The organism is Pseudoxanthomonas sacheonensis (assembly GCF_010093305.1).
In the GTDB taxonomy this organism is placed as follows: domain Bacteria; phylum Pseudomonadota; class Gammaproteobacteria; order Xanthomonadales; family Xanthomonadaceae; genus Pseudoxanthomonas_A; species Pseudoxanthomonas_A sacheonensis.
The window spans coordinates 57186-113381 of sequence record NZ_PDWS01000012.1; the positions used below are offsets into that span (position 1 = coordinate 57186).

At 64.4% G+C, this 56196-nt stretch carries 51 protein-coding genes (2 of these 51 running past the window's edge); 20 read left to right on the top strand and 31 right to left on the bottom strand.

The genetic code is table 11. The features are described 5' to 3' along the window. Positions 1 to 104 carry the 5' end (the start) of an LPS-assembly lipoprotein LptE gene (locus CSC73_RS11460; RefSeq protein ID WP_093281386.1) on the bottom strand. 439 nt of this gene lie to the left of the window's left edge, so 104 of the gene's 543 nt are visible here — the first part of the coding sequence; its start codon is at positions 102 to 104; its stop codon lies off the left edge, out of view. Positions 105 to 178: 74 nt separating this feature from the next. Beyond that, positions 179 to 2833, bottom strand: coding sequence for a leucine--tRNA ligase (gene leuS, locus CSC73_RS11465; protein ID WP_163840567.1), 2655 nt, complete (start codon positions 2831 to 2833; stop codon positions 179 to 181). On the opposite strand from leuS, the gene CSC73_RS11470 reads away from it, so the two are divergent. The 3 genes from CSC73_RS11470 to CSC73_RS11475 all read left to right on the top strand — a co-directional run bounded on the left by CSC73_RS11470 (position 2832) and on the right by CSC73_RS11475 (position 4972). After that, the gene (locus tag CSC73_RS11470) at positions 2832 to 3806 is read left to right on the top strand and encodes an amidohydrolase family protein (protein ID WP_246197499.1); all 975 of its coding nucleotides are present in this window, start codon (positions 2832 to 2834) and stop codon (positions 3804 to 3806) included. The two genes, leuS and CSC73_RS11470, sit on opposite strands and share 2 nt — an antisense overlap. 59 nt (positions 3807 to 3865) lie before the next feature. Continuing rightward, a complete protein-coding gene (locus tag CSC73_RS18480; protein ID WP_246197500.1) occupies positions 3866 to 4129 on the top strand; it encodes an amidohydrolase family protein in 264 nt (87 codons plus the stop codon). Between the two features lie 261 nt (positions 4130 to 4390). Beyond that, positions 4391 to 4972 carry a hypothetical protein gene (locus CSC73_RS11475; protein WP_163840568.1) on the top strand — a complete coding sequence of 194 codons (582 nt, stop codon included), beginning with the start codon at positions 4391 to 4393 and terminating at the stop codon, positions 4970 to 4972. Between the two features lie 227 nt (positions 4973 to 5199). Here CSC73_RS11475 and CSC73_RS11480 read toward each other — a convergent pair whose 3' ends face one another. From CSC73_RS11480 to CSC73_RS11495, 4 genes are all read right to left on the bottom strand, one after another. Beyond that, on the bottom strand, positions 5200 to 5394 hold the full coding sequence (locus tag CSC73_RS11480) for a hypothetical protein (protein ID WP_163840569.1): 195 nt from the start codon (positions 5392 to 5394) through the stop codon (positions 5200 to 5202). Positions 5395 to 5658: 264 nt separating this feature from the next. Then, positions 5659 to 6261 carry a DUF998 domain-containing protein gene (locus tag CSC73_RS11485; RefSeq protein ID WP_163840570.1) on the bottom strand — a complete coding sequence of 201 codons (603 nt, stop codon included), beginning with the start codon at positions 6259 to 6261 and terminating at the stop codon, positions 5659 to 5661. Then, complete coding sequence (locus CSC73_RS11490; protein WP_093281408.1) at positions 6258 to 6473, bottom strand: helix-turn-helix transcriptional regulator; 216 nt, start codon at positions 6471 to 6473, stop codon at positions 6258 to 6260. The genes CSC73_RS11485 and CSC73_RS11490 overlap by 4 nt, the downstream gene beginning before the upstream one ends. After that, positions 6470 to 7102, bottom strand: a complete 633-nt coding sequence (locus CSC73_RS11495) for a DUF2178 domain-containing protein (protein ID WP_163840571.1) — start codon at positions 7100 to 7102, stop codon at positions 6470 to 6472. Before CSC73_RS11495 ends, CSC73_RS11490 begins: the two co-directional genes overlap by 4 nt. Before the next feature lie 133 nt (positions 7103 to 7235). Between CSC73_RS11495 and trxA the strand changes: the two genes are divergently transcribed. Further along, the gene (gene trxA / locus CSC73_RS11500; RefSeq protein WP_163840572.1) at positions 7236 to 8093 is read left to right on the top strand and encodes a thioredoxin; all 858 of its coding nucleotides are present in this window, start codon (positions 7236 to 7238) and stop codon (positions 8091 to 8093) included. Between the two features lie 233 nt (positions 8094 to 8326). Further along, entirely contained in the window at positions 8327 to 8791 is a 465-nt protein-coding gene (locus CSC73_RS11505) for a DUF4442 domain-containing protein (RefSeq protein WP_163840573.1), read from the top strand. Here CSC73_RS11505 and CSC73_RS11510 read toward each other — a convergent pair whose 3' ends face one another. Further along, positions 8792 to 10129 (bottom strand): hypothetical protein, encoded by a 1338-nt coding sequence (locus CSC73_RS11510; RefSeq protein WP_163840574.1) that lies wholly within the window; start codon positions 10127 to 10129, stop codon positions 8792 to 8794. 68 nt (positions 10130 to 10197) lie between these two features. On the opposite strand from CSC73_RS11510, the gene CSC73_RS11515 reads away from it, so the two are divergent. The 3 genes from CSC73_RS11515 (at position 10198) to CSC73_RS11525 (ending at position 13664) form a co-directional block, all read left to right on the top strand. Beyond that, complete coding sequence (locus tag CSC73_RS11515) at positions 10198 to 10872, top strand: DUF502 domain-containing protein (RefSeq protein ID WP_163840575.1); 675 nt, start codon at positions 10198 to 10200, stop codon at positions 10870 to 10872. Positions 10873 to 10875: 3 nt separating this feature from the next. Continuing rightward, positions 10876 to 11652, top strand: coding sequence for a queuosine precursor transporter (locus tag CSC73_RS11520; RefSeq protein WP_163840576.1), 777 nt, complete (start codon positions 10876 to 10878; stop codon positions 11650 to 11652). Positions 11653 to 11846: 194 nt separating this feature from the next. Continuing rightward, on the top strand, positions 11847 to 13664 hold the full coding sequence (locus CSC73_RS11525; protein ID WP_163840577.1) for a DUF885 domain-containing protein: 1818 nt from the start codon (positions 11847 to 11849) through the stop codon (positions 13662 to 13664). Positions 13665 to 13789: 125 nt separating this feature from the next. Here CSC73_RS11525 and CSC73_RS11530 read toward each other — a convergent pair whose 3' ends face one another. After that, on the bottom strand, positions 13790 to 15382 hold the full coding sequence (locus CSC73_RS11530) for a phytoene desaturase family protein (protein ID WP_163840578.1): 1593 nt from the start codon (positions 15380 to 15382) through the stop codon (positions 13790 to 13792). 149 nt (positions 15383 to 15531) lie between these two features. On the opposite strand from CSC73_RS11530, the gene CSC73_RS11535 reads away from it, so the two are divergent. Continuing rightward, the gene (locus CSC73_RS11535) at positions 15532 to 17208 is read left to right on the top strand and encodes a FecR family protein (protein ID WP_163840579.1); all 1677 of its coding nucleotides are present in this window, start codon (positions 15532 to 15534) and stop codon (positions 17206 to 17208) included. Further along, a complete protein-coding gene (locus CSC73_RS11540; protein ID WP_163840580.1) occupies positions 17205 to 18890 on the top strand; it encodes a CHASE2 domain-containing protein in 1686 nt (561 codons plus the stop codon). Before CSC73_RS11535 ends, CSC73_RS11540 begins: the two co-directional genes overlap by 4 nt. A 14-nt stretch (positions 18891 to 18904) precedes the next feature. On the opposite strand, the gene CSC73_RS11545 is transcribed toward CSC73_RS11540, so the two are convergent. Beyond that, complete coding sequence (locus CSC73_RS11545; protein ID WP_163840581.1) at positions 18905 to 20278, bottom strand: MBL fold metallo-hydrolase RNA specificity domain-containing protein; 1374 nt, start codon at positions 20276 to 20278, stop codon at positions 18905 to 18907. A 142-nt stretch (positions 20279 to 20420) separates the two neighbouring features. Further along, positions 20421 to 21425, bottom strand: coding sequence for a hypothetical protein (locus CSC73_RS11550; protein ID WP_163840582.1), 1005 nt, complete (start codon positions 21423 to 21425; stop codon positions 20421 to 20423). A 344-nt stretch (positions 21426 to 21769) separates the two neighbouring features. Between CSC73_RS11550 and CSC73_RS11555 the strand changes: the two genes are divergently transcribed. Together CSC73_RS11555 and CSC73_RS11560 are read left to right on the top strand one after the other, a co-directional pair. Further along, positions 21770 to 23854 carry a M13 family metallopeptidase gene (locus tag CSC73_RS11555; RefSeq protein ID WP_163840626.1) on the top strand — a complete coding sequence of 695 codons (2085 nt, stop codon included), beginning with the start codon at positions 21770 to 21772 and terminating at the stop codon, positions 23852 to 23854. A 126-nt stretch (positions 23855 to 23980) separates the two neighbouring features. Then, positions 23981 to 26002 (top strand): M13 family metallopeptidase, encoded by a 2022-nt coding sequence (locus CSC73_RS11560; protein WP_163840583.1) that lies wholly within the window; start codon positions 23981 to 23983, stop codon positions 26000 to 26002. A gap of 71 nt (positions 26003 to 26073) precedes the next feature. Here CSC73_RS11560 and CSC73_RS11565 read toward each other — a convergent pair whose 3' ends face one another. From CSC73_RS11565 to CSC73_RS11585, 6 genes are all read right to left on the bottom strand, one after another. Then, positions 26074 to 27090, bottom strand: coding sequence for a saccharopine dehydrogenase family protein (locus tag CSC73_RS11565; RefSeq protein WP_163840584.1), 1017 nt, complete (start codon positions 27088 to 27090; stop codon positions 26074 to 26076). Continuing rightward, positions 27087 to 28016 (bottom strand): alpha/beta fold hydrolase, encoded by a 930-nt coding sequence (locus CSC73_RS11570; RefSeq protein ID WP_246197501.1) that lies wholly within the window; start codon positions 28014 to 28016, stop codon positions 27087 to 27089. Before CSC73_RS11570 ends, CSC73_RS11565 begins: the two co-directional genes overlap by 4 nt. A 77-nt stretch (positions 28017 to 28093) precedes the next feature. After that, positions 28094 to 29002 carry an alpha/beta fold hydrolase gene (locus CSC73_RS11575; RefSeq protein WP_163840586.1) on the bottom strand — a complete coding sequence of 303 codons (909 nt, stop codon included), beginning with the start codon at positions 29000 to 29002 and terminating at the stop codon, positions 28094 to 28096. Next, positions 29002 to 29139 carry a hypothetical protein gene (locus CSC73_RS18370; protein ID WP_170299065.1) on the bottom strand — a complete coding sequence of 46 codons (138 nt, stop codon included), beginning with the start codon at positions 29137 to 29139 and terminating at the stop codon, positions 29002 to 29004. Before CSC73_RS18370 ends, CSC73_RS11575 begins: the two co-directional genes overlap by 1 nt. Before the next feature lie 129 nt (positions 29140 to 29268). Beyond that, positions 29269 to 30105: a helix-turn-helix transcriptional regulator gene (locus tag CSC73_RS11580; protein ID WP_163840587.1), complete on the bottom strand. Its 837-nt coding sequence runs from the start codon at positions 30103 to 30105 to the stop codon at positions 29269 to 29271. A gap of 140 nt (positions 30106 to 30245) precedes the next feature. After that, positions 30246 to 30908: a rhomboid family intramembrane serine protease gene (locus CSC73_RS11585; protein ID WP_163840588.1), complete on the bottom strand. Its 663-nt coding sequence runs from the start codon at positions 30906 to 30908 to the stop codon at positions 30246 to 30248. Between the two features lie 37 nt (positions 30909 to 30945). On the opposite strand from CSC73_RS11585, the gene CSC73_RS11590 reads away from it, so the two are divergent. After that, complete coding sequence (locus tag CSC73_RS11590; protein ID WP_163840589.1) at positions 30946 to 31560, top strand: 2OG-Fe(II) oxygenase; 615 nt, start codon at positions 30946 to 30948, stop codon at positions 31558 to 31560. A gap of 163 nt (positions 31561 to 31723) precedes the next feature. Here the strand turns inward: CSC73_RS11590 and CSC73_RS11595 are convergent, their stop codons facing one another. Beyond that, a complete protein-coding gene (locus tag CSC73_RS11595) occupies positions 31724 to 32062 on the bottom strand; it encodes an MGMT family protein (protein ID WP_163840590.1) in 339 nt (112 codons plus the stop codon). Between the two features lie 40 nt (positions 32063 to 32102). Here CSC73_RS11595 and CSC73_RS11600 point away from each other — a divergent pair, with 40 nt between their 5' ends. After that, complete coding sequence (locus tag CSC73_RS11600; protein ID WP_163840591.1) at positions 32103 to 32513, top strand: type III secretion system chaperone family protein; 411 nt, start codon at positions 32103 to 32105, stop codon at positions 32511 to 32513. 38 nt (positions 32514 to 32551) lie between these two features. Here CSC73_RS11600 and CSC73_RS11605 read toward each other — a convergent pair whose 3' ends face one another. Both CSC73_RS11605 and CSC73_RS11610 read right to left on the bottom strand, forming a co-directional pair. After that, the gene (locus tag CSC73_RS11605; RefSeq protein WP_163840592.1) at positions 32552 to 33673 is read right to left on the bottom strand and encodes an inorganic phosphate transporter; all 1122 of its coding nucleotides are present in this window, start codon (positions 33671 to 33673) and stop codon (positions 32552 to 32554) included. A gap of 11 nt (positions 33674 to 33684) precedes the next feature. After that, complete coding sequence (locus CSC73_RS11610; RefSeq protein WP_093281496.1) at positions 33685 to 34311, bottom strand: DUF47 domain-containing protein; 627 nt, start codon at positions 34309 to 34311, stop codon at positions 33685 to 33687. 268 nt (positions 34312 to 34579) lie between these two features. Between CSC73_RS11610 and CSC73_RS11615 the strand changes: the two genes are divergently transcribed. After that, positions 34580 to 35887 (top strand): hemolysin family protein, encoded by a 1308-nt coding sequence (locus CSC73_RS11615; protein WP_163840593.1) that lies wholly within the window; start codon positions 34580 to 34582, stop codon positions 35885 to 35887. Beyond that, positions 35874 to 36518 (top strand): exopolysaccharide biosynthesis protein, encoded by a 645-nt coding sequence (locus tag CSC73_RS11620; protein WP_163840594.1) that lies wholly within the window; start codon positions 35874 to 35876, stop codon positions 36516 to 36518. Before CSC73_RS11615 ends, CSC73_RS11620 begins: the two co-directional genes overlap by 14 nt. A gap of 101 nt (positions 36519 to 36619) precedes the next feature. Here CSC73_RS11620 and CSC73_RS11625 read toward each other — a convergent pair whose 3' ends face one another. From CSC73_RS11625 to CSC73_RS11635, 3 genes are read right to left on the bottom strand one after another with little or no spacing between them, the layout of a single operon-like run. Then, positions 36620 to 38695, bottom strand: coding sequence for a putative bifunctional diguanylate cyclase/phosphodiesterase (locus CSC73_RS11625; protein ID WP_163840627.1), 2076 nt, complete (start codon positions 38693 to 38695; stop codon positions 36620 to 36622). A 38-nt stretch (positions 38696 to 38733) separates the two neighbouring features. Further along, positions 38734 to 39696 carry a phosphate/phosphite/phosphonate ABC transporter substrate-binding protein gene (locus CSC73_RS11630; RefSeq protein WP_425502311.1) on the bottom strand — a complete coding sequence of 321 codons (963 nt, stop codon included), beginning with the start codon at positions 39694 to 39696 and terminating at the stop codon, positions 38734 to 38736. Positions 39697 to 39735: 39 nt separating this feature from the next. Then, positions 39736 to 40527, bottom strand: a complete 792-nt coding sequence (locus CSC73_RS11635) for an RNA methyltransferase (protein ID WP_163840596.1) — start codon at positions 40525 to 40527, stop codon at positions 39736 to 39738. A 123-nt stretch (positions 40528 to 40650) separates the two neighbouring features. On the opposite strand from CSC73_RS11635, the gene CSC73_RS11640 reads away from it, so the two are divergent. Next, the gene (locus CSC73_RS11640; RefSeq protein WP_163840597.1) at positions 40651 to 41475 is read left to right on the top strand and encodes an inositol monophosphatase family protein; all 825 of its coding nucleotides are present in this window, start codon (positions 40651 to 40653) and stop codon (positions 41473 to 41475) included. Between the two features lie 149 nt (positions 41476 to 41624). Here the strand turns inward: CSC73_RS11640 and secF are convergent, their stop codons facing one another. The 6 genes from secF to CSC73_RS11670 all read right to left on the bottom strand — a co-directional run bounded on the left by secF (position 41625) and on the right by CSC73_RS11670 (position 47938). Continuing rightward, positions 41625 to 42590 carry a protein translocase subunit SecF gene (gene secF / locus CSC73_RS11645; protein ID WP_163840598.1) on the bottom strand — a complete coding sequence of 322 codons (966 nt, stop codon included), beginning with the start codon at positions 42588 to 42590 and terminating at the stop codon, positions 41625 to 41627. 15 nt (positions 42591 to 42605) lie between these two features. Further along, positions 42606 to 44498 carry a protein translocase subunit SecD gene (gene secD, locus CSC73_RS11650; protein ID WP_163840599.1) on the bottom strand — a complete coding sequence of 631 codons (1893 nt, stop codon included), beginning with the start codon at positions 44496 to 44498 and terminating at the stop codon, positions 42606 to 42608. 110 nt (positions 44499 to 44608) lie between these two features. Next, positions 44609 to 44950, bottom strand: a complete 342-nt coding sequence (gene yajC, locus CSC73_RS11655) for a preprotein translocase subunit YajC (protein WP_093281540.1) — start codon at positions 44948 to 44950, stop codon at positions 44609 to 44611. Between the two features lie 222 nt (positions 44951 to 45172). After that, positions 45173 to 46279: a tRNA guanosine(34) transglycosylase Tgt gene (gene tgt / locus CSC73_RS11660; protein ID WP_163840600.1), complete on the bottom strand. Its 1107-nt coding sequence runs from the start codon at positions 46277 to 46279 to the stop codon at positions 45173 to 45175. A 151-nt stretch (positions 46280 to 46430) separates the two neighbouring features. Next, on the bottom strand, positions 46431 to 47492 hold the full coding sequence (gene queA, locus CSC73_RS11665; RefSeq protein ID WP_163840601.1) for a tRNA preQ1(34) S-adenosylmethionine ribosyltransferase-isomerase QueA: 1062 nt from the start codon (positions 47490 to 47492) through the stop codon (positions 46431 to 46433). An 11-nt stretch (positions 47493 to 47503) separates the two neighbouring features. Continuing rightward, the gene (locus CSC73_RS11670; protein ID WP_163840602.1) at positions 47504 to 47938 is read right to left on the bottom strand and encodes an Lrp/AsnC family transcriptional regulator; all 435 of its coding nucleotides are present in this window, start codon (positions 47936 to 47938) and stop codon (positions 47504 to 47506) included. 117 nt (positions 47939 to 48055) lie between these two features. Here CSC73_RS11670 and CSC73_RS11675 point away from each other — a divergent pair, with 117 nt between their 5' ends. The 3 genes from CSC73_RS11675 to upp all read left to right on the top strand — a co-directional run bounded on the left by CSC73_RS11675 (position 48056) and on the right by upp (position 53081). Continuing rightward, positions 48056 to 49552 carry an aminotransferase class III-fold pyridoxal phosphate-dependent enzyme gene (locus CSC73_RS11675; RefSeq protein WP_163840603.1) on the top strand — a complete coding sequence of 499 codons (1497 nt, stop codon included), beginning with the start codon at positions 48056 to 48058 and terminating at the stop codon, positions 49550 to 49552. 397 nt (positions 49553 to 49949) lie between these two features. Then, entirely contained in the window at positions 49950 to 52277 is a 2328-nt protein-coding gene (locus CSC73_RS11680) for a TonB-dependent receptor plug domain-containing protein (RefSeq protein ID WP_163840604.1), read from the top strand. 171 nt (positions 52278 to 52448) lie between these two features. Beyond that, positions 52449 to 53081 (top strand): uracil phosphoribosyltransferase, encoded by a 633-nt coding sequence (gene upp, locus CSC73_RS11685; protein ID WP_163840605.1) that lies wholly within the window; start codon positions 52449 to 52451, stop codon positions 53079 to 53081. A gap of 161 nt (positions 53082 to 53242) precedes the next feature. Here the strand turns inward: upp and CSC73_RS11690 are convergent, their stop codons facing one another. From CSC73_RS11690 to ggt, 3 genes are all read right to left on the bottom strand, one after another. Next, a complete protein-coding gene (locus CSC73_RS11690; RefSeq protein ID WP_163840606.1) occupies positions 53243 to 54133 on the bottom strand; it encodes an MBL fold metallo-hydrolase in 891 nt (296 codons plus the stop codon). Between the two features lie 137 nt (positions 54134 to 54270). After that, entirely contained in the window at positions 54271 to 54852 is a 582-nt protein-coding gene (locus tag CSC73_RS11695) for a hypothetical protein (protein WP_163840607.1), read from the bottom strand. 69 nt (positions 54853 to 54921) lie between these two features. Further along, on the bottom strand, positions 54922 to 56196 hold the 3' portion of the coding sequence (gene ggt / locus CSC73_RS11700; RefSeq protein WP_163840608.1) for a gamma-glutamyltransferase. The gene runs 501 nt beyond the window's last position; only the last 1275 of its 1776 coding nucleotides appear in the window; the start codon falls outside the window, past its right edge; the stop codon is at positions 54922 to 54924.

Sequence of the window (56196 nt, forward strand, 5' to 3'; positions counted from 1 at the left end):
AACGCGATCTTGTTGCGCAGGTGGAAGCCGCAGGCGGAAAGGGCGAGGGCCAGCACGCAGGCCGCCAGCAGGCGCAGAACGGGTAACGCGGAGCTTCTGATCATGGGCGAAGTCTGGACGAGCCGGCCATGGGCGGCAATAGCCAACCCGGATGGCAGGTGAATATCCCCGTCCGCGCTCACGCCGCCACGATGTTGACGATCTTGCCCGGCACGATGATCACCTTGCGCACTTCCATGCCCTGCATGAACTTGGCGGTGTTGGGTTCGGCCTTGGCCAGCGCTTCGATCTGGTCGCGCGGCAGGTCCACGGCCACTTCGATGGTGCCGCGCAGTTTGCCGTTGACCTGCACCGCCAGCGTCAGCTGGTCGCGCACCAGCGCCGAGCTGTCGACCTGCGGGAACGGCAGGTTCTCCAGCAACGTTTCCGCATGGCCCAGTACCTGCCACAGCGCGTGGCTGGTATGGGGGGTGATGGGGTTGAGCAGCAGCACCGCCGCCTCCAGCGCTTCCTGGCGGACGGCGCGATCATTTGCGCTGGGTCCTGAGCCTGTCGAAGGGTCGAACTTGTTCAACGCATTGGACAGCTCCATCACCGCCGCGATGGCGGTATTGAAACTGTGGCGCCTGCCGTAGTCGCCGGCGACCTTGTCGATGGTTTCGTGGGTCTTGCGGCGCAACGCCTTCTGTTCGGCCGACAGAGTCGAACGATCCGCCGCCGGCGCCGGCGCCGCGCCCGATGCCGCGTGTTTCTGCACCTGCGCCCACAGACGGCGCAGGAAACGCGACATGCCTTCCACGCCGGCTTCGTTCCACTCCAGCGACTGTTCCGGCGGCGCGGCGAACATGGAGAACAGGCGCACCGTGTCGGCGCCGTACTTGTCCACCATCGCCTGCGGATCGACGCCGTTGTTCTTGGACTTGGACATCTTCTCGCTGCCGCCGATCGACACCGGATTTCCATCGGCAATCAACGTAGCGCCAACGATGCGGCCGCGCTCGTCGCGCTGCACTTCCACCTCGGAAGGATTGATCCATTCGCGGTTGCCGGTCGCCGATTCGCGGTAGTAGGTATCGGCGATGACCATGCCCTGGCACAACAGGTTGGCTGCGGGTTCGTCGCTGTCCACCAGCCGCGCGTCGCGCAGGAGCTTGTGGTAGAAACGGAAATACATCAGGTGCAGGATCGCGTGCTCGATACCGCCGATGTACTGGTCCACCGGTAGCCAGTAGTTGCCGCGCTTGTCGACCATGTCCTTGGCGCCGGGCGAGGTGTAGCGCGCGTAGTACCAGCTGGATTCCATGAAGGTGTCGAAGGTGTCGGTTTCGCGCTCGGCCGCGCCACCGCATTCCGGACAAGTGGTCTTGCGCCACTCCGGATCGGCCTTGATCGGGGATTTCACTCCGTCCAGGATGACGTTTTCCGGCAACACCACCGGCAACTGCGATTCCGGCACCGGCACCGCGCCGCAATTCGCGCAGTAAATGACGGGAATCGGGCAGCCCCAGTAGCGCTGGCGCGAGACGCCCCAATCGCGCAGGCGGTAGTTGATGCGGCGCTGGCCCCGGCCCTGGCGTTCGAAGCGTTCGGCCAGCGCTTCGAAGGCGCCGCGGTAACCCAGACCGTCGAATTCGCCGGAGTTCACCAGCTCCAGATCGGCGCGGGTCTTGTCGGCGTACCAGTCGTGCCAGGTATCGGGGTCGTAGTTCCGTTCGGTCTCGTTCTTGGGCGACTTCAGGGCGATCACCTGCTGGATCGGCAAGCCGTATTTGTGGGCGAATTCGAAATCGCGTTGGTCGTGTCCCGGCACCGCCATCACCGCGCCCGTGCCGTAGCCCATCAACACGAAGTTGGCCACCCACACCGGCACCTTGTCGCCGGTGACCGGATGCACCGCGCGCAGGCCGGTGTCCATGCCGCGCTTTTCCTGGGTTTCCAGTTCGGCTTCGGAGACGCCGCCATGTTTCAGCTCATCCAGGAACGCGGCCAACTGCGGATTGGAAGCGGCGGCTTTCAACGCCAGCGGATGTTCGCCGGCGATGGATACGAAGGTCACGCCCATCAGCGTGTCCGGACGCGTGGTGAACACGGTCAGGGGTTCGTTGCCTTCGACTGCGAACTTGATCTCCAAGCCTTCGGAGCGGCCGATCCAGTTGCGCTGCATGGTCTTGACCGAATCCGGCCAGCCCGGCAGTTCGTCCAACCCGTCCAGCAGCTCCTGCGCGTAGTCGGTGATGCGCAGGAACCATTGCGGGATCTCGCGCTTTTCCACCACCGCGCCCGAGCGCCAGCCGCGGCCGTCGATGACCTGTTCGTTGGCCAGCACGGTCTGGTCCACAGGATCCCAGTTGACCACCGAATTCTTGCGGTAGGCGATGCCCTTGCGCAGCAGGCGCACGAACATGCGCTGCTCGTGCACGTAGTAATCGGGGCGGCAGGTGGCGAACTCGCGCGACCAGTCGATCGCGTAGCCCAGCGCTTTCAGCTGGCTGCGCATGTGCTCGATGTTGGCGTAGGTCCACTTGGCCGGCGCGGTGTTGTTCTTGATCGCGGCGTTTTCGGCAGGCAGGCCGAAAGCGTCCCAGCCCATCGGCTGCAGCACGTTCTTGCCGGTCATGCGCTGGTAGCGGCTGATCACATCGCCGATGGTGTAGTTGCGCACGTGGCCCATGTGCAGCGCGCCGGAAGGGTACGGCAACATCGACAGGCAGTAGAACTTGGGCTTGTCGGAGGTTTCGTCGACCTCGAAGGCGCGGTTCCGGTCCCAGAAGGACTGGGCGGCGATTTCGACGGACTTGGGATCGTGGACGGCGGGTTCGGCGGCAACTGACATGCGTGGGCGGACTTCGGTGCTGAAATTCAAGCTGCGCAGCGTACCGCAGTGCACCAAGCACCGCCATGGCGATGGCTATCGTGGCCGACCCGTCCCGGAGCCCGCCATGCGCCTGAAGCCCTTTTTCCTGATCGCCCGGGCCAGTCAGGCCGTATCCGCCGCGGAACCCTCTTCCCCCGCCCCGGCTCAGGATGCCAGCCCCGCACAGGCCTTGCACTGCGAGCGCCTGTTCGACGCCCGCAGCGGAAAAATGCTGGGCGAGCACACCATCGTGGTCCGCGAGGGCAAGATCGCCTCGGTACTGCCGGGCCGAGCCAAATTGGCCGATGGCACCGAGTCCATCGTGCTGGCGGGCCGGACCTGCATGCCCGGCTGGACCGACCTGCACGTGCACCTGGGGCAGCAATCCAATCCGCAGAGCTATTCCGAGGGCTTCCGGCTGGATCCCACCGATTATGCGTTCCGGTCGGTCGGTTACGCCGAGAAGACCCTGATGGCCGGTTTCACCAGCGTGCGCGACCTGGGCGGCGGCGTCAGCCCGCATCTGCGTGACGCCGCGAACCAGGGGCTGGTGAAGGGGCCGCGCATTTTCGCCGCCGGCAAATCCATCGCCACTACCGGCGGCCATGCCGACCCCACCAACGGCTTCAACAGCGAGCTGGAGCACCTGCTGGGTCCGCCCGGCCCCACCGAAGGCGTGATCAATTCCATCGACGACGCCCGCCAGGCTGTGCGCCAGCGCTACAAGGACGGCAGCGACGTGATCAAGATCACCGCCACCGGCGGCGTGCTGAGCTACGCGAAATCGGCCGACGCGCCGCAGTTCACGGTGGAGGAGGTTCGCGCCATCGTCGAAACCGCCAACGACTACGGTTACAAGGTGGCCGCGCACGCGCACGGCGCCGAAGGCATGAAGCGCGCGGTGCTGGGTGGCGTGACCAGCATCGAACACGGCACCGAGATGACCGACTAGATCGTGTCGCTGATGAAGCAGAAAGGCACCTGGTACGTACCGACGATCTCGGCACCGACATGGGCGTGGGCCCGCACGGCGACAACGCACGCGAGTTCCTGTACATGGTCGAAGCAGGCATTCCTGCCTCCTACACGTTGCAGGCAGCGACGTTGCACACCGCCACCGTCCTGGGCGTCGATGATCAGGGTGCGATCGAAACCGGCAAGCGCGCCGACATCATCGCCATGCCGGGCGATCCGGTGGCCGAGATCGGCAACGTGATGAAAGTGGATTTCGTGATGAAAGACGGCACGGTCTATCGCCAGCCCCTCGTCGGATAACGCAGGTACACGACACGCGATTCAAGTGAGCCGACTCACATTGTCCGCAAGCAATCGCAACGTGCCCTGCCTGCGTGCGGTGCGACGACCCGACACGATTTCCGACAACCATTCAACAAGCATAAACAACGAACGCACAAAACTGATCCTTCGTGATCGCCGACCATTCTCTTTGTGAGGCAAGGCATTCATTGGATGAATGCCATCGCTTGCGTCATGGACGAAGCCCGGCGATCTCCATAAGCATCCTTTGGAGTGGACATGATTGAAGTATCGACAGACGCAGGACGTGGCGCTCGAACCCCGGCGCACCTGATGCATGGCATGGTGGCGGCATTGCTTGTTCTTGGGCTTTCCGGCTGCGGCCGGGAGCCGTCCTCGTCGCCAGGCGAATCCGCGGACGTTGCGGAAACGACCTCGACGGCCGCAGCGCCGACCAAAGGCTTCCAGGATTACAGCGTCGAGGTGAAGCTGTCCCCCGCAGCTCAAGCACGTCTGGCCAAGGGAAAGGAAACCATCGTTATCTCCGCCGACTACTTTGGACAACCCATTCCGGCGGCCGCCAGCCAGGCCAAGCTTGGCCAGCTGGAGCTTGGCCACTCCCAGCAGGAGATGAGCGGTGCCGGTACGGCCAGATTCATCGGTACAGGGTTCTTGAGCGACAAGCTCGCCTCGATCTCGGGAGATCCGTTAGTGAACATCAACGTTTTTTCCGGACGCAAATCCTCGCCGGACAATTTTCTGCATTGCGATTTCTTTCAGGACACCCTGGCCGCCGCAGCCAAGACCCCGGTCGTTTTGCATTGCAAGCTGATCGACGAACCTTCCAGCTCCACGCGATAGGCTCAGCGCTGATCCGCCGCGCAACAACCACGCGTACTGAATCGCCATGCCGGGCGATCCGGCGGCCTGGACCGACAACGTGATGGAAGAGGATTTCGTGACGAAGGATGGTGTGGCCTATCGGTAACCGGCCATCGAACAAGGCAGATCGGCGCAACGGATTTTCGGATTGAAAAAGCGGCCGTTTGGCCGCTTTTTTTGTCACCGGTGCTAGTGGACGCCCAGCGTCACCAGACGCATCTCCAGCCCACGATCTGGCCCTGCGCATTGTAGATGTACTGCCTCTCCTGGCCCGCCTGGCAGACAGGATGAAGGCCGTAGGAATAGTTCGTTTCTTGCGGCAGCGACAACTCGGCCGCATTCTTCGCTTGTGCGGTCGACATGCCCAACACCATCATCGCTCCCAGAATCAGCATCTTCATACTATGCATTGCTCCATTATTTTTCTTGTGGCCCCTTCGACTGCATGAATCGTGTCCTACGGGGAAGAGTGACCGCCGCAGGAACATTTTCCTGCGACGACCCGATGCTAGCAATGGAATGTCCGCACTCACAAGGAAAAAAGCGCCTGCAACATCAAATGCTCCATCGCTCACAGATAGCCGGCTCGTGGATGTCACTGCGACGCGCATTTCCGTAGCGTGTTCGATGCATGTCTCACGATCGATGCATCGGCCACGCCGGGACTACGCTCCCGACGCGCGAATGCCCAAGCGACCTGCGACCGCAACCCATGACAGCCACAAACCGAATGCGATGCGTTGCGCCAATCCTGCAGGCATGAAATCGGTGAATACGAATCCGGCCAGCATGACGCCAGCGGCAATCGCCAGGCACAGCCAGGCGAATCGGCGCGCGTTCGGATAAGCCAACAGCCCGGCTCCCATCAGCACCGCAGCGGGAACGAACGCCACCGTCCACAGCATCCAGGCTGTGCCGTGCAGCCGGCTGCTTTCGTTCTCCAAATCCTGGGGATCCAGCGGCAACAGACCCATGGCGATGAAAGCCAATGCCGACAGGAACACCAGCTGCGCGCCGATGCGAAGGGACCAGCCGGCGCCCGCCGGCAACCGGCGACGCAACGCCATCGCCACGACTCCGGCCAGCATTCCCGGCATCACGAACGCCAGCAGATTGAAGGCCAACGCATTCGGGAAACCTTTGGCGCCAAGCAGAGCAACCGGCATCCGCAGCTGCGAATAACCATCCAGCGCCATACCGAAACCACTCACCGATACCAGAAACAGGATCGCGGCGATCCAGCCGGCATGACCCGGCAATGACCTCATTCGGTCTTCCATCGAAACACCTCCTCCACGCCCACGCCGAATGCGCGTGCGATGCGGAACGCCAGTTCCAGCGACGGCGAATACTTGCCCGCTTCCAAGGCGATGATCGTCTGCCGGGTCACGCCGCAGGCCTGGGCCAAGGCTTCCTGCGTCATCTCGCCGCGCTCGAAGCGCCAGCGGCGGATGTCGTTGGCGATGGGAGTGCCGGTCATCGACGGTCGCGCCAGTAATAGGCGGCCGCCGCGCCGTATTCGAACAGGCCACCCAGCATCAGCGAGAAGACCAGCAGATTGGCGATCGTCACCGGCGTCGCCCAGACCAGCCTTTCCGACGGCGAAAAACCCAACGTCACCACCAAGGCTATGACGCAGAACACCAACCCGCCACGCCCCCAACGGCTGGCGCGCGCCGCGATTTCGCGGTCGCGTTCGTCCTCTTGCACTTCGTGCTTCCAGCGCGCGCGCGTGACGCGGGACAACAGTATCCAGGCGCCAAGCAGTATCACCAGGTTGCGGCCGACGGCGCGTGCATCCGGGCCGAACACGACGGCAAAGCTTTGCCCCGAAGTCTCCAGACTGAACAGGGAAAATAGGGCAACACCAAGGATGAACCCGAATCCGTTGCGCGCTTTCCATTCCCCAGGCGAAGCGGCGCTTTCGAACCCGCTGCGCAGTGCCCGGTCGGCGGCATACAGCGCCACGGCCGCAGTGACGACCAGCAGCGCCATGCCCAATTGCCCCATATCCAAACCCAATACACGGCCAGGCGGCTCCGCAAGTAGCAACCACAGCGCCAATACCGCAACCAGTAGCAAACCGAACCAAGCCAAATATCGCGACATGATGTCACCTTGTTTCAACATAATGTATGTTGAACATTACATCATGAAAAATCAATGTCAAGTCTTTTTTACATCCACTTGTATCCTTTCCTGACAACACCATCTCTCACCCAGTTTTTGAACGAGCCCCGCCATGTCCGATCACGTTTTCGACGCGACCACAGAGACCTTCGAAGCCGAGGTCCTGCAAAAATCCCTGCAGACTCCCGTGCTGGTCGACTTCTGGGCGACCTGGTGCGGACCCTGCAAGACCCTGGGGCCGATCCTGGAAAAGCTGGCCGGCGAATACAACGGCGCTTTCCGCCTGGCCAAGGTCGACGTGGACAAGCAACAGGAGATCGCCGCGGCTTTCCAGATCCGTTCGGTGCCGACCGTATTCCTGGTCAAGGGCGGACAGATCGTGGACGGTTTTCCCGGCGCGGTGCCGGAAGGCCAGTTGCGCGACTTCCTGAAACAGCACGGGATCGAACCGGGCCTGGCTGCCAATGAAGAACCCGTTGCGGAAGAAGCCGCCCCGCTGGACCCGCATGCGGAAGTCCTGGCCTTGCGCAAGGCGATCGAAACCGAGCCGGACAAGGCCGAACTCAAGCTCGACCTCGCCCTGGCCTTGCTCAAGACCGGCGCAGCTGCCGAGGCCGAAACGCTGCTCGATGCCCTGCCCGCCAATCTGGCCACCGACGACCGCACGATCCGCGCCCGCTCGCGGCTGAGTTTCGTCGCGATACTGAAGGACGCGCCGCCGGTGGAAGTGCTGGAGGCCGCCATCGCTTCCGATCCGGACGACCTGCGGGCACGCCGCCTGCTGGGCGTGCAGCAGTTGCTGGGCGGAAAGGAAGAAGCGGGGCTGGAACAGTTCCTGGAAATGCTGAGGCGCGACCGCAGCTATGAGGATGGATTGCCGAAGAAGTTGCTCATCGATGCCTTCCGCGTGGTCGAGGACCAGGATCTGGTGGGCCGGTACCGGCGGAAGATGTCTTCGCTGTTGTTCTAGCGACACCGCGCAAGTAACGCCCAGTCCAGCAAAAAAAGCGACCGTCATCCCGGCGAAGGCCGGGACCCAACCATCACCCCTCGCACAATTGGGCCCCGGCTTTCGCCGGGATGACGTTCTCCAAGGGATGGAGGCCCCTTGATGACCACCTCAAGCCACCGGCTCCATGGCTCCACGGCTTCCATACCCAATCGTATGGTAGTGTTCCGGCCAGTCCCCCTAAGAGCCGCCCCGTGAAACCCTCCACCCTGCGCCTGATCTTCAACCTCTGGCCGCCGTTCGTGGCCAGCGGCATCCACGTCACCCGCTTCTCGCCCGACTGGCGGCATGTCCGCGTGGAAATGCGCATGCGCCCGTGGAACCGCAACTATGTCGGCACCCACTTCGGCGGCAACCTGTTCGCCATGACCGACCCGTTCTGGATGATTCCGATCAAGGAATGCCTGGGCAACGACTACCTGGTCTGGGACAAGGCGGCCGAGATCGAGTTCGTCAAGCCCGGCAAGGGCACGGTGCACGCCGAGTTCAATGTGGAAGACGGTGCGCTGGACGAGATCCGCGCCGCGACCGCGGGCGGAGAGAAATACCTGAAATGGTTCCCGGTCGATGTGATCGATGCGCAGGGCGATGTGGTGGCGCGGGTGCGCAAGCAGGTCTATGTGCGATTGAAGGAAAGGATTCGCACCGCAGCCACCTGATCAATGCGACTGGGGTTTATTCATCCAGCCGGCAATCGGCAGTTGCCAGGTATCGCCTTCGGGCCGGCTCTCGTACATCGGCACCACCAACGTCTTTCCGTCTTCGCTGATGCTGATTTCACGAGCCGGACTTCTGAGCGCTTGCGGGCGCGACGCCAGACGGTCGGATAGTGGACGCGTGTCGTCCGCGTTGGTGCGTAGCCACAACCAGGTCGCGACCAGTTTCTGCCGCATCTCGGCATCCTGCAGTCGCCATGCATATTCGGCGTACGCAGGCGGAAGGGTGTCGTTAACAACGCAGCCCATTGCGTTGGACACGCACCGGATCGACGCCAGCGAGGCCGGCAACGTCGCATCGCTCAAGGGCTCGTCGGCAAGAATCCGTTCACGTGCGTGCTCTTCGCAGAACCAGGTCGCGTGTCGGGCATTGCGTGCCAGCGTCTTTTCGACATCAAGGAGCCAGGAGGTTGGCTTCCAGCTTTCCCCGGCCTTCGCCTGGTAGGCGGACCGCAACATGCCCAATCCAAAGCGACCCTCGCCTAGCATGGTCGGACAGATGCTCGACGTCATAGCACCATCGGCCTGGAAAACGCGGAGGCAGTTCGTTGGAACGGGATGATCCGCCGGCAGTTCCGCCAACATGTCGACGAACAACCGGCTGGCCCCCTCCATCATCGCCACACCGATCATGCTGCCAATCAGGTTATCGCCGCTGGCCACCAGCTTGCGGGCTATCGAGGCATTGCGGCATACGCCTTCTAACGCCGATGTCGCGTCGCCGCGGGCGAAGTTATAGGCGTGCACTGGCAGATCGCGAGTCAGCCATCGATAGTCGGGCAAGGGCGTATCGATCCGGGATGGAAACGGATTGCGGAAATAGTCGTACCCGTCCAGCGCCGCGACGCGCGACGCGATCTTGCTGCGTGCCTCCCCCTTACGCTCGTACTCCGGCAAGATCGAACGGATCTTCTGCAAACAGCCGGGTTCGCGCAAACGGCATTCGCCGCCGGCATCGGTAAGATCTCCATCGAGACGGGCGGCACCGAGCGAGAGTGAAAACAACGTCGCATCGCCCCCGAATTGAACAGGAATAGCCGCGAACCGCGCGACTTCAGGCGCCAGTACGCTCTCGGCCTGTTCTATGGGGACATTGTAGGCCAGCAACCACAACGCGGCGCCACCGTTCCTGCCCGGCGAGGCAGGTGCAGCTTCCAACTTCGCCAGCGCTGCCGCTTCATCCGCAGGCACCGGCATCAGCCGGCTTATCGCGTAAAGCAGCAATACCGCCAGCAAAGCGCAGCCGGCCACGGCCGCGCCCCATTTGAAAACCCCGTGCATCGCGCCCCCTGGATACCGGATCCTGTGTCGACTATAGCCCGACCCATGCAGCGCCTTACAATAGCCGTATGACCCCCGACTCCCCCGCAACCCACCGCCCTTCCCTGCAGAAGCTCTTCCTGACCGGCCTGCTGACCCTGCTGCCGATCTGGCTGACCTGGGTAGTGGTCAAGTTCGTGTTCGTACTCTTGTCGGATATCAGCCGGCCGCTGGTCGAACCCATGTCGCACCAGATCGCGGCCTCGTTCCCCGATTCGATGGGCTGGTTCAATGCGCAATGGGTGCAGGCCGGCATCGCGCTGATCGCCACGCTGTTCGTGATTCTGGCCGTCGGCGTGCTGACCCGGCGCGTGGTCGGGCAACGCCTGCTGGGCTGGTTCGAACTTTTGATCCTGCGCATTCCGCTGGCCAGCACCATCTACACCAGCGCGCGGCAGCTGCTGGACATCCTGCAGACCAAGCCGGGCAACACGCAACGCGTGGTGCTGGTGGATTTCCCGCACAAGGAAATGAAATCGGTCGGCCTGGTGACGCGCATCCTCAAAGAGGAAGGCACCGGGCGCGAGCTGGCCGCCGTGTACGTGCCGACCACGCCCAACCCGACTTCCGGCTACCTGGAAATCGTGCCGATAGAAATGCTCACGCCCACCGACTGGACCGTGGACCAGGCGATGAGCTTCATCATTTCCGGCGGCGCGGTTTCGCCGGAAAGCGTGCCCTTCACCCGCGCGGGCGATCGCTGACCGATGTCGCCGGCGCGCACGCTCGACGACCGCGCGGTAAGGCTGTTCATCGCGCTGGCCGCGTTCTTCTGCGTCAACGCGGTGCTGGCCGAATTCATCGGGGTCAAAATCTTCGCGTTGGAAGACACTCTGGGCATCGCGCCGCTCGAATGGAACCTGTTCGGGCAGAAAGGCTCGTTGAGCTTCACTGCTGGCACCCTGTTGTGGCCGATGGTGTTCATCCTCACCGATACCATCAACGAATTCTTCGGCCGCCGCGGCGTGAAGTTCATCTCATGGGTGGCGGTGGCGCTGATCGTCTACGGATTCCTGTTCGCCTTCGCCGCCATCGCGCTGGCCCCGGCGGGCTGGTGGGTGACGGCCGCGCAACCGCAGGGCGTGCCCGACTACCAGAAGGCTTTCGCTGCGATCTTCGGCCAGGGCATGTGGACGATCGCCGGTTCCATCGTCGCCTTCCTGCTGGGGCAGTTGATCGATGTCGCCGTATTCCACCGCATCCGCAACGCCACCGGCGAAAAACATGTGTGGCTGCGCGCCACCGGTTCCACAGCGGTCTCGCAGCTGGTCGACAGTTTCGTGGTGCTGTACATCGCTTTCGTGCTGGGACCGCAGAAGTGGCCGACATCGTTGTTCCTGGCGGTCAGCACGGTCAACTACGCCTACAAGATGCTGGCGGCGATCGCGCTGATCCCGCTGCTGTACCTGATGCGGCGCGGCATACGCGCCTACCTGGGCAGCGCGCGCGAGAAGGAACTGCGCGAGGAAGCCGCAGCCGATTGAACCTGCGGTGATTGTAGGAGCTGCGTAAGCTGCGACCACTGCAATCGCACGATCCGGAAAAGCCCGCTGCAAACGTAATTGCCTGGTCGCAGCTTACGCAGCTCCTATAATCATGCCTATCCGTGACTTTCGTCGCTGGCCCCGAACGCCCGCATACGGCACTCTCGCTGGCTAACGCCCTCCGGAGCCTTGCGATGACCCGTCTGCTGCCCAGCCTGCTTGTCCTTGCCACCGCCGCCGTTCTGATGACCGCGGTTCCGCAAGCCGAAGCCGCGAAGAAGAAAACGGCCGAAACCGTCCAGGTCGCGGAGGACAAGGGCGCGCAGCTGACCAAGCTCTATTCCGAATACTGGGAAGAGACGCTCAAACTCAATCCTGTCCAAGCCACCTTCCAGGGCGACAACCGCTACAACGACCTGTTGCCCGACTTCGGTTCGGCCGAATACCGCAAACAGCAGCACGATTTCACCGTGCGTTGGCTGAAGACCATCAAGGATGTCGGCAGCGCGGGTCTGCAGGGCCAGGATCTGCTGAGCTATGAAATCTTCGTGCGCGATGCGGAGAACTCGCTGGAAGGCGAGAAATTCCCCGACTGGATGATGCCCGTCAACCAGATGGCCAGTATCGCCAGCTACGCGGTGATGCTGGGCGCGGGCACCAGTGCGCAACCATTCAAGACGGTGAAGGACTACGACAACTGGCTGGCGCGCGGCAACAGGCTGCCGGTCCTGTTCGACACCGACATCGCCAACATGCGCGAAGGCATCAAGGCCGGCGTGGTGCAGCCGCGCGCGCTGATGGTCAAGGTCATCCCGCAGCTGGACGCGCTGATCAAGGACAAGCCGGAAGACACCCTGTTCTGGGGCCCGATCAAGAACCTTCCCGCCGATTTCAGCGCCGCCGACAAGCAACGCCTCACTGCCGACTATCGCAAGATGATCGGCGAACAGCTGCTGCCGGCCTATCGCAAACTGCGCGCTTTCATTAACGACGAATACCTGCCGGCCACGCGCGACAGCGTTGGTCTGGACAAACTGCCCGACGGGCTGGCCTGGTACGCCTACAACGCGCGCAATTCCACCACCACCGACATGAGCCCCGATGCCATCCACCAGCTCGGCCTGAGCGAGGTGGCGCGCATCCATGGCGAGATCCGCAAGCTGATGGCCGAAACCGGCTTCAAGGGCTCGCTGCAGGATTTCTTCAAGTTCATGCAGAACGATCCGCGTTTCAGCTTCAAGGACGAGCCCGCGTTGCTGGCGTACTACCGCGCGCTGGAAGCACGGATCAACAAGCGCATTCCCGAGCAGTTCTCGCTGACGCCCAAGGCGCCGTTCGAGATCCGCCCGGTGGAGGAATTCCGCGCCAAGTCCGCGGCCGGCGGCGAATACCAGAGTCCCAGCGAAGACGGCAGCCGTCCCGGCATCTTCTACGTCAACACCTACGACCTGCCCACACGCAAGACCTGGGATGCGGAAGACCTGTATCTGCACGAAGCGATCCCGGGCCATCATTTCCAACTCGCCCTGCAGCAGGAACTCAGCGGCGTGCCGGCATTCCGCCGCTTCGGCGGCGAGACCGCCTTCATCGAAGGCTGGGGCCTGTACTCCGAATCGCTGGGCAAGTCGTTGGGCGTGTACGAGACTCCGTACGACTACTTCGGCTACCTGCAGAACGAACTGTGGCGCGCGATCCGCCTGGTCACCGACACCGGCCTGCACAGCAAGGGCTGGACCCGCGAACAGGTGATCAAGTACATGCTGGACAATTCCGCCGAGAGCGAAACGCAATCCACCGCCGAAGCCGAACGCTACATCGCCTGGCCGGCGCAGGCGCTGGCCTACAAGATCGGCGAACTCAAGATCCAGCAGCTGCGGGCCAAGTCGGAGAAGGAATTGGGAAGCAAGTTCGACGTGCGCGAATTCCACGCCGAAGTGCTGAAGGACGGCTCGGTGCCGCTGGACGTGCTGGAAGCGAAGATAGACCGCTGGATCGCAAGCAAGAAAGGCTGATCCTGCGGAGCGGGCGCAACGCCCGCCCCGCCTCGTGTTGTAGGAGCGACGCGAGTCGCGAAGCTGGTCATCGTTCAGACGTCCACTGCTTCGCGACTCGCGTCGCTCCTACTAGTGGAGGGTCATCACCGCAGATCGGCGATGACCACCTTGGCCGCGTTGTGCCCCGGCGCGCCGGTCACGCCGCCGCCGGGATGCGTGCCGGCCCCACAGAGATATAGACCCGGTACAGCACCGCGATAATCCGCCTGGCCGACCATGGGCCGCGCGCTGAAAAGCTGATTGAGCGACAGCGCGCCATGGAAAATATCGCCGCCGATCAGACCGAAAGTGCGTTCGAGATCCATCGGCGTCAGCACTTGCCTTCCCAACACCGAAGCAGCGAAGCCCGGCGCGTATCTGTCGACCGTGGCGATCATCAGGTCAGCGACTTCGTCGCGATGGTCGTCCCAGCTGCGGCCGTCGGACAGTTCGGGCTGCACCTGCTGGCAGAACAGGCTGGCAACGTGCTGCCCGGGAGGCGCCAGCGTGTCGTCGAGCGTGGACGGAATCAGCATCTCGACGATCGGCTCCTTCGACCATCCGTTCGCACGGGCATCAAGATAGGCGCGGTCCATGTAGTCCAGATCCGGCGCCATGATGATGCCGGCGGTGAGGTGGTCGCCTTCGCCCGGCAATGCGGTGAAATCGGGCAGTCGCGACAGGGCCACGTTCATGCGCAATGTGCCGGAACCGCAACGCCAGTTGGCCATGCGCTCGCGGGTGGGCGCGGGCACCGCGGCCGGCGACATCAACCGCTCGTACAGCAGTTTCGGATTGACGTTGGCGACCACCGCGCGCGCGCGCAAAGTTTCGCCGGACTCGGTGAGCACACCCACGGCACGCCCCTGCTCGACCAGCACTTCGCGCACGCCCGCATCGGTACGGATTTCCACGCCGGCGGCCACGGCCGCCTTCGCCATCGCCTGGGTGATCGCGCCCATGCCGCCGATGGCATGGCCCCACGCGCCTTTGACTCCGTTCACTTCGCCGAACACGTGATGCAGCAATACGTAGGCCGAACCCGGCGTATACGGGCTGGCGTAGTTGCCGACGATGCCGTCGAAGCCCAACACGGCCTTGATCGGCGTGCTCTCGAACCAGCGATCCAGGTACTCGCCCGCCGAGACGGTGAACAGATCCAGCAGTTCCTGGCGCAGGGTTTCGTCCAGCGCATGCAGACGCTTTCCCAGGCGCCCCGCGCGCATCAGCTCGGGAAGCGCTTTCCACCAGCCGCCGTCGGTCACGTTGGGCGGCGGCTGCAGGGCCAACGCACGCAGCACATCGGCGATGGCGTCCAGGCGGCGTTCGTATTCGGGCAAGCGCTCGGCGTCGCGGCGGGAGAACTTGGCCACCTGCTCAAGGGTCTCGCCGCCTCCGGTCAGCAGGTAGCGGCCGTCGGGCAACGGCAGGAAATTGCTGCGCTTGCGGTGCACGATCTTCAAGCCGTGCCCATGCAGGTCCAGGTCGGCGATGACCTTGGGCTGCAGCAGCGACACCGTGTAGGAAGCTACCGAATTACGGAAACCGGGATGGAATTCCTCGGTCACGGCCGCACCGCCGACTACTTGCCGGCGTTCCAATACAGTGACCTTCAATCCGGCCTTGGCAAGATAAGCCGCGCAGACCAGGCCATTGTGGCCGCCTCCCACCAGCAATACATCGCATTTACCCGTCATCTGGAACACCCTGTCTTCCCGGCTTGGAATAGCCGTCCGACAGGAATCATCTCGCGAAAACGGTCTGCGCGTAACGTAGGTTCCAGTCTGGCCAGGCCACTTAATGCCAACCGGTTCACTTATAATCGTGGAAGTGGGGCATCGGCGACATGATGGGCATGCGGGTCAGTTTCGATATCGACTATTCCAGCTGGCGCCGTGCTGGCCTGCTGGGCAGATGCTGCATGCTGTTGCTGTTGCTGGCATGCAGTCCGCTGGCCCTGGCCGAGGACTGGAGCTACCGCATCCGCCCAGGCGACACGATCTGGGACCTGGCAGGCGAGTACCTCAAACCCGGCATTCCCTGGCAGCGCCTGCAGGCGCATAACGGCATCTCCAACCCCTACCAGCTTCCCCCCGGCTCTACGGTTCGCTTCCCGCTTGCCTGGCTGCATCTGCAGCCGGCGCGGGCGCGGGTGGTCGCAGTACGCGGCCAGGCCCTGGTCGATGGCATCGGGAGCGGCCGGGCCGTCCCGGCGACCGAAGGCATGCAGTTGGGCGCCGGCGCTCTTTTGCGTACCGCGCGGGATGCGACATTGACCCTGGAGTTCGCCGACCACACGCGCCTGCTGCTGCAAAGCGATAGCGAACTTCGCCTGGACCGCCTCAGCCAGTACGGCAAGAGCGGCATGGTCGATACCCGCCTGCGCCTGCAACGCGGCCGCATCACCAATAGCGTGACCCCCAGCCGCGGCGCTTCGCCGGCCTTCATCGTGGACACGCCCAACGCCACTTCGGCGGTACGCGGTACGCGCTTCCGGGTGAACGCGGAGGAGTCGCGCACCCAGGCCGAAGTGACCGAAGGCAGCGTCGCGGTCAGCGCCGGCTCCCGCAACGCGCTGGTCAGGCATGGTTATGGCGCAGTGGTGGCCGCCGGACAGGCGGCGCCGATCCGGGCGGTGCCGCTGTTGCCCGCGCCGGATCTCTCGGGCGTTCCCGCGAAGTTGAACGGCACGCGCGCCGAAGTGCAATGGCACGCGCTGGAACAGGCGCGGCGTTACCGCGTGCAGGCCAGCAATACGGCCACCTTCGATACCCTGCTGGCCGACCTGGAAACCACCGCGCCGCTGGCCAAGCTGCCGTTGCTGCAGGAGGGGGCGTATTTCCTGCGCGTGCGCGCCATCGACGCGCAGGGACTGGAAGGCCACGACGCCACCACCCGTTTCGTCGCCGAAACGCTGCCCGAACCTCCCTTCGCCATCGCGCCCAAGACCGACAGCCTGGTCCGCGAAGTCCAGCCCGAGTTCCGTTGGGCGGACGTAGCCGAGGCGGCGGGCTACCGCTTCGAACTGGCCGACAACGCCGGTTTCGAACGCCCGCTTTCCTTCCAGGAAAAGGGCACCCGCACGCGCGCGCCGCGCGCGCTGGCGCCCGGCCGCTATTACTGGCGCATCGCAAGCGACGCCAGCAACGGCCGTCAAGGCCCGTACGGCGACCCCATCGCATTCACCGTGCAGCCTTTGCCGGAAGCGGGCGAGATCGAAGACGAAGCCGGCGACTCGCGCAGCGTGACTTTCCACTGGCGCGCCGGGGAACCGGGCCAGCGCTACCGCTTCCAGTTGTCGCGCTCGCCCGACTTCAAGAATCCCCGCGTCGACCAGGTGGTGGACCAATCGCAGATCACTCTGCCCAAACTCCGGGCGGGCACCTGGTACCTGCGCGCGCAGGCCATCGGCGGCGACGGCTACGAAGCGCCTTTCCCGCCTGCGCAACGCGTGAAGGTGCCGTGCGGCGTCTGCAAGGGCATCGCAGCGGGCGGCATGCTGTGGATCCTGCTGACGCTATGAACGGACCGCGCACCCACGCGATCCGGAGCAGATCGCGCCTGCTCACCGCACTGGCCGCGGCCTCGATCGTGACCTTGCTGCATTTGTTCTCGGCGACCTGGCGCGCGGATGCGTGGATGTACGACGCGCTGGTCCAAGCCTCTTCCCACACCGCCGACGACCGCATCGTGATCGTGGCGATCGACGAAAAAAGCCTGACCGAACTCGGGCGCTGGCCGTGGTCGCGGCGCACGCACGCCGAACTGCTGGGGCGCCTTGGCGATGCCGGCGTACGCGGCGTGGCTCTGAACATCCTGCTTTCGGAGCCCGCCCTGTTCGACCCGGAAGGCGATGCGCTGCTGGCGCAGGCGTTGAACCGCAGCGGCAAGGTGGTGCTGCCGGTATACGCCGAGGCCGAACACCTCAACGGCCCTTCGGTGGAACTCATGCCGATCCCCGAGTTCGCCGCCGCAGCCGCTTCGCTGGGCCATGTGGACATGGCGCTGGACGGCGACGGCATGGCGCGCAGCATGTTCCTGCGCGCCGGTCTGGGCTCGCCGCACTGGCCGTCGCTGGCCCTGGCCCTGAGCCAGATCGGAAACGAGCCCAACCCCGCCGCCGAACTTCCGGGGCTGCGCGTGGCCGACCTGCAGGATGCGTCGCCGCATCGCTGGGTGCGCGACTACCAGGTGCTGATCCCGTACACGGACCCGCCCGACGGCTTCCAGACCGTCTCCTACGTCGACGTGCTGAAAGGAACCGTGCCGCCTTCATTGCTGCGCGGGCGCTGGGTGCTGGTGGGCGTGACCGCCGCGGGCATGGGCGACGAACTTGCCGCACCGGGTTGGCACGCCACGGAACCGCGCATGTCGGGTATCGACTACCAGGCCAACGCGCTGAACATGCTGATGGGCAACGATGCCGTGGTGCCGCTGTCGATAACCTGGCAGGTCGCCCTGTCGAGCCTGATGGTGATCCTGCCGCTGCTGCTGCTCGGGCTTCCCGGGCTGCATCGGATCTGGCGGCCGATGCTCATCGCATTGCTGACGGTACCGTTGCTGTCCTGGCTGCTGCTGCGGTTCGCGCATGTGTGGTATCCGCCGGTACCCGCGCTGCTGGTGCTGGGCCTGGGCGCCTCGCTGCTGATTCTGCGCGCGCTGCGGCGGACGCGGCTGCAGGCCCAGTCCGACCCCCTTACCGGCCTGGCCAACCGCATCAAGTTCGACGAGGAACTGGAACAGGAACTGCGCTCGGCGCGGCGCACCGGCCAGCCGCTTTCCTTGCTGCTGCTGGACGTAGACCATTTCAAGCGCCTCAACGACGGCCTGGGCCATCCCGCTGGCGACGAAGTGCTGCGCGCGCTGTCCACCATCCTGCGGGGCCGTGCGCGCCGTCCCCGCGACCTGGTGGCGCGTCTGGGCGGCGACGAGTTCGCCGTACTGCTGCCCGAAACAACACCGCAGGCAGCCGCCGCCATCGCGACCACCATCCATGTGGACCTGGCCAACTTGTCCTCGCGCACCGGCAACCATGTGCCTTTGCCGCCGTTCACGGCCAGCATCGGCATCCACACCACCCAGAGCGAAGAAGAAACCGCGGCGTACGTGTTCGAACTCGCCGACAACGCGCTCTACCAGGCCAAGCAGGCCGGCCGCAACCGCAGCTTCAGCCATACCGGCGAACGGGGTTGCGCGCCGAGCTGAAGCATCAGCGAACGTTAGACCGGCAACACCATGCCCGGCCGCGCCAACTGCACCTGGATACCGTCGCGCTCGCCGATCTCGCCCGCCAAGGCTTCGCGCGCCTTGTCTTCCCCATGCACCAGCACCAGGGGCGGATGCGCGGCAAAGCCGCCGTACCAGGCCATCAAACCGCGCTGGTCGGTATGCGCGGACAGTCCGCCGATGGTGTGCCGCTTGGCCTGCACCCGATAGTCGCGGCCATGGATGCGCGCCCATTGGGCGCCGTCGACCAGACGCCTTCCTAGCGTGCCTTCGGCCTGGTAGCCGACGAACACCAGATGCGTACTGTCGCGGCCCAGATTGTGCTTGAGATGGTGCAGGATGCGTCCGCCATTGGCCATGCCGGAACCGGCGATGATGATCGCGCCGCCCTGCACCTCGTTGATGGCCATCGAATCCTGCGCGCTTTCGGCGATGCGCAGGTTAGGTAGCTGGAACGGGTTGAGCCTGCGCTTCCAAACCGCTTGCGCATCGGCGTCGAACAGATCGGTATGACGGTCGTAGACCGAAACGACTTTCGCCGCCATCGGGCTGTCCAGGAAGATCTTCCAGCGCGACAGCCGCCACTCTTCCCAATGACGGGCGAACCAGTACAGCAGTTCCTGGCTGCGGCCCACCGCGAACGCGGGAATCAGCACGTTGCCGCCCTCTTGCCAGGCCTGGGCGAATATTTCTCCCAGTTCATGGATGGTATCCAGGCGGGCGCGATGGTTGCGGTCGCCATAGGTGGATTCCATCAGCACCATGTCCGCCTGCCCGATGATCTCGGGATCGCGCAGGATCGGCGTGCCGTTCGGACCGAGGTCCCCCGAGAACACGAGCTTCCTGCCGTCCGCCCACAATTCTGTGATGGAAGAACCCAGAATATGCCCCGCATCGCGGAACGCTATCTCCACACCAGGAAGGATTTCGCGGCGCGCGCCATAGGGCATCGCCTGCACCTGGCGCATGGCCTGCTCCACATCGGCGCGCGCATACAACGGCACCATTTCGACATCGCCCGGACCCAGCGTGCGGTTGGCGCGTTCGGCGTCGGATTCGGCCAGCGACGCCGAATCCAGAAGCATCACCGGCATCAGCTCGCCGCCGGCTTGCTGGATGAAGATCGGCCCTGCGAAACCGCGTTTGACCAGCAGCGGCACGCGCCCGACATGGTCGATATGCGCGTGGCTTATCACCAGCGCGTCCAGCCACGCCGGTTCGAACGGGAAAGGATCCGCGTTGCGCGCCTCGGCCTCGCGGCTGCCTTGCATCATTCCGCAGTCCAGCAGGATGCGCTTGCCGGCGGCCACCACCAGATGCATGGAGCCGGTGACCTCGCCTGCGGCGCCATGGAATTCGACCTGCATGCTTGAATGCCTTAATAGCTCATTGGTATTGAAGATATTGCCGCCAAGTCGATGCAGATGCAGCCATAGACAGCAAAAGGGCCCGCATAACGGGCCCTTCTACCTGAACCTGAAACCACGGCTATTGTTCTACTTAGCTAAATCAACGCCCAGGGACGCGACAGCATGTACGGGAGGCACGGAGACTGGCATTCCCCGCGGAGTTGTTCTGGGCAGAGCAAACGCCCCCAGAGAAAAATACAAATGGCATTTGCCAAGTGGACGATTCGCAGTTTGTGGCCGTTTGGGTGTAGGTGGCTGTACATGCCGGGGCAACAGCATTCGCCGTGGCGCCCGCTGCAACCGACACCACCGTATCTGCTGTATCCACGCAATCCAGCGCAGTCGCTTGCGGATTGATGTAGTAGCCGACAACATCAGCCACAAGGTGCAACTGCCGCTCCGAATAGATGTTCATTTCGTTGGCGGAAGCACCTTGATCTAGCCTCACTATCGCAAAGTTGCTCAAGATTCCGCCGGCCGTATAGACTTGGGTGGCCGCCAGCGGCTGGGTCCCCAGGAAAGGGAATGCCGTGAAATAGCCTGTTTGCGCGGGCGTAACGGAAGTAAAATTCACAGCTACCGCGGCGAAGGAACCGGCCGCACCCATGCCACTGCAATTGCTCGCGTCGCCACCTTGGAAGCTGTAGTCGGATACGGCGCTCACATCAACACCCCGGGTGGTACCAGCCGCAATAGCGCCGACGGCCAGACGGGTATCCAGGATGCGGCAGGGCGGGATGGGCACGAAGACCAAATCAGCCGCGATTTCGCCCAGTGTTTTTGGTGTGATCGCACCGCCTTTCGCTGCAACCGATGCGCCCAACAGGGCATTGTTCATCGTGTCAAAGTTGCGGGCATCCGCTGCTTTCTGCAGATCATTAAGCGACGCTTTCGCAAACAACGGCCCCATCTCCTTTGCCCAACTACTCAGATTCGCTTTATAGGCCTCCTGAACATAAGGCCCCCATTGCTTGACAATCTTGCGAACTAGTTGCCCACGCTGGGTTTTAGGTTGATAGGCTTCTGCAGCTGAAGCCTGCTGAATGAATTCCCCATTACATAACACCAACGCAAAGGCTATAGATACTGCGAGAACCTTGTTCATCCAGTGTCTCCCGACGGTTGAGTGAAAGTGCGCTAAACCCCAATGCTGGCGCACTTGATCTAATGAACGCGGCATAGTTCACCTGCCGGCCAAATCGGCTCAATAGCTGGTTTCCGCCATTGAAGAGGCCACCTCCTCATGTCCCAGAGATGTGCCTCCATCGAGTCCGGTCCACGCCAAAAGCAGCCTGCAAACCGAAAGTTGGTCATCCCCAGCCCATGACCTTCGACACCCTCAGTGCGGCGGCGGCAGGCGTAGAGTCCGCGCACGCCCCCGCGCAGGGGGTTTTTCCTTATCTATGCCCCTAGGGGCCGGAGTAGTCTGTGACTCGTAAACCCCAGATCCTGTTGTTGTCCCTGGCCGTGAGCGTGGCCTTGGCCGCCTGCGGCAAGAAAGAAGAAGCCGCCACCCCGGCCGCCGGCACCACCCCGGCCACGACCACCGAACCGGTCGCGCTGAAGCTGGACGAATCCAAGCTGCCGCCGGTCAACCGTTTCCTGGTCAGCGACCTGGATACCACCAAGAGCGCCTGCGCCGACTTTGGCGGCTATGCGAACGGCAAGTGGCTCGCCGCCAACGCCATCCCGGGCGACCGCACCAGCTGGGGTGCGTTCGAGATGCTGGATGAGCGCTCCACCGGCGTGCAGCACCAGTTGGCCGAGCAAGCCGCCGCCGACAAGAACGCCACCGGCGTGGAAAAGATCGTCGGCGACCTGTGGTCGACCGGCATGGACGAAGCCAAGGCCAACGCCCAGGGCATCGATCCGATCAAGGGCGAGCTGGCCGCCATCGACGCCCTCAACGACAAGGACGCGATCGTCGCCTACATCCAGAGCAACGCAGCCAAGGGCCAGAACGGCCTGTTCGGCTTCGGCGCCGAAGCCGATTTCAAGAACTCCGCGGTCAACATGGCCTACGCCTCGCAAGGCGGCCTGGGCCTGCCGGACAAGGAGTACTACATCGCGGCCAGCAACAAGGACAAACTGCAGGCTTACGAGCGCCACATCGCCAAGGTGCTCGAGTTGTCCGGCGTAGCCGCGGCCGATGCGGCGGCCCAGGCCAAGACCGTGATCGCATTCGAAACGCGTCTGGCCAAGGCCTCCAAGTCCAGCGAAGAGCTGTCGCGCGACGTCTCGCTGTACTACAACCCGGTCACCCTGGCCGATGCCGACAAGCTGACCCCGAATTTCTCCTGGAGCAAATTCTTCGAATCGCAGGGCGTTGCGCCGCAGGAGAAGTTCTCGCTGGCCATTCCGGCTTTCCACCAGGAAGTCAGCAAGATGCTGGGCGATACCGCGCCGGCGACGTGGCGCAACTACCTGCGCTTCCACGCCATCGACAGCGCCTCGCCGTACCTGAGCGACGCCTTCGCCAACGAGAACTTCGATTTCTACGCCAAGACCCTGCGCGGCCAGAAGGAAATCAAGCAACGCTGGAAGCGCGTGCTCGACACCATCGAAAGCCAGGCCGGCGAAGCGCTGGGCCAGATGTACGTCAAGGTCGCCTTCCCCGCCGAATCCAAGGCCAAGATGGAAACGCTGGTGGGCAATCTGCGCACCGCATTGAAGGCGCGCATCGAAAACCTGACCTGGATGAGCGACGAAACCAAGAAGAAGGCCATCGCCAAGTGGGAGACCTTCACGCCCAAGATCGGCTATCCCGACAAGTGGCGCGAATGGACCGGCCTGTCGACCAACCGCGACAGCTACCTGGGCAACGTGCTGGCTGCGCAGGAATTCAACTACAAGTGGAACCTGGGCAAGATCGGCAAGCCGGTGGACAAAACCGAATGGGGCATGAGCCCGCAGACGGTCAACGCCTACTACAACCCGCTGCAGAACGAGATCGTGTTCCCCGCCGCCATCCTGCAGCCGCCGTTCTTCGACGCCAACGCCACCGATGAAATGAACTACGGCGGCATCGGCGCGGTGATCGGCCACGAAATGACCCATGGTTACGACGATCAGGGCGCGCGCTTCGGGCCGACCGGCAATTTCGAGAACTGGTGGTCCGACGCCGACGCCAAGGGCTTTTCGGGCCTGACCGACAAACTCGTCAACCAGTTCAACGGTTACGACGCCGGCGGCACCAAGGTCAACGGCAAGCTGACTCTGGGCGAGAACATCGCCGACCTGGGCGGCATCGCCACGGCCTACGACGCGATGAAGAAGGCCACCGACGGCACCCCGGATCCGAAAACCGACGGACTGACCCGCGATCAGCGCTTCTTCCTGAACTGGGCCACGGTGTGGCGCCGCAACTTCACCCCGGAAGAACTGACCGTGCGCCTGAAGACCGACCCGCATGCGCCGGCCAACTTCCGCGCCATCGGCGCCCCGTCCAACATGCCCGCGTTCGCCGCCGCGTTCTCGTGCAAGGCCGGCGACCCGATGGTGCGTGCGGACGACCAGAAGGTCGTGATCTGGTAAGTCCATCGCTCCGCGCAAGACCCGAAGGCCCGGCTTAGTCCGGGCCTTCGTTTTTGCGGGGGCTGTTCATGGGTGCGGCCTCGGCGCTTGCTAGAATCCCGGCACTCACCGACACGGAAATCCCTGATGCAGCCACTGCGCGACGCCCTCAGCAAGCCCACCCTGCTCGCCCTTGCCCTGATCCTGGCGCTCGGCGCCAACGAGGCCCAGGCCGCCAAGAAGAAGAAAGCGCCCAGGGCGCCGGCCGTGAGCGCCGAATGCACCGACTTCTACGCCAGCGCCAACGCGGCCTGGCTCAAGGCCAACCCGCTGCCTGCCGGGACCGCCTCGCTGACCGCGCTGGGACAGTTGATCGAACGCAGCCAGCTGCAACAGCGCCAACTGCTGGATGCCTCCATGCAGTCGCCGCAGGGCAACGTGCAGAAGCTGCTGGGCGATTTCTGGGCCAGCGGCCTGGACGAAGCGGCCGTGGAAGCCGACGGCGCCAAGCCCATCGCTCCACTGCTGGACCGCATCAACGGCATCAAGAAGTCCAAGGACGTGCCGGCGGCAATCGCCGCGCTGCATCAGATCGGCATCCCGGTGGCCTTCAACTTCAGTCCGGATGTGGATCTGAAGGCACTGGACCGCCACATCGGCTATTTCTCGCAAGGCGGTCTGGGCCTGCCCGACCCGGCCTACTACACCCGCAGCGATGCGGAGACCCGCGAACTGCTGGGCCGCTACAAGAACTACGTGAAGCAGATCCTCGCCCTGACCGGAACCAAGGCCGACAAGCTGGATGCCGAAGCCAATGCCGTGATCGACCTGGAAACGCGCATCGCGCGCGCGTCCAAGCCGCTGCAGGACCTGCGCAATCCGCTTTCCAACTACCTGCCCACGCCCACCAAGGACCTGGGCAAGCGTTACCGCAACCTGCAACTGGATGCCTTCCTCAAGGCGCAGGGCGTCAGCGATGACACAGTATCGATGGTCAACCCGGCATTGTTCGCCGAACTCAACACCCTGGTCGGCACGCTCAAGCCCGACCAATGGAAGACCTACCTGCGCTTCCAGGTCGGCAACGCCATGGCGCCCTACCTGGCCAAGTCTTACCGGGACGCCAGCTTTGAATTCCGCGGCCGCGTGTTGAAGGGAGAGGCGGCGCCCGCGCCGCGCTGGCAGCAGGTGTTGGAGGCCATCAACACAGCCGCCGGTCCGATGCTGGGCCGCGAGTACGCCGCCCGCTATCTGCCCGCCGCCAGCAAGAGCAAGGCCGAAGCGATCGCCCAGAACGTGCGCGACGCATTGGCCCGCGGCATCGAACGCAACGCATGGATGAGCGCATCGGCCAAGACCGAAGCCAAATCCAAGATCGATAAATTGAAGATCGAGATCGGCACCCCGCGCCGCGACCTGGACTACAGTGTGCAGCCGATGGGCCGCGGCAGCTTCGGCGGCAATATCCTCATCGCTTCGACCTGGCGCCACCGCGAAGAGATGAAGCGGATCGGCAAGGGCAACGCGGACCGCCGCTGGGACGTGCTGCCGCAGCAACCGGCACTGGCCTACGATCTGGCGCAGAACCGTCTGATCGTGACGGCGGCGGTGTTGCAGCCTCCTGTATTCGATGTGAACCGCGGCGATTCGGCGCTGTTCGGATCCTACGGCGCGCTGGTCGGGCACGAGCTCAGCCGCGGCTTCGACGTCCGTGGCCGCATGGTCGACGCCGGCGGCGAACTGCGCGACTGGTGGACGCCCGCCGACGTGACCGCGTGGAATGCGATCGGCGCGCGCGTGGCGGCGCAGTACAACGGCTATGCGTATCCGGACGTGGCCAATGGCAAGGTCAACGGCACCCTGACCCTGGACGAGAACCTGGCGGACCTGGCCGGCGTGGAACTGGCTTGGGACGCATTCACCAACGCTCAGCTTGCGCCGAATCTGGGCGCCAAGCAGACCCTGTTCCGCAGCTGGTCGGAACTGTGGGCGCAGCGCATGTCGCCTACGGAAGCTGCGCAGCGCATCGCCACCGATGTGCATGCGCCCGGCCAATGGCGCAGCAACGGGCCGCTGGCCAATCAGCTGGCGTTCGGCGAAACCTTCAGCTGCAAAGCCGGGCAGCCGATGCGCCGTAGCGAGGCGGAGCAGATCAAGATCTGGCGCTGAAGGATTGTCAATCGCACAAGGAAAAAGGCGCGGATATCCGCGCCTTTTTTTTGCGCTTCGGTATACACCGGTCATCGATCCGGGAATGCTAGATGCAATGCCGGCAGCGATTCGAGGAAGTCCTGCGCATCGAAAGCCTCGCCGGGCGCGAGGACTCCGTTCGCTTTTCCGCGTCCATCGCCGATACGCTCCATCGCCTCCACCACCAATGGCGCGGTGACCGCATAGATATCGCGTCCTAGCGCCAACGCGCGACGCGTCTGACCGCCTCGGCGCACTCTGGTTTCGACCGCGAAGGTTTGCGAGGAACGTCCATGCGCATCGGCTGGCGCTGGCGGCGGCGTGTGCGGATCGCGCAGATCCTTGAGCGGAGCCAGGTTCATGTACGAATGCACCTCGGCGCTGCGCACATGGCGCGAGAGGGTGACGATTTCGGAAAACGGCAGCGCGATCATGTCCTGACTGCCGAATGGCTCCGGGAATGTCCATCGCCTCGATGGCGGCGGATCGGCCAGCGGCTCCAGCTTTCCGCCAGCGATCACCAGGCGGCGATAGTGGTTGCGCGCACCGGTCAAGCGGGTGCCGGCCGTGGGATGCCAACTGTCCAGTGCGACCGCTATGTCTATGGCGTCCGCATCCGGCCAGTCGCCCAGCGCAGCGGTCGCCAGCAGATCGGCCAGGCCGCCGTAGAACGCCATCGCGGGAATGACGGTCACTGCCGCTGCCTTCGCCGCACCGGAAAAGCGATCGAAGACATCCAGAACGGCCTGTTGCTCTGCGCTCACATCCAGATAGTGGATGCGCGCACGCAATGCGGCTTCGATCATCGGCGCCGCTGAGTCCAGGAAGGGTCCGGCGCAATTGATGACTCCCATCGCACCAGCGAGCGCTCGATCCAGCGAAGCCGGGTCTTCGACCGATGCCAGTCGTCTTTCCAGACCGGGAAACGCGTCGCCCAAAGCGGCCAGCTTGCCCGCATCGCGGCCGGACAGGACCGGAATCCAACCGCGCTCAAGCAACTCCGCGACGACGAAACGTCCGGTATGCCCATATGCGCCGTACACCACGACAGTACGATCAGTGCTCATCGCGAACCTCTTCCGTTAGTGGGTATCCAAGCGTTCCATAACCGTTGCGCCTCCTCGGCGATCACATCCGGACGCTCTTCCGGCCAGAATAGTTTGCTGCCTTTGAGCAACCTTACCCCGCGCGAATGGCCGAATTCATGGTCTAGCCGCCTGGGACTCTTCGTCGAGAAAATCGTGTCGCCCATACCCCAGACGATTCGCGTCGGCACCCTGCAACGCCTGAGTTCCGGGCCGATGCCGGCCAGCGCGTTGCGTTCCAGCGCGACGGCATAGGCATGCGCGTTGTCGGTACGCTGCTGCGTACTGAGCAGCGGTCCGAAATAGGTATCGATCGCCTCATCGGTGGGTTGTGCGGGGTCGGCATAACACATGCCGCCGATGCCCTCGGACGAACGCGCCAGCGCTCTGTCGGCATGCCACCGGCCAAGCCATTCGTCCACGAACCTGCCTTCCTTGGCCAATTGAATGACCGGCAGCAGCGCAGGCGGCGGGCTGTCGTGCTCGGTGTCGCAGTTGGTCAGCAACAGCGTGCGCACGTGGTCGCGGTGCCGCGCCGCCAGCAGTTGCGCGACCGCGCCGCCGCTGTCGTTGGCGACCACATCTACGCTGGACACCGACAACGCATCCAGCAAGGCCAGCAGCATGTCGACCTGGGCTTCCGGCGTGCAACTCTGGCCCTCGGCTACCTGCGTGTAGCCCATGCCGAGGAAATCCGGCGCTATACAGCGCCGGTACGGCGACAGCCGATCCAGAGCTCCGCGCCACTGGAAGCCGTTGAGCGGAAATCCGTGCAGAAACAAGGCGGCCGGCCCGGAGCCGCGTTCGACATAAGCGATGCTCCCGAACCGGGTCGCCACATAGCGTCGCGCACCATGGAAGGCGGCCGCGTCCAATGCGGCGCCTCCCGGCGCGACCTCACCGGCCATTCGCGAGGCGCATCCGGCCAGCATGCCCGAAGCAATCATCCCGGCGGATGCGGCAAGGAAGCTTCTCCGATCCATGTTCAAGCTTCCCTTGCCAGTGGTTCGCGCAGATCCGTCTGCGATGCCGGATTCGCGTCCCAGTGCGCGCGCACGTCCCGATTGAAATCCAGCCAGCGCTCTTCGGGAAAGAAGATGCGCGCACCCTCGAATTCCACCCGCCATTGCGTTCCGGGAATGGCTTGCGCCAGCCAGTGCGACCACTCCACGGGGAAGTAGATGTCGTCGGTGCCCCAGGCGATGAAGGTCGGCGCCCGTACCTGCCGCAGCTTGTCTTCGATAGCGAGCGTATGACGGCAATCGAATGCGTTGACGAAGCGCTCCAGATCGCGCGTCCGTTGCGGCGAGGCCAGGAACGGCCGCAGATAGGTTTCGATGGTGTCGTCGGACACCTGTTCCGGATGTTCGTACGCCGGGCCGAGCGCCTGTTCGGAGCGGTACACCGCCTTGTCGTCGAGCATCGCCTTGAGCGTGTCCGCAAGCCCGCCCGCCGCCACCATCTCCACGAACGGCTTGAAGGCATCGGGTGGCCAGTTGTCGTGGGCATCGCAATTGCTCAGCACCAGGCTGCGCAGGCGCGACGGATACAGGGCCGCGAAGATCTGGCAGATGCCGCCGCCGCTGTCGTTGCCGACAAGGTCGACCTGGTCGATGCCCAGCGCGTCCAGGAACTGCGCCAGCATGTGCGCATTAGCGGTCACCGAGACGTCCTGGCCAGCATCGATCTCGGTATGGCCGTGGGCAAGCAGATCCGGCGCGATGCAGCGGCGGACATCGCTCAGTTCCGCCAGTTGGTGGCGCCACAGGTAGCCGTTGAGCAACACGCCATGTACGAACAGGGCCACCGGACCGCGGCCCTGTTCGACATAACTGATGCGTCCGGAGGGCGTGACGGCCGACTTGCGTGCCTTGAAATAGCTCTTGCCGTCCATCACTCCGGCACTCCGGCGTCGCGCAGCTTCTCGGCGCATTCCTCGCAGCACACCTCGACGGCGCGGCCGCCGATGGTGACGGTGATGGCATTCTCGTCCAGCTCGCAATCGCAAGCAGCACAGGTTTTCTCGCTCATGACACTCTCCAATGCACGCCCGCCAATCGGGCATGCGTAGGAGACCATCGGGGCGCAAAGCGGGCTGTCGAAATCTTTAGCTGTTTACCGGCGGCAGCGGATTCGCCGATCCGTCGGCCAACGGGGCGCCTAGGCGCTCTTGGTGGAGGCCGCGTGTTTGAACTCGGTCGGCGAGCGGCCGTAGGCCTGCTTGAACGCGGCGGCGAAGTGGCTGTGGCTGGAAAAACCCAGGTCTTGCGCCAGGGTCGACATGTCTTCGTAGTCCATGACCCGGTCCAGCGCGCGCGCCAGGCGCAGGCGCAGGTGGTAGCGGTACAGCGGCACGCCTTCGACCTGCTGGAAGGCCTGGGTCAGGTAAACCGCGGAGCCGCCGATCTCGGCGGCGATTTCGGCAAGGCTCCAGCGCCGGGTCAGGTCGCTCGCCAGCAGCACCTTGGCCCTGTCGACCAGCCGTTGCCGCGCGTGCGTTGCTCCGGTGGAACGCGTCGTGCGCGGCCCCAGGCTGCGGCAGACCAGGGTCAGCGCCAGGCTCTCGGCTTCCAACGGTTCGATGCTGCCCTTGCTCAGGCTGTGCCGCAGCAAAGCGACCAGCGCCTGCGCGCGTGGATCGATGCGCAGCGATTGCCCGCGGAATCCGAATTCGTCGCCCTTGGCGGCCAATGCGACCGGCGCGAGTTCGCGCAGCAGCGGCTGCGATACCGCCAGCACCAGACTGTCGTCGCCGCCGGTCACCGGATGACTGACCTGATAACCCTCGCCGGCGTTGAAGAACAACACATGGTTGGCGTCGGCCACCGACTGGTCGCTGCCGACATGGCGCATGTAGACGCCGCGGTAGGGAAACACCAGATGGGTCGCAGCAGCGCATTCCTCCGCGCTGCGATGGCGGCAGACGCCCGAGCAATGCACGTCCTTCACCGCGACTGTGCCGGTGTCGAGCAGGCCATTGATCTCGAAATCGGGCATGGGGGTGCACGATGCAGTCCAGTAGCGACGTCGTTAGCCTACCGGATACGCGAACGGATTGTCTGGATGGCGGGCCCATGCCCCGAAGGCCGCAACACTGTAGAGCCAGATACGGGGGCGGGCAATGCCCGCCCTACGGATCAGCGCACGATCCGCGGCCTCGGAGGCCGACGTTTATTGAACGGCGGCTGCCCGCGCCAATAGCGGATCAGCAGCCAGCCGAACAGCATGCCTCCCAGGTGCGCGAAATGCGCCACGCCAGGCTGCCAACCGGTGAATCCAAGCATCAGTTCGATCGCGCCGTAAACTATGACCAGAGTGCGCGCCTTCATGGGGATTGGCGGGAACAGCAGCATGACGCGCTGGTTGGGGAACAGCATTCCGTAAGCGAGCAACAGGCCGAATACCCCGCCCGATGCGCCCACGGTGGGATACGGATCACCGCCACTGGAAACCGTCCACCAGCCCACCACCAGCTGCAGCACGCCTGCACCGACGATGCACACCAGGAAATAAGTCAGGAAGCGCCGGTTGCCCCAGGTGTATTCCAGCGGCGCGCCGAACATGTACAGCGCCAGCATGTTGAACAGCAAGTGCGGAAACCCGCCATGCATGAAGCCATAGGTCAGCAACTGCCAGGGTTTGAACTCGTAAGCGGCCGAGAAAAGATCCAGGCCATTTGGGCCTACAGGCCACAGCATCATCGAAGCCAGAGCCTGATCGCCCAAAAACTGCTGCAACAGGAACACCACTACATTGGCGATGATCAGCGCCTGCGTAACCGGGGGAATTCTGGGGAACATGACGTTTCTCGGAGTGCCTGGCGCGTATCATCCCGGCATGCCTTCCCTGCCCGCGGCGGTCCTGCGTGACCCGGCCGCGCTCGCCGAGGGCCTGGACCAACATGGCGCTTGCCTGCTGTTGGGGTTTCCCGACGCATCGGCCACCTTGGCCCTGCGCGGCGCGTTGAGGCTGCTCCAGGCGGACGGCCATCTGCGTGCGGCGGAAGTGGGGCGCGGCCGCAGCCACCAACTGCGCATCGCCATCCGTGGGGACGACACGCGATGGATGGACGCCGACTCGGGCACTGCGGCCACGGCCTACCTCGCTGCGCTGTGCAACTTGCGCGTGGCGATGAACCGGCGCCTGTTCCTGGGCATGGAGGAAGAGGAAGCGCATTTCGCCTGCTATCCGGCCGGCGCTTCCTACCACCGCCATCGCGACCAGTTCCAGGACAGCGATACGCGGGTGTTGTCGATGGTCAGCTATCTCAACGACGACTGGCTGCCCGAGCACGGCGGCGCGCTTCGCCTGTACCTGCCGCAAGGAACCATCGATGTACTGCCGCATGCGGGCACCAGCGTGGCCTTTCTGAGCGGCATCGAGCACGAAGTACTGCCCGCGACCCGCGAACGCTTGAGCGTGGCGGCGTGGCTGCGAAAACGCGCCGGATAGCGCTGATTCGTCGGAAACAAATTCCGCAACAGAAAAACCCGTTCGTGGTGAGCCTGTCGAACCACACCTTTTTGCGTTGAAATTCAGGAGTGGGGATCGGAAGTATTCCACCAAGAGCGTGGTTCGACAGGCTCACCACGAACGGTTTGAAGGGGATTTCCTGTCAGCCGCCGGGCGGGCCCCACACCTGCTCGTCCATCGTGCGCGCCGTCTTCAGGCCGCGCACGCGTCCCTTGACCACCATCACGCCTTCGGCACGCAGGCGCTGGCATTGTTCCCGGAACCCTTGCGAACCTTCCGGCAATGCAATCCTTCCGTCCGATCGCAATACGCGGTGCCAGGGAAGTTTCGGATCCGTGTTTTCGCTCAGCACCTTCGCGGCAAGACGCGCCCGGCCCGGCAACCCGGCGCGGTGCGCGACCTCGCCATAGCCGGCCACCTGCCCGCGCGGAATCGCGCGTATGGCGGCGAGGATGCGTTCGGCGGGAGACTTGTCGGCCATGAGGCATTAGCATAGCCGCCGCGATGCAAAGGAGCACGACATGCAGAATTTCGAGCAGATCCGCAGCCATCTGACCAAGTCCGGCTACAAGGTCACCATGCACGAACCGTACGTGGCCTGCGTGGAGCTGTCGCTGGACAACGGCAACCGCCACCAGGCGATCTTCGTTTCGGAACTGGGCAACGACGACGAGCGCGGCTACCTGCGCGTCAGCACCGTGATCGCCCCGATCACCGGCGTGGACGCGCGGCGCGCGCTGGGCTTCAACTGGCAGAGCAGCGTGGGCTACCTGGCCATCGGCGACCTGGACGGCGTGCCCTATCTGCAACTGTGCGAGAACCGCCCATACGACGGGCTTACGCCCGCGGAAGTGGACCGCATGGTGCTGGAGATCGGCGGCCTGGGCGACAGCATGGAACGCGCGCTGTCGGCTGAGGGTGATTTGCTGTAGAGATTTTCCTTCTCCCACATTGGGAGAAGGGAAAACCGTCAGGCCCAGCCCACCGACTCGACCAGCTTGAACAAACCGTAGGCGATACCGCCCGCAGCCGGGATGGTGAGTATCCACGCCCACACGATGCGCTCGATCACTCCGAGCTTGAGCTTGCGCGGGTTCTTGGCGAAACCCACGCCCATGATGGCGGTCGAAATGCTGTGCGTGGTGGAGACCGGCATGCCGAAGTGCGCGGCCGTGACCAGGATCGTCGCCGAGGCGGTCTCGGCCGCGAAACCGTCGATAGTCTGCAGCTTGACCATCTTGTGGCCCAGCGTCTTGATGATGCGCCAGCCGCCGGCAGCGGTGCCCGCGGCCATGACCAGGGCGCAGGTGGCGATCACCCAGGTATCGATGTCGTCCTTGCCCCCGTCCGGATGCAGGAACGCCAGCCACGCAGGCAGGTCGTTCAGGATGCCGGAAGCCTGGGCGCCGAACATCGACAGCGCGATGATGCCCATCGTCTTCTGCGCGTCCTGGCGGCCATGGGCGAAACCCATGTACGCGGCCGACACGAGCTGCGCCTTGCCGAAGAAAGCATTGACCCAGCGGGGCTTGGCCATGCGCGCCAGCGGCCCGCCCGCTTTCATCAGCGCGGCGATGATCAGGTAGAGCAACGTGATGATGCCGACGCCCAGCAGGAAGCCGGCCAGCGGCGAAGTGATCATCGGCACCACCACCTTCCACAGCAGGCCCTTGTTGGAAGCCCAGTCGCCATCGCCGGCCTTGGACCAGATCAGCGCGGTCCAGTTGTTGTGCGATGCGGCCAGCGCAGCGCCGCAAAGGCCGCCGATGAGGGCGTGCGAAGAAGACGACGGCAATCCGCGCCACCAGGTGATCAGGTTCCAGATGATCGCGCCGAGCAGCGTGCAGATGAGCACCTGCGAAGTGACGTTGACGACGTCGGTGTCCACCAGGCCCGAGGCGATGGTCTTGGCGACCGCGGTGCCCATGAACGCGCCGATGAGATTGGTGCTGGCGGCCATGATGATGGCCTGGCCGGGCGTCAGCACCTTGGTGGCCACCACCGTGGCGATGGAGTTGGCGGTGTCGTGGAAACCGTTGATGAACTCGAAGACGAGCGCAGTCAGGATCACGACCAGTACCAGGGTCAGCATCGGGCGCGGTCCTAGCTGTTCTTCAGCACGATCTGGTACGCCGCCACGCCGGCTTCCCGGCAGCGGTCGATAGCCTTCTCCAGGATCTCGAAGAACTCTTTCAGCAGGAACATCTGCAGGTTGTCCAGACGGCCCGAATAGATGTCGCGGTACAACTCCAGCATCAGCCGGTCGGCCTCGTTCTCCAGCGCGCGCAGCTTCTCGTTGAGCGCGGTCATGCGGTCGATGTTCATCTTCTGCAGGTCGTGGACCATTTCCACCACCACCGAAGCGGCCTGCTCCAGCATCGCCGCGCGCGGCGCGAAATCGATGCCTTCCAGGTGCTTGGTCGCCAGGGAATAGCGGTCGGCGAACTTCTCGACCTGCTTGGGAATCTTGTACAGCGCCGACCCCAGGGCTTCGATGTCCTCGCGCTCGATCGGGGTGATGAAGCTGTCCACCAGGGCCTTGCCGATCTTGTCCGAAGCCGCGCGTTCGCGCTGGCGGGCCAGCTTGAAGGCATCGAGCGCCGGCTGCCGGTCGGCGGTCTTCATCATGCTGTGCAGGGCCTTGGTACTGTCGTAGGCGGCCTGCGCCGAATCGTCCAGCAGGGTATAGAACTGCTGGCCGGAGCCGAAAATGGTCTGCAGCGAAAACATCGGTAGCGCACCCCGCCGTCACGGGAGGGACGGCAACCGGCGCGAATTATGACCGTTTCATGACCCTCTGTGGCGGTCCAACAGCGCCGGGACGGTGCGATGCAACCCGGTGATGGGCCGTTACCGCAGCCACCTGGGCGGGTTTGCTAGAATCCGCACCGCGCCAAGGCGCACTTTATGGAAGACGACCCTACCTCCCCCTACCCCGCCCGCCGCTCGCCCGCGATGCGTGGTCCCGCAGAAGCCCGCCCTGGCGAGGGTCGCCCGCGTGCTTGAACTGCTGATCGTAGCCGGCCTGATCGTGCTCAATGGCTTCTTCGCCTTGTCGGAGATGGCCCTCATGACCTCGCGCAAGCTGCGCCTGAAACAGATGGCGCTGGAAAGCCGCGGCGCCCGGGTCGCGCTGGCGCTGGCCGAACACCCGGACAACCTGCTCTCCACTGTGCAGGTCGGCATTACCCTGATCGGCGTGCTGGCCGGCTCGCTGGGCAGCGACGCCATCGGCGCCCTGGTCGCCGGTTGGCTGACCGGGATCTGGCCGAACGCGAGCCAATATGCGGGGCGCATAGGTTTCGGCACCGCGGTCACCCTGATCACCGCCGGCTCGGTCATTTTCGGCGAACTCATTCCCAAGCGCCTGGCCTTGACCAACGCCGAGAACATCGCCGCGGTAGTGGCCATTCCGCTGGACTGGCTGTCGCGCATCGCCCGCCCCGTCGTGTTCCTGCTGGGCGCGATAAACCGGCTGGTGTTGCGCCTGCTCGGCATCCGCGACGGCGACCGCAATGCGGTGAGCGAAGAAGAAATCCGCCTGCTGGTCAGCGAAGGCCACGCCCAGGGCGTGATCGACGTGGACGAACGCAACATGGTCAATCGCGTGTTGCGGCTGGGCGACCGCACCGCCGACAGCCTGATGACGCCGCGCAAGAGGATCGTATGGCTGGACCAGGCCGCCAGCTACGAAGAAAACATCGAAACCATGCGCGAATCGCAGTTCTCGCGCTTTCCGGTGTACCGCCACAACGACCAGGACGTGGTCGGCATCCTGGAAGTCAAATCGCTGCTGGACCGCTTCGCCGAACGCTCGCCGGAAATATTCCGCAACCTGCGCGAACCGCTGTTCGTTTCCGAATCCACCCATGCCATGAAGCTGCTCGAGATCCTGCGCGAGGAACAGCAGTCGCTGGCCCTGGTGGTGGACGAGTACGGCGAGATCCAGGGCCTGGTGACGCTCAGCGACCTGATGGGCGCGGTGGTCGGCCGCCTGCAGGCCTCGGAGAACAGCGACGAAGATGCGCTGGTGGTGACCCGCGAGGATGGCTCGCTGCTGGTCGATGGCTCGTTGCCCAACGACGATTTGCGCGAGCTGTTGGGCGGCGTCGCCCTGCCGGACGGCGACGAGGCCGACTACAACACCATCGCCGGCCTGGTGATCGAACAGTTCGGGCGCATCCCGCATGTCGGCGAATACCTGGACTGGGCCGGCTGGCGCATCGAGGTCGTGGACCTGGACGGCGCGCGCATCGACAAACTGCTGGTGCAGAGGCTGCCGGAAGAAGACGATGACGAAGCCTGATTCCGGCCCCGCACCGGGAAACGGCGACCATGTCAGCACGCGCGCGGTGCTGGATGAATTCGCGGCCGGCGATCCCGACGACCACCTCAGATTGGGCGATCTGCTTTCGGGATTGCGGCAGACCGCGTTCGGCATGCTGCTGTTCGTGGCGGTGCTGCCTGCCTTCATCCCCATCCCCGGCGTGGCCGGCGCCATCAGCGGTCCGCTGGTGGTGCTGATCGGCGCGCAGCTGCTGTTCTGCCTGCGCAAGCCGTGGCTTCCCGGTTTCCTGGCCAGGCGCGGCCCCTACCGGCGCTCGATGGTGCGTTTCCGCGACAGGATGGCGCGCTGGCTGGGCTGGCTGGAAAAAGTGGTGCGCCCGCGCATGGAAGGCGTGCTCGACCACCCCGTCGCCAGCGCCTTCACCGGCCTGCTGCTGGTGCTGTTGGGGCTGCTGCTGGCCTTGCCGATCCCCTTCACCAACTACGTGTTCGGCGTGTTGCTGTTGCTGTTCGTGTTCGCCTTGCTGGAACGCGACGGCGCCTTGATGCTGGTCGCCTGGCTGGCCGGAGCCATCGCGGTAGTGGTGTTCGGCTTCGTGTCCGGCAATCTGGTGCAGATGCTGGTCCACATGGTCGATGGTTGGTTCTGACGTAGGTCGGGGCTACGCCCCCGACACTCGCAATGCTTGCCACATGCGGATCGGTCTTCGCTTCGTTGTGCCGGGGGTCGGGGACGTAGCCCCGACCTACGTCAGATCAGGAGATGCGCGAACTCGGCGGCGCTCATCGGATGGCCCAGCCAGTAACCCTGCGCCAGATCGCACCCGCGGTCGCGCAGGATGTCGAACTGCGCTTCCTTCTCCACTCCTTCGGCCACCACCGTGATGCCCAGCGAATGGGCCATGGCGATGATCGCGGTGGTCAGCGCCAGATCGTCGGGATCGCGCTGCATGTCGGCGATGAAGCTGCGGTCGATCTTCACCCCGTCCACCGGTACGCGGCGCAGGTGGCTGAGCCCCGAGAAACCGGTGCCGAAATCGTCCAGCCATACCTTCACCCCGGTACGGTGCAGCTTCGCCAGCAAGGCGCTGGCGTGGGCTTCGTCGCCGATCACCGCGGTTTCGGTCAATTCCAGATGCAGGCGCGAAGCCGGCAAGCCGGTGTCGCGCAAGGAAGAGGCGACCTCTTCCGGCAGGTCTCCGCTGCGCAGCTGCCGCGGAGAGACGTTGACCGCCACGAACGGCGCCTCCTCCGAGTCGCCCTGCGCGTTCCAATGCGCAGCGGCGGCGCAGGCCGCGCGCAGCACGCGCGGTCCGATGGTTTCGATCAACCCGCTCTGCTCGGCCACATCGATGAAGACCGAAGGGGCGACCGCTCCCATCTCCGGGTGCTGCCAGCGCAGCAGCGCCTCGGCGCCGACGATGCGGTGATCCATGAGGCGGTAGATCGGCTGATAGACCAGGCTCAGTTCGCCGCGCTCCCATGCGCCGCGCAGCTCCTGCTCCATGTGCACGCGGCGCTCCACCGCCTGGTCCATGGCGCGGCTGTAGAAGCGGTAGCAGTTCTTGCCGGCGACCTTGGCCTGGTACATGGCGATGTCGCCGTTCTTCATCAGCGAAGTGGCGCCGGAAGCGTCCTCCGGGAACAGGGTGATGCCGATGGACGTGCCCAGGAAAACCTGCCGGCCCTCCACCACCAGCGGCTGTCCGAGCTCCTTCACCAGCGCCTCGGCCAGCTGCGTGGCCGCAGCGCGCACGTCGCCGTTCTGGATCAGGATGACGAACTCGTCGCCGCCGAAACGCGCCAGCAGCGAATCGTCGCCGCCCATGCGCTCCACCGCTTCGCGGATGCGGTTGGCGAACTGCACCAGCACCTCGTCGCCCGCTTCGTGCCCCAGGGTGTCGTTGACGCGCTTGAAGTCGTCGATATCGGCGAACAGCAGGGCCAGCTGGCGGCCGGCGCCGCGCAACATCATCAGCCGATGGTCCAGGCTTTCCCGGAAGGCGAGACGGTTGGTCAGCCCGGTCAGCGCATCGGTATAAGCCATGCGGCGCACATCGCGGTCGTGGCGGGCGATGCTGTCGTTCATGCTGCCGAAAGCGCGCACCAGCTCGCCGACTTCGTCCTTGCGATCGCTGGACAACCGTTCCGCGTCGTAGTTGCCGACGCCGATGGCGTGCGCGGCCTCGGCCAGCTGCCTGATCGGTTTTACCAGTGTGCGCTGCGCATACCAGGCGATCCCCACGCAGACCGCGGCCAACGCGGCCAGCAGCAATACGATCCAGCCCATGTGGCGGCGGCCCAGCTCGACCAGGCGGCTGTTGAGGTTATCGGCCGCGCGTTCTTCGCTGGCGCGTATCTCGGCCAGCGAAAAGCCCACCCGCACGCCTCCGAGGCGCTCATTGCCGATGCTGATGCCTTCGGACACGTCCACCACCTGCCGCGACCACTGGGTCAGCAGGCGATCGGAAGAAACCGCCGCATGGGCGAGCGGATCGGTCATCGGCTGCCCGTAGGCGGCGATATCGTAGGAACCGTCGTGGACGATGTTGCCGCGCGCGTCGTACACCAGCACGTAGGCCACATCGGGCTGGCGGGCGGCCGCGCGTACGGTGGTGCCGATCGCGTCCAGGTCGGAAAAATACAGCGGGTTGGTCAGGGAGTCGGCCAGCTGCTCCACCATGGCTTCGCCGCGCCGGTTGAGCGCGTCGGCGGCCATGCTCTGCATGGCTTCGCGGCCTAGCACGTCCACTTCCCGCTGCATCATCGCCTGCCGCTGCAGTAGCACCGCGATCAACGCGAACACCACCGCCAGGGTGATGCCCATGGCCACCAGGAACCGCGCCTGCAACCCGAAACGCAGGCTCACTCGACTTGCTCGCGCACGCGCACGGCGCCGTCGCGCAGGCGATCCAGGCCTTGTTGCGAAACCGCGTCGACCGGCATGAAGCGCGTGGTGCGGAAGAACAGCGCCATGGCTTCGCGCGCGTCAGGATCGTTGGCCGCCTGCAGCAACACCTCGCGCAGGCGCGCTTCCACTTTGGGATCCAGGTCGCCGCGCACCATCTCCAGCGCGCGCGGATAGTCCGGGGTTTTGTAGATGATCTTCATGTCGGAGCGGAACGCCGCCGGCATCCGCCGGTCGTCTTCCCAGTCCAGGCTGCTGAATACGCCGGCATCGACAAGGCGCTTGTGCACCCATGCCGCGATGTTGAGTTCCGAGCGCGCGAAAACGTAGCCCACCGAATCCGGCGTGGGCCTGTCCATGGGCGACAGCAGGATCTCCATGTGCAGGCCGTGATCCACCAGGGTCGAAGCGGGAACGATATAGGAACTGGTGGAAGCGGTGCTCTGGAAAGCGATGCTGCGGCCCTTCAGATCGGCCAGCGAATCGATGCCGCTGTCCTTGCGCGCGAAGAACACCGAGTGGTAGCGGCTCACTCCGCCGCGCTCGGTCAGCAGCAGCGGTTTTGCCCCGGCGCGCTTCTGCAGCTGCATGGCGGTACCGGCGGTTTCGGTGACCCAGTCCACGCGCCCGCGGCGCAGGTAGCTGGTCATCTGCTGGGCGTCGCGCGCCATCAGGATGCGGCCCCCGGTGATCCCTACATCGCGCATGCGCGGCACCACATAGTCCAGCAGCGGCTTGAGCTGCTCGTAGTGGGCCTTGGGATCGTCGCTTATGCGGCCGATGACCAGCACATTGCCGTTGTCGGAAGGCGGCGGCGCCGGCGCCGGCGCTGCCGACGCTACCGTCGTGGGCGCCTGCAGCAGCAGGAGGGCAAGACCAAACCAGGCTGTACGCAACGTCAGGGCTCGCATCAACGACAAGTACGAGACTAGCCGAAAGCTCCCTTCACGGGTAGCGATTCAGCTCCGATTCTCTCCGGCCAGCCGCGCCATTCGCTGCGCATCGGCCAGGATGCCGCGCAACAACCGGACCTCCTGCTCGTTCAGATTGGAGCGCAGGAACAGCCGCCGCAGCTTGCGCATGGCCGATTCAGGGGCTCGGCCCTTGTGGAAATCGATATCGTCCAGGGTTTCCCCCAGCTGGGCGAAAAAACCCTCCAGCTGCGCGTGGTTGGCCGGCGCCTCGTGGCTTTCTTCGACCGCAGGCGGCGGCGCCTCTCCCGCGGCCAGCAAGGCCACCCGCAGTTCGTAGGCCAGCACCTGCACGGCCGCGGCCAGGTTGAGCGAGCTGTATTCGGGATTGGCGGGGATATGCACCGAGGCGTGGCAGAGCTGCAGCTCCTCGTTGCTCAGTCCGGTGCGCTCGCGGCCGAACACCAGCGCCGTCTCGGCCCGGCGGGCCAATGCCGCCACGCGTTCGCCCGCCGCCCGGGGGTGCAGCTCCTCCAGCGCCACCCGCCGGCTGCGCGCCGTGCAGCCCAGCACGAAGGTGCAATCGGCCACCGCTTCGGCCAGGGTCGCCACCACGCTGGCCGAAGCCAGCAGGTCGTCGGCGCCGGCGGCCCGGCGAAAAGCCTCGTCCGCCGGGTACTGCTCCGGCGCCACCAGTACCAGCTTCGAAAGCCCCATGGTCTTCAGCGCACGCGCCGCCGCACCGATATTGCCGGGGTGCTGGGTGCCGACCAGCACGATGCGGATACGGCTGGCGGCGGTTGCCGGGGGCGATTCTGGCGATTCGGCGGGAATGTTCATGAGTGTTGGGGAGTGTTCGCAGGCGCAGATGTTAAACTGCGCGCGCCGGTCCACGCGCCGTGCCGCTCTTTAACCACTCGTTCCGCCCCACCCGTCTGCCTGTCCGCCCGAGGTCTGTCGCCCATGCTGAATCCCGTCATCACCATCATGGTCAAGGCCGCGCGCCAGGGGGGCAACGTCCTGTTGCGCAACATCAACAAGCTCGACGCCCTGAACGTGGTGGAAAAGGGACGCCTGGACTACGCCAGCGAAGTGGATGCGGACGCCGAAAAAGCCGTCATCAAGGAACTCAAGCGCGCCTACCCTGACTATTCGGTGCTGGGCGAGGAAAGCGGCGGCCAGGCCGGCAAGAACGGGCGCTACACCTGGGTCATCGACCCGCTGGACGGCACCAGCAACTACCTGCGCGGTTTCCCGCACTACTGCGTCTCCATCGCCCTGGTCGACAACGGCGAACCCACCGATGCGGTGATCTTCGATCCGCTGCGCAACGAGCTGTTCACCGCCAGCCGCGGTAGCGGCGCCCAGCTCAACGAACGCCGCATCCGCGTCACCGACCGCAAAGACCTGGCTGGCGCCACCATCGCCACCGGCTTCGCCCCGCGCGAACGCGCCCGCGCCGGCGCGCAGCTCGAATGCGTGCGCGAACTGCTGGTGCAGGCCGAGGACGTGCGCCGCACCGGTTCTGCCGCGCTGGATCTGGCCTATGTGGCCTGCGGCCGCAGCGATGCCTATTTCGAAGCGGGCGTGAAAGCCTGGGACATCGCCGCCGGCGTACTGCTGGTGCGCGAGGCAGGCGGCAAGGTCTGCGACTACCGCGGCGCCAACCTGGCGAGGATGGATTTCCAGGGCGCCAAGGACCACCAGGTCGTAGCCGGCAACATCAAGGTCTGCGAGGCGCTGCAGAAAGCCATCGTTACCTCGGGCTACGCCGCCAGCTTCAACTGACGTCATCCCTGTAGGAGCGGGCCCTGCCCGCGAAGCTTTTTCCCTGGGTTGATGCAAAAAGCGTCGCGGGCAGGGCCCGCTCCTACAGATCCGATCCATGAAAAAGGCCGCGAAATTCGCGGCCTTTTTCGTTGCGGTGCCGGCAGGCTTTACGGCCGGCGGGCCAGCGCCGCTTCTTCCCGCGCCTTCGGCAACAGGTCCTGCTTGGTGACCTTCAGGAACCAGATGGTCAGCAACGGACAGGCCACGAAGATCGAGGAGACGGTGCCGATCACGATGCCCAGCATCTGCGAGATCGCCATGCCTTCCAGCGAACCGCCGCCGTACAGGTACAGCGCCAGCACGGTGAGGAAGGCCACGAAAGAGGTGATGATGGTGCGCGACAGGGTCTGGTTGACCGAACGGTTGAGGATCTCCACCGGTTCGGCGCGCAGGCTGCGGAAATTCTCGCGCACGCGGTCGAACACCACGATGGTGTCGTTGATCGAGAAACCCATCACCGACAACAGGCCGGCCAGCACGGTCAGGTCGAACTCGCGCCCGGTCAGGGCGAAGAAACCGGCCACGATCAGCACGTCGTGCAAGGTGGTGAGGATGGCGGCCACCGCGAACTTCCACTCGAAGCGGAACGAGATGTAGATCAGAAAGCCGACCACCACGAAGATAAGCGCGTAAAGGGCCCTCTCGGCCAGCTCGTTTCCGACCTGCGGCCCGACGAACTCGTTGCGCAGCATCTTGGCGACATTGTCCGGCGTGGAGGCGGCCGCCACAACTTCCTTCACCGTGGCGTTATCGCTGCCGGAGCTGTTCTGCCCCTCGCGAGGCTGCAAGCGGATCAGCAGATCGCTACCGGTGCCGAAAGTCTGCACCTGGGCACTGGTGTAACCGGCCGCGGCAAGTCGTTCGCGCACTCCATCCACTTCCGGCGCTTTGTCGAAACGCAGTTCGACCACGGTACCGCCGGTGAAATCCAGCGCGTAGTTGAAGTTCTTGAATGCGATCGCGCCGACGGCGACGACCGCCAGCAACAGCGCCACGGCCAGCGACACCCAGCGCAGCCGCATGAAGTTGAAGTTGGTGTCGTTGGGTATGAGATGCAACGGGAAAAGTTTCATGGTCGGTGTGTCCCGTTAGATGGCCAATGACTTGAGCTTGCGGCGGCGGCCGTAGATCAAGGTGGCGATGCCGCGCGATACGGTGACGGCAGTGAATACGGAGGTCAGAATGCCGATGATCATGGTCACCGCAAAGCCCTTCAGCGGTCCGGTGCCGAAGGCGTACAGCGCCACGCCTGCCAGCAGGGCGGTCATGTTCGAATCGAAAATAGTGCCCGAAGCCTTGTCGTATCCGGTGGCGATAGCCGCCAGAGGCGGCACCCCGGCGCGCAGCTCTTCGCGTATTCGTTCGTTGATCAGCACGTTGGCGTCCACCGACATGCCGATGGTCAGCGCCAAACCGGCGAAACCGGGCAAGGTCATGGTGGCGCCGAACATCGACATCACCGCGACCACCATCACCAGATTGAGCAGCAGGGCCACGCACGTGATCAAGCCGAACATGCGGTAATAGACAAGAAAGAACGCCAGCGCGAACAGGAACGAGAACATCACCGCCTTGGTGCCGCGCTCGACGTTCTCCGCGCCCAGGCTCGGGCCGACCACGCGTTCTTCTATGAAATCCATCGGCGCGGCCAACGCACCGGCCTTCAACTGCTCGGCGAGCTTATTGGCTTCCTCTTTGCCCAAACCGGTGGTCTGGAAGGTCTTGCCCAGCGGTTCCCGCGTCGTGGCGGAGCTGATTACGTACTCATCGACGCGCGAAGACCTGACTTGCTTGCCATCCACAATATTCATCGTGGGGACGCGCTCGACATAGACGATGCCGATGCGCTTGCCCACGTTGTCGATGGTGTGGTCGAACATGCGCTTTCCGCCGGCGCCATTGAGCGTGATCAGCACCGACGGCGAACCGGTCTGCGAATCGGTCTGGGGCGCGGCGTTGACCAGTTGGTCGCCGGATACGAGCAAACGCTTGGACAGCAGAAGCGGCCGTTTGTTCTGGTCGTAATAGATACGCGAATCGCCGGGAATGTTGCCATCGCGCAAAGCGGCGGCGGCCGCGATTTCGTCGCCGGTGACGGCCCTGAACTCCAGGGTGGCCGTCGCGCCGATGATGTCCTTGGCGCGCGCGGTGTCCTGCAGGCCCGGCAGCTCTACGACCAGCCGATCGTCGCCCTGCCGCTGCAACACCGGCTCGGCGACGCCGATGGCGTTGACGCGGTTCGCGATCACCGTGCGGTTCTGTTCGATCGCATTGGAAGCGATGCGTCCCAGCTCGGCCGCGGGCAAAGTCACCATCACCTGCTTGCCTTCGGTCGTGTAGGAAAAGCCGGCGGACAAACCAGGCACCGCAACTCCGCCGTCGCTGGTGCCGGTCAGATTCTCGGCGATCAGCTTACGCGCCTTGGCGGCGTCGTTTTCCGATACCAAGGTCACCGCGATGTGGGAATCGTCCAGCTTGTTGACGGCGGTATAGCCGACCTTGTTGTCGCGGAGAATCACCCGGATGCTGTCGAGGTAGGACTCGATCGTTTTCGCCAAAGCCGCCTTCTGGTCGACCTGCATCAAGAAATGCACGCCACCCTGGAGATCCAGGCCCAGCGACATGGGCCTGGCATGCAGCGCTTCCAACCATGCAGGTACGGTCGAAGCAAGATTCAAAGCGACCGAATAGTCGTCGCCCAATTCAGGCCGCAGCGTGTCGGCCGCCTTGGTTTGGACGTCCGCATTGGCAAGCCTCACCAACAGATGGTCCGACTCCAGGTCGATCGCTTTCGGTACCACGCCGACCTTCTTCAGTCCGGCTTCCACCCGTTGGCGCAAGGCCTGGTCCACGGTGAAACCGCGGCTGGGAGTGATCTGAACGGAACTGTCGGAGGGATAGAGGTTGGGCAGTGCATAAAGCCCGCTCAGCACCACTACCAGCAGGATGGCGACGTATTTCCAGCGTGGGAATTCAAGCATCGGAGAGTTCCAGGTCGAACTTTACCCGGGCAAGCGCAACGCCGGCCGGGAGGTTGGATACCGCGAAAACCGGACGCGCCTTGCGGGCAGTCCGGCGCATCGCAGCGGGATCAAGCGGACTTGAGCGTGCCCTTGGGCAGCACGTTGCCGACTGCGGCCTTCTGCACGCGCACGCGCACGTTGTCGGCGACTTCGACGGTGACGAAGTTGTCGCCGATGTCGGTCACGGTGCCGGCGATGCCGCCCGAGGTGATCACTTCGTCGCCCTTGGACAGCTTGTCCAGCATGCCGCGATGTTCCTTGGCGCGCTTCATCTGCGGACGGATCATCAGGAAGTACATCACCGCGATCAGAATGATCGGAAACAGCAGCATGCCGAATCCACCACCGGCGGGAGCAGCGCCAGCGGCCTGGGCATGGGCGGTGGGAATCAGGAAATCGAGCAGGTTCATCAGGTCATCCGATAGGGCCGAAAACAGCCGGGAATTATGCCATGGGGGCGGGCCGGCGTCCCCGCAAGCAGGGAAATCGCCTCAAATCCACCGAAAATCCCCCAACGGCAAGGAAAAGACCTTCGATTCGCGCAAAGGTTCCACCTCCCCACCCTGGCCGTAGGTCGGCCCTACGCGGCCGACGCCCCGCGATGCCACAGGAATCCGAGTCCCAACGCTGCTCTACTCCCTAGCCGCATAGAAATCCGCCCTGAACTTCTCGAACCGCCCCTGCCCGATCGCTTCGCGCATACCTGCCATCAGCCGCTGGTAGTACCAGAGGTTGTGCAGGGTGCCCAGCATGGGCGCCAGCATCTCGTTGCAGCGGTCCAGGTGGCGCAGGTAGGACCGGGTGAAGCCGTTGCGGCAGGCGTAGCAGCCGCAGCCGGGCTCGATGGGGTCCAGATCCTGCTCGTACTTGGCGTTGCGGATGCGCACCGTGCCGGTGGAGGTGAAGTAGTGGCCGTTGCGCGCGTTGCGGGTGGGCATCACGCAGTCGAACATGTCCACGCCCCGCGCCACCGCTTCCACCAGGTCCTCTGGCCGGCCCACGCCCATCAGGTAACGCGGCCGGTCCGCAGGCAGCAGCGGGTGCATGTGCTCCAGCATGGCGTTGCGTTCGTGCTCCGGCTCGCCGACCGCCAAACCGCCGATGGCGTAGCCGTCGAAGCCGATTTCCTGCAGGCCTTCGGCCGACCGCGTGCGCAGATCCGGATGCACCCCGCCCTGCACGATGCCGAACAACGCCGCGTCGTTGCCTTCGTGCGCGTTCTTGCTGCGCAACGCCCAACGCAGGCTCAGCTCCATCGAACGCGAGGCGACCTCTGCGGTCGCCGGGTAAGGCGTGCACTCGTCGAAGATCATCACGATGTCCGAATCCAGTACCTTCTGGATGCGCATGCTTTCTTCCGGCCCCAGGAACACCTTGCTGCCGTCCACCGGCGAATTGAAGGTGACGCCCTGTTCGGTGATCTTGCGCTGGTGCGCCAGCGAGAACACCTGGAAACCGCCGGAGTCGGTGAGGATGGGCTTGTCCCAGCGCGCGAAGCCGTGCAGGCCTTCGTGCTTGGCTATGACATCCAAACCGGGACGCAGGTACAAATGGAAGGTGTTGCCGAGAATGATCTCGGCGCCGAGCTCCTTGATGTGCTCTGGCAGGATTCCTTTCACCGAACCATAGGTGCCCACCGGCATGAACGCCGGTGTTTCCACCGTGCCGCGCGGAAAGGTCAAACGCCCGCGACGCGCTACGCCGTCGGTGCCCAGCAGTTCGAAGGACATGCGGCTCATGCTGTCCATGCTCCATGGCAATGAAATGATTTGACGTCATCCCAGCGAAAGCTGGGATCCATTTTGATCTTGCTCTTCGCGCAAGGCCTCAAAGTCAAGATGGATCCCAGCTTTCGCTGGGATGACGACTGAAAATTTTCTGGAACACCAATCATTTCGAAATCTCGGGAAACAGCAACATCGCATCCCCATAGGAAAAGAACCGGTATTTCTCCCGCACCGCATGCTCGTAAGCGGCGAACACCCGATCCTTTCCAGCGAACGCCGACACCAGCATCAGCAGCGTGCTTTCCGGCAAATGGAAGTTGGTCAGCATCGCATCGACGCTGCGGATGCGGTAACCCGGGAAAATGAAGATCCGCGTTTCGCCAGCGAACGGCTGCAGCTCGCCATCGCGCAACGCCGATTCCAGCGCGCGCACCACCGTCGTGCCCACCGCGATCCCCCGCCCGCCGCGGGCGCGCGCGGCGCGCACCTGCTCCACAAGCGCAGCGCCCACGTTCAGCCACTCGCTATGCATGCGGTGTTCGCGCACGTCGTCCACGCGCACCGGCTGGAAGGTGCCCGCGCCCACATGCAGGGTGACGTGGCCGAACTCGATGCCTTGCGCGCGCAAAGTTTCCAGCAATGCATCGTCGAAATGCAGGCCGGCGGTCGGCGCGGCCACCGCGCCGAGTTCGCGCGCGAACACGGTCTGGTAGCGCTCATCGTCGTCGATGCCGGGATCGCGATGGATGTACGGCGGCAGCGGCAGGCGGCCCGCCTTCAGCAACCAGCTTTCCAACGCGCCGTCGACGTGGAAACGCAACTGGTAGAACTCGCCATCGCGCCCCAGCACCTCCGCTTCGCCGCCCGCATCCAGAGCGATGCGCCCGCCCGGCTTGGGCGATTTGCTGGCGCCGATCTGCACCCGCGCCCGGTTGTCCGGCAGCAGGCGCTCGATCAGGATTTCCACCCGTCCGCCGCTTTGCTTCTGCCCGAACAGCCGCGCCGGAATCACGCGCGTGTCGTTGAACACCAGCAGATCGCCCTTGCGCAGCAATTGCGGAAGATCGCGTACTTGCCGATCCGCAAACGGCGCGTCGCCCGCCGGCACCACCAGCAGGCGACTGGCGGAACGCTCGGCCAATGGCTCCTGCGCAATCAGCCCGGGCGGCAGTTCGTAGTGGAAATCGGATTTCTTCAACGTGATGGGCCCTGGAAGGCCGCGCATTGTACGTGAGCCTAGCGCTCGAACTTGGTGGAAAGGATCAACGCCGAGGTGGTGCGCTCGACGCCCTCGATTTCGCCGATGCGGTCGGTCAGCACGTCCATTTCGGCCATGGTGGGCACCACGCCCAGGGCGATCAGGTCGTAGGAACCGGTCACCGAGTGCAGCAGGCGCAGCTCCGGCATGGCCCGCAACGCCTTGGTCACGGCCACCATCTGCTTGGGCTGCACCGCGATCATGATGTGGCCGCGGATCTGGCCGTGTTCGTATTCGTCGGCCAGGCGCACCGCATAACCGCTGATCACGCCCTGGCGCTCCAGGCGGTCGATACGGCTTTGCACGGTGGTGCGCGAGAGCCCGAGCCGGCGAGCGATGTCTGCGGTGGAGGCGCGGGCGTTCTCGCGCAGCAGGGAAAGCAGCAGCTGGTCGGCAGGGGTGATCTTCGTCATGGGCTTATTTTTCGTCGATTAGACGAAAATTACCATGAAACAGTCGAATCATCACTATCAAACGACGAAATTATCCCGATAATGGTCCGCTTGCCGCCAAATATAATGGAGAGCGCCATGACCCTGATCGAAAAACTCGCCCCGCTGCGCGCTCATGCGGGCAAACGCATGACCACCGGTCTGGACGACGCCACCCTGATTCGCCTGGCCAAGTCGCACCCCGATCTGGAAGCGGCCGTCGCGGCCGCAGCCGCCGAACACGAAAACCTGCGCGATGAATTCGCCGATCTGTTCGCCCTGGACGAGGACGCGCAGCTGCGCGCCGTGCAGGGCGGCTACATCAACTTCTACGCCGAAGACGCGGTCAACCCCTACGTCGCCCTGGCCGCGCGCGGCCCGTGGGTGGTCACCATCAACGGCGCGGTGCTGTACGACGCCGGCGGCTACGGCATGATCGGTTTCGGGCACACGCCCGAAGCGGTGATGCAAGCGATGGCGCGCCCGCAGGTGATGGCCAATATCATGACCCCCAGCCTGTCGCAGCTGCGCTTCGACCGCGCGTTGCGCAAGGAGATCGGCCACACCCGCGGCGGTTGTCCGTTCGCCAAGTTCCTGTGCCTGAATTCCGGCTCCGAATCGGTCGGCCTGGCCGCGCGCATCGCCGACATCAACACCAAGCTGCAGACCGATGCCGGCGCCAAGTACGCCGGCCGGACGATCAAGCGCGTGGTGGTGAAAGGCAGCTTCCACGGCCGCACCGAGCGCCCCGCCCTGTATTCGGATTCCTCGCGCAAGGCCTATCAGCAGCACTTGGCCAGCTACCGCAACGAAGATTCGGTGATCGCGGTCGATCCCTACGACGCCGAAGCGTTGAAGCGCGTGTTCGCCGACGCCGACAGCAAGGGTTGGTTCGTCGAAGCCGTGTTCCTTGAGCCGGTGATGGGCGAAGGCGACCCCGGCCGCTCGTTGCCGCCGGCTTTCTACGCAGTCGCGCGCGAACTGACCCGCAGCCACGGCAGCCTGCTGCTGGTCGATTCCATCCAGGCCGGCCTGCGCGCGCACGGCGTACTGTCCATCGTGGACTATCCCGGCTTCGAAGGCCTGGATGCGCCGGATATGGAAACCTATTCGAAGGCGCTCAACGCCGCGCAGTACCCGCTGTCCGTGCTCGCCGTGAACGAACGCGCCGCCGGCCTGTACCGCAAGGGCGTGTACGGCAACACCATGACCAGCAACCCGCGCGCGCTGGACGTGGCCTGTGCGGTGCTGAGCCTGCTCACCCCGCAATTGCGCGAGAACATCCGCAAGCGCGGCGCGGAAGCGGTCGAGAAGCTCGAGAAGCTGAAATCGGAACTGGGCGGCCTGATCACCAAGGTGCAGGGGACCGGGCTGCTGTTCTCCTGCGAACTGGCCCCGCAGTTCAAGTGCTACGGCGCCGGCTCCACCGAGGAGTGGCTGCGCGAACGCGGGCTCAATGTGATCCACGGCGGCGCCAACTCGCTGCGTTTCACCCCGCATTTCGCGATGACGGCCGATGAGCTGGACCTGCTGGTCGGCATGGTCGGGCAGGCGCTGCGCGAAGGGCCGCGCCTGTCTCAGGCGGCAGCCGCCTAAGAGCCGGCGCAACCGCACTCAACTGTAGGAGCGGGCCCTGCCCGCGACGCTTTTCGATGGAAAAGCGTCGCGGGCAGGGCCCGCTCCTACATTTTGCACTTCCTTTTCACGCTTTGGCTTTGCAAAGCTGCCTGGCGAAACATTGAAGCGATTCCGCGATGCGTTCTCCGCATGGGCGGACCTGGTGGGCCGAAATCGTCTGCGCATCGAATCGGGAACTTCTACGTCCGCAATATGAACCCCGCATGTCAGTCGCGTGACCCGGACGCCATTGCCGTGGATTGCGCGAACCGGAAACAAAATTGAAACCCGAACCGCGCCGCTCTCCACGCGCGTCATATTTCCGCCACAACCCTCCCGTAGAACATGCGGATTAACTTCACGGGGAAGCGTGGCAATGAAGAAGAACCTCCTTGCGGCAGGCCTGTCGCACGCCTTGGCCTGCGCGGCGTTCGCGTCGTTTACGGCTACCGCGCTGGCGCAGACGGCGACGCAAACGCCGGACGGCGCCAGCGAGGCCAAGCAACTGGACACCATCGTGGTGCAGGGCGAGATCACCTACCGCAACCGCTCCGACGACACGGCTCCGGTGCTGTCCTACGACCTGGAATATTTCCAGCGCTTCGAGCCGTCCACCGTCGGCGACATGCTCAAACGCCTGCCCGGCGTGACCTTCGTCGGTTCCGACATCATGGAATTCGATGGCGTGATGATGCGCGGCATGGCCGCCGGCTACACCCAGGTGCTGATCAACGGCAAGAAGATGCCGGGCGCCGGCGACGACCGCTCGTTCTGGGTGGACCGCATCCCGGCGGAAATGGTCGACCATATCGAGATCCTGCGCAGCACCAGCGCCAACCGCAGCGGCGACGCCATCGCCGGCGCGATCAACATCGTGCTGCGCGATGCCTACGCGTTCGACGGCAGCTACCTGCGCCTGGGCCTGAACCGCTGGTACGACGGCGAAGTGAATCCGACCTTCGGCGCCGTGACCAGCGGCGAAGCCCTGGGCGGCCGCCTCCTCGCCGGCATCAACGTGCAGGACCGCTACCGCGCCAAGGTCAAGCGTTCGGACCGCTTCGGCGACCCGTCGATGGAAGAACTGGTCAGCTTCGAGGACCAGACCGAAGTGAAGGACGGCCGCGACTATTCGGCCAACCTTTCCTACACCGCCGATGTCGGCGAAACCGGGCGCTTCAGCATCGACGGCTTCTACGTCAAGACCGACCGCGACGTGAAAGAGGTCTCGCACGAGATCGAGTTCGACGACGAGGACGTGATCGAAGCCAACGTTCCGGGCTTCAACCCCATCGACCAGAAGAACTGGGGCATCGGCGCCGAGTACCGGTTCGACATGGCCGGCGGCACCACCGAGTTCGACCTGGATTACGCCAAGTTCGAGGACAACAGCGCCGAGCGCGAGGAGTCGCACGAGTACGTCAACGGCGAGTGGGACGCCTCCGAAGCCGAGGCTTCGGCCGTGCAAGCCGACGACACCGAAACCAGCTTCAAGATCGCGCACAAGCGCCCGGTCGGCGGCGCCGAACTCGAGTTCGGCGCGGACTACCGCAAGAAGAAACGCGACGTCGTCTACACCAACTACGAGTGGGAAGCCGAGGAAGAAGGCGACCCGGTCGTGTACGAACTCGACGGCACCGTCGGCTCGCTGATCGAGGAAACCCGCGTCGATCCCTACGTCATGCTGACCGGCAAGGGCGAGGTGTTCTCGTGGGAAGCCGGCCTGCGTTACGAAACCACCAAGTCCGACATCCGCTACAGCGAGGACGACGAAGTGGAAGGCACCGCCAGCAACGACTACAACGAACTGCTGCCCTCGCTGCACCTGAAGTGGGACCTGACCGATGCCGACCGCATCAGCCTGTCGCTGGCCAAGAGCGTCAAGCGACCGAACTTCAACGAGCTGATTCCGGCCGTGCTGGACGGCGAATTCGGCGACAACGACTACGTCGGCAATCCGCTGCTGGATCCGGAAACCGCCAACGGCATCGACCTGGGTTTCGAACACCGCCTCGGCAAGCACGGCGTGATCGGAGTCAACTTCTTCTATCGCGACGTGAAGAATCTGATCGAACTGGTCAACACCGGCGAGTTGAGCGAAGACGCGCAGGATACCTACGAGGAAGAGCTGGAGGAATTCCTCGAGGAGAATCCCGGCTCGACCGAGGACGATTTCGAGTTCGACCCGGAAAGCTGGCTGTTCACCTCGGCCAACGTCGGCGACGGCAAGGTCTACGGCGTCGAGTTCGATCTTTCCACGCCGCTGACCGCGCTGGGCATGCCGAACACCGGCGTGTTCCTGAACTACTCCTACCTCAACAGCAAGGTCACCGATTTCATCGGCGAGCGCCGCTTCAACGACCAGGCCAGAAGCGTCTACAACATCGGCTTCATCCAGGACCTGCCGTCGTGGGCGGCCAGCTTCGGCGCGACCTACCGCAAGCAGGGCGACGCCTTCAGCCGCATCCTGGCCGAGGAAGTGACGGTCAAGTACGGCGACGATCTGGAAGTGTTCGTGGAGAAGCGCTTCGGCAAGACGCTCTCGGTACGGCTTAGTGCGGCCAACCTGCTGGATGCGTCGAAGGACGAATACTTCCACAAGTTCGACAACGAGGCCGACCAGATCGACCGCGACTACGACGAATACGAGCTGGAATCCGAAGAGGCAGGCCCGAGCTATCAGCTGGTCATGCGCTGGGCGTTCTGATTCGCTAGTCCTTCGCTAGTCGTGGGAGCGCCGTCCCGGCGCGAGCTCTTGCTCGATGACCCTATGCAAAGCAAGAGCTCGCGCCGGGACGGCGCTCCCACGCTTTACGGTTTCGACAGTACGCGAGGCTTGAGGCAGACTGGGAACATCATCCTTGCGGGTAGCCTTGCCATGAAGATCGTCGAAGTCCGCCATCCACTGGTTCGCCACAAGATCGGCCTGCTGCGCAACGCCAGCCTCAACACCAAGGATTTCCGCGAACTGGTGACCGAGCTGGGCACGCTGCTGGCCTACGAGGCGACTGCGGACCTGGAAACAGAAGCGGAAACCATGGCCGGCTGGGCCGGCCAGGTGCAGGTGCAGAAGATCGCCGGCGCCAAGATCACCCTGGTGCCGATCCTGCGCGCGGGGCTGGGCATGCTGCCTGGCGTGCTGGCGCTGATTCCGACCGCACGCGTCAGCGTGATCGGCCTGCAACGCGATGAGGAAACCCTGCAGCCGGTGCCCTACTTCGAGCGTTTGACCGGCCGCCTGGAGGAACGCGATGCGTTGATCCTGGACCCGATGCTGGCCACCGGCGGCACGCTCATCGCCACCATCGACATGCTCAAGCGCGCGGGCTGTAGGCGGATCAAGGGCATCTTCCTGGTCGCCGCGCCGGAAGGGTTGGCGGCTTTGGAGAAAACGCATCCGGATGTGGAGATCTACACCGCCGCCATCGATGAGCGCCTCAATGAGCGCGGTTACATCCTGCCGGGGCTGGGCGATGCGGGCGATCGGATTTTCGGGACGCGGATTGGGTGAAGCTTCTCTCCCTTCTCCCTGCGGGAGAAGGTGGCGCGAAGCGACGGATGAGGGTACGGCGAAGTCCATGATGCCCGAACACATGGACTCCGCCGTACCCTCACCCCAACCCTCAGCCGCTTGAGGCGGCTTCGATTCCCGCTGGAGAGGGGCTCAAACCATCAAGCCGCCAGCGGCCGCGCGTGCAACTCAGCCACTTCATGCGTGGTGCCGAAGCGGCCCTTCTCGTCCCGCGTCACCTGCGCCAGCGCGCATTCCGTGTCGTGGGTGAAGAACAGGTGCACGTTGCGCGCCAACTTGTCTTCCAGAAACGCGCGCTTCTCGTCGATCAGCAGTTCCGCATTGCGGTCGTAGCCCATGGTGATGGGCACGTGCACCCAGGAACGTCCCGGAATCAGATCGGCGCAGAACACCACGCCGCCGTGCGCCTGGCCATCGACGATTTCGGGGCCGACGATTTCCGCCAGCATCAGCCCCGGCGTATGGCCGTCGCTATAGCTGAAGCGCACGCTGCGGCCGAGCGCCTTGGAAAATTCGCCATCCACGATCTCAAGCCGCCCGCTGGCCTGCAGCAAGCCCGGCAGCTCGGGAATGAAACTGGCACGGTCGCGCGGATGCGGGTGCAGCGCGCGTTGCCAGTGTTGCGCGCCGACCACGTAAGTCGCGTTGGGGAAAAGCAGTTCGGGCGCCCTGCCCTCCGCCCATGGCGCCAGCAGGCCGCCGGCATGGTCGAAGTGCAGATGGCTCAATACGACGACCTCCACTTCCTCATGGCCGAAACCGGCGGCGGCCAGCGACTCCAGCAGCACGTGCTGCGGCTCCTGTACGCCGTAGCGTTCGCGCAGCTTCGGTTCGAAGAACGCGCCGATACCGGTTTCGAACAGCACGGTCTTGCCGTTGAGCGGACTGGCCAGCAAGGCGCGGCACGCCAGCGCGATGCGGTTCTCTTCGTCCGGCGGCGACCATTTCTCCCACATCGCGCGCGGCGCATTGCCGAACATCGCGCCGCCGTCGAGCTTTTGCGAATTGCCTAGCAGGGACCAGAGTTTCATGACCCGATTGTACTCCCGCCTTTTGTAGGAACTCGTAGGAGCTCGTAGGAGCGACGTGAGTCGCGAAACCAATGCCATTGGCCTTCGCGACTCACGTCGCTCCTACGACAGTTCTACGACGCGCCCTGCCGTAAGGCCTACTCTTTTTCGGGTACGGCCGAGAAATAAAAGGTGAATGCGCCCTTGCTCTCGTCAGCGGCTTTCACCGCGATAGGCGCCAGCGCGCCGGCCGAGGCCACCCAGCCTTGCCCGCTGACCGCCGGTTGGTCGCTGCTCTTGAACCAGCCGCTGCGCCAGCCCTTGATGGTGATGGGGATGCGCTTGCCTGGCGCCAGTTCGAGGTTGGCGCGGGCATTGCGGTCTTCGGCCACCACCACGATGTTGCGGCCGCCTTCGGAGGTCATCGCTTCCTGTTCGAACGCGAACAACGGCTGGCCGTCGGCCTCGATGGCGAAGCGCCAGTCGGCATTGCCTACCGCACCATCGTGCTGCACGGCCACGCGCTGCAATTGCAGGCGCAGCTCCTGCGGTCCGGCGGGTGCGGCCGGTTTCGCCTCGGCGGGCTTGGCGGTGGCCACCACGGCCGGCGGCGGCGCCTCGTCCTTGATGTCGTTGCGGATGTTGACGTAGACCGTGGTCAACGCGGCGATCAGCGCCGCGCTGCCGGTGAGTATCGCGGGCAGATGGTTGATGACCGGCTTTTTTTCGTTGTCCGCCACGCGATCCCGCCTATGAGAGTGAAGAGGTAGCAGGCGGATTCTATCGCCGTTGCTGGCGAACGAAATCGCTCAGGGTTTGGGTGGGTCGGCTGCGATCACCACTTTGGCCCCACCGACCGGATTGCGCGGGTCGCTGCCCGCGGACAATACGTCGCTTGCCCGGTCCCAGGCCACGGTCTGCAGGTTGCCCCAGACATGGCTGGAACCGCGACCGCCGGCCGCTTCGTCGCCAGGCAGATCGACCTCGTGCCCCATCGCTTCCAGCGTCTTGGCCACTTCCGGCGAGAACGCACCGCTTTCGGCGGAAATCGCGTCCGGCAGCCATTGGTGGTGGTAGCGCGGCAGCGCGGCGACCTGCTGCGCGGACAGCCCGGCGTCGTAGCCCAGGACGCCCAGCAACACCATGGTGATGATGCGGCTGCCGCCGGGGGTGCCCAGCACCACGACCTTGTCGGGAGATTCCATGAAGGTGGGCGTCATGGAGCTGAGCATGCGCTTGCCAGGCTTGGGCGCATTGGCCTCGTAGCCCATCACCCCGAAGGCGTTGGGTGTGCCGGGCTTGAGGGCGAAATCGTCCATTTCGTCGTTGAGCAGTACGCCGGTGCCGGGCGGTATCAGGCCCGATCCGTACAGCAGGTTGACCGTCTGCGTGCCGCCGACCCGGTTGCCTTCGGCGTCGATGATCGAAAAGTGGGTGGTTTCGTCGTCCTCCAGCGGCGTCGGCTTGCCCGAGAGCAGATCGCTGGGCGTGGCCTTGTCCGGATGGATGGTGGCGCGAAGGCCTTGCGCGTAATCGCGGCTGGTCAGCACCTTCTGCGGGATCTCCACGAAATCCGGATCGCCCAGGAAAAAGGTGCGGTCGCGATAGGCGCGGCGCATGGCTTCGGTCACCAGGTGGATGCGGTGCGCTTCGTCCAGTTCCTGCAGGTTCCAGGGTTCCAGGATCTGCAGCATTTCGGCCAGCGCGATGCCGCCGGAGGACGGCGGCGGCGCGGTGGTCACCTTCCAGCCCCGGTAGTCGAGGCTGATGGGCGTGCGCTGTTTCACCTGATAGGCGGCCAGTTCCCGCGCGGTCCAACGGCCGCCGGCCTGGTTCACGCCCTTGATCAGTTTGCGCGCGGTCTCGCCACGGTAGAAACCGTCGAAACCTTCGGCCGCCAGCAGCTCCAGCGTGTGCGCCAATTCGGGCTGACGGAAGATGTCGCCTTCCGCGATCGGCTTGCCGTTGCGCAGATAGACCTCACGCGTACCCGGGTAGCGGTCCATGATTTCGCGACGCGACGCGTAGCCTTTGGCCATGCGCGCGTACACCGGAAAACCTTCGCGGGCGATACGGATGGCGGG

Excerpts from the sequence above, each read along its gene's own strand:
- CSC73_RS11470 (WP_246197499.1), top strand. The coding sequence starts at position 2,832 with ATGCGTGGGCGGACTTCGGTGCTGAAATTCAAGCTGCGCAGCGTACCG.
- leuS (WP_163840567.1), bottom strand. The coding sequence starts at position 2,833 with ATGTCAGTTGCCGCCGAACCCGCCGTCCACGATCCCAAGTCCGTCGAA.
- CSC73_RS18480 (WP_246197500.1), top strand. The coding sequence starts at position 3,866 with ATGGGCGTGGGCCCGCACGGCGACAACGCACGCGAGTTCCTGTACATG.
- CSC73_RS11475 (WP_163840568.1), top strand. The coding sequence starts at position 4,391 with ATGATTGAAGTATCGACAGACGCAGGACGTGGCGCTCGAACCCCGGCG.
- CSC73_RS11480 (WP_163840569.1), bottom strand. The coding sequence starts at position 5,394 with ATGAAGATGCTGATTCTGGGAGCGATGATGGTGTTGGGCATGTCGACC.
- CSC73_RS11485 (WP_163840570.1), bottom strand. The coding sequence starts at position 6,261 with ATGAGGTCATTGCCGGGTCATGCCGGCTGGATCGCCGCGATCCTGTTT.
- CSC73_RS11490 (WP_093281408.1), bottom strand. The coding sequence starts at position 6,473 with ATGACCGGCACTCCCATCGCCAACGACATCCGCCGCTGGCGCTTCGAG.
- CSC73_RS11495 (WP_163840571.1), bottom strand. The coding sequence starts at position 7,102 with ATGTCGCGATATTTGGCTTGGTTCGGTTTGCTACTGGTTGCGGTATTG.
- trxA (WP_163840572.1), top strand. The coding sequence starts at position 7,236 with ATGTCCGATCACGTTTTCGACGCGACCACAGAGACCTTCGAAGCCGAG.
- CSC73_RS11510 (WP_163840574.1), bottom strand. The coding sequence starts at position 10,129 with ATGCACGGGGTTTTCAAATGGGGCGCGGCCGTGGCCGGCTGCGCTTTG.
- CSC73_RS11515 (WP_163840575.1), top strand. The coding sequence starts at position 10,198 with ATGACCCCCGACTCCCCCGCAACCCACCGCCCTTCCCTGCAGAAGCTC.
- CSC73_RS11520 (WP_163840576.1), top strand. The coding sequence starts at position 10,876 with ATGTCGCCGGCGCGCACGCTCGACGACCGCGCGGTAAGGCTGTTCATC.
- CSC73_RS11525 (WP_163840577.1), top strand. The coding sequence starts at position 11,847 with ATGACCCGTCTGCTGCCCAGCCTGCTTGTCCTTGCCACCGCCGCCGTT.
- CSC73_RS11530 (WP_163840578.1), bottom strand. The coding sequence starts at position 15,382 with ATGACGGGTAAATGCGATGTATTGCTGGTGGGAGGCGGCCACAATGGC.
- CSC73_RS11535 (WP_163840579.1), top strand. The coding sequence starts at position 15,532 with ATGATGGGCATGCGGGTCAGTTTCGATATCGACTATTCCAGCTGGCGC.
- CSC73_RS11540 (WP_163840580.1), top strand. The coding sequence starts at position 17,205 with ATGAACGGACCGCGCACCCACGCGATCCGGAGCAGATCGCGCCTGCTC.
- CSC73_RS11545 (WP_163840581.1), bottom strand. The coding sequence starts at position 20,278 with ATGCAGGTCGAATTCCATGGCGCCGCAGGCGAGGTCACCGGCTCCATG.
- CSC73_RS11550 (WP_163840582.1), bottom strand. The coding sequence starts at position 21,425 with ATGAACAAGGTTCTCGCAGTATCTATAGCCTTTGCGTTGGTGTTATGT.
- CSC73_RS11560 (WP_163840583.1), top strand. The coding sequence starts at position 23,981 with ATGCAGCCACTGCGCGACGCCCTCAGCAAGCCCACCCTGCTCGCCCTT.
- CSC73_RS11565 (WP_163840584.1), bottom strand. The coding sequence starts at position 27,090 with ATGAGCACTGATCGTACTGTCGTGGTGTACGGCGCATATGGGCATACC.
- CSC73_RS11570 (WP_246197501.1), bottom strand. The coding sequence starts at position 28,016 with ATGGCCGGTGAGGTCGCGCCGGGAGGCGCCGCATTGGACGCGGCCGCC.
- CSC73_RS11575 (WP_163840586.1), bottom strand. The coding sequence starts at position 29,002 with ATGGACGGCAAGAGCTATTTCAAGGCACGCAAGTCGGCCGTCACGCCC.
- CSC73_RS18370 (WP_170299065.1), bottom strand. The coding sequence starts at position 29,139 with ATGAGCGAGAAAACCTGTGCTGCTTGCGATTGCGAGCTGGACGAGAAT.
- CSC73_RS11580 (WP_163840587.1), bottom strand. The coding sequence starts at position 30,105 with ATGCCCGATTTCGAGATCAATGGCCTGCTCGACACCGGCACAGTCGCG.
- CSC73_RS11585 (WP_163840588.1), bottom strand. The coding sequence starts at position 30,908 with ATGTTCCCCAGAATTCCCCCGGTTACGCAGGCGCTGATCATCGCCAAT.
- CSC73_RS11590 (WP_163840589.1), top strand. The coding sequence starts at position 30,946 with ATGCCTTCCCTGCCCGCGGCGGTCCTGCGTGACCCGGCCGCGCTCGCC.
- CSC73_RS11595 (WP_163840590.1), bottom strand. The coding sequence starts at position 32,062 with ATGGCCGACAAGTCTCCCGCCGAACGCATCCTCGCCGCCATACGCGCG.
- CSC73_RS11600 (WP_163840591.1), top strand. The coding sequence starts at position 32,103 with ATGCAGAATTTCGAGCAGATCCGCAGCCATCTGACCAAGTCCGGCTAC.
- CSC73_RS11605 (WP_163840592.1), bottom strand. The coding sequence starts at position 33,673 with ATGCTGACCCTGGTACTGGTCGTGATCCTGACTGCGCTCGTCTTCGAG.
- CSC73_RS11610 (WP_093281496.1), bottom strand. The coding sequence starts at position 34,311 with ATGTTTTCGCTGCAGACCATTTTCGGCTCCGGCCAGCAGTTCTATACC.
- CSC73_RS11620 (WP_163840594.1), top strand. The coding sequence starts at position 35,874 with ATGACGAAGCCTGATTCCGGCCCCGCACCGGGAAACGGCGACCATGTC.
- CSC73_RS11625 (WP_163840627.1), bottom strand. The coding sequence starts at position 38,695 with ATGGGCATCACCCTGGCGGTGGTGTTCGCGTTGATCGCGGTGCTACTG.
- CSC73_RS11635 (WP_163840596.1), bottom strand. The coding sequence starts at position 40,527 with ATGAACATTCCCGCCGAATCGCCAGAATCGCCCCCGGCAACCGCCGCC.
- CSC73_RS11640 (WP_163840597.1), top strand. The coding sequence starts at position 40,651 with ATGCTGAATCCCGTCATCACCATCATGGTCAAGGCCGCGCGCCAGGGG.
- secF (WP_163840598.1), bottom strand. The coding sequence starts at position 42,590 with ATGAAACTTTTCCCGTTGCATCTCATACCCAACGACACCAACTTCAAC.
- secD (WP_163840599.1), bottom strand. The coding sequence starts at position 44,498 with ATGCTTGAATTCCCACGCTGGAAATACGTCGCCATCCTGCTGGTAGTG.
- yajC (WP_093281540.1), bottom strand. The coding sequence starts at position 44,950 with ATGAACCTGCTCGATTTCCTGATTCCCACCGCCCATGCCCAGGCCGCT.
- tgt (WP_163840600.1), bottom strand. The coding sequence starts at position 46,279 with ATGAGCCGCATGTCCTTCGAACTGCTGGGCACCGACGGCGTAGCGCGT.
- queA (WP_163840601.1), bottom strand. The coding sequence starts at position 47,492 with ATGCGCGGCCTTCCAGGGCCCATCACGTTGAAGAAATCCGATTTCCAC.
- CSC73_RS11670 (WP_163840602.1), bottom strand. The coding sequence starts at position 47,938 with ATGACGAAGATCACCCCTGCCGACCAGCTGCTGCTTTCCCTGCTGCGC.
- CSC73_RS11675 (WP_163840603.1), top strand. The coding sequence starts at position 48,056 with ATGACCCTGATCGAAAAACTCGCCCCGCTGCGCGCTCATGCGGGCAAA.
- CSC73_RS11680 (WP_163840604.1), top strand. The coding sequence starts at position 49,950 with ATGAAGAAGAACCTCCTTGCGGCAGGCCTGTCGCACGCCTTGGCCTGC.
- upp (WP_163840605.1), top strand. The coding sequence starts at position 52,449 with ATGAAGATCGTCGAAGTCCGCCATCCACTGGTTCGCCACAAGATCGGC.
- CSC73_RS11690 (WP_163840606.1), bottom strand. The coding sequence starts at position 54,133 with ATGAAACTCTGGTCCCTGCTAGGCAATTCGCAAAAGCTCGACGGCGGC.